Here is a 56812-nt window from a genome sequence, read left to right as displayed (position 1 = left end):
GTGGCGTCGAGCACGTCCTTGGCGCCGGCAAGCCCGGGCATCATCGACAGGAGATGCAGCCAGAAAGGATGACCGGGCGGGCTCGCCATCGTCCCGTTGAACAGGAGATAGGGCAGGCCGCGGAATTCCAGCTGGACGGCCGAATGCGAAGCCGGCTCCTTGCACAGCACGATCCGGGTCTCGTTCATGACCGGATCGAAGGGCGCGACGCATTCGCAGTCGATGTCGGCGTAGACCCCGCCAAAATGATGCAGAAGCATGTAGCGGGCCGCATCCGACCGCTCCACGCCGTTCGGGTACGTGCAGAACACCGGCAGGAAATCCGGGTAGTGCTCGGCAACGAAGTCGAGCAGCATCCGGTCGCTCCAGAACATCACCGTCCAGTGTGGATTGTGCCGCTTCCAGCTGTCGGCATACGCCTGGAAGCGCGCGGGGACACGGTCGGTCTTCCACGTCTGGTGCAGGATTGCTGGAATCATGCGGCGGGGCCGTTTGGTCCAAGCCCATCACGAACGGCGTCGCGGATCGCTTGCAGGCCGAACCTTGCCCATGCCGCCTGATGCGCGCGAAGGCGTTGCCGCGCCCGGCGTTCGGGATCGAGACAGAGTCCGATGGCCATCTCGGCAAGCGTCTCGTCGGTGTCAGCCAGCAGCACCTCGTCATTCTCGACCAGGTCCAGGCCCTCGGCCGCGATCGGCGTGGCGATCACCGGCACGCCCGCGGCCATTGCTTCCAGGATCTTGATGCGTGTGCCGCCACCCGCCGTCAGCGGGACGACGGTGAGATGCGCGCTGGACAAGAGTGGCGCCACGTCGGCGGGATCTTCGATGAGCTCCACACCAGGCAATCCGGCCAGTGCCTGCACGGCCGGTCTCGGCGTGCGTCCAGCCAGGACAAGCCTGGCATCCGGCAGGGCGTTTCGAATACGGGGCAATATGACACTGGCCAATCGCTGTGCGGCATCGACGTTTGGCGGATAGGCGAGATGGCCGATGAACACGATCACCGGAAAGCCGTTGCCGGTCGACGGCTCGGCAGGCATGTCCGTGGGAACATCGCCGGCTTGCGGAATTCCGTTCGGAACCACGTGGATCGGAATCTTGTGCCGGGAAAGCCTCATCAGCTTCTGGCGATCCAGGTTCGAGCAGACCCATACCCTGTCGACAAGGGACAGCGCTTTTCTTTCAAGGAACCTGACGCCGAATGCCGCCGCGGTTCGCTTGGCACTGAGACGCCGGATCTGTGCGGCAAGGTCGGACTCGACATTGTGCATGTCGAGAATGAGCTGCGCCGCCAGCGGCCGCAGCGGCCGCAGCAGCTTGAACAGGCCGACGCCCTCGACAATGATGGTGTCAGGGCGGAATTCACGGGCGAGCGTCTCAAGCCGCGTCAGGGCGGAACGCGGTATGCGATTCTCCGCCCTGGTGCGCCACCACCCGACCGAGGCCGTGCGGGGCTCTCCCTGGATCGAAAGGCCCTCGACGCGGATCAATGGATCAGGCGCATTCCCTGCTATCTTCGGCTTTACCGAAACCAGGCACACCGGTCCGAACCTGGCGGCTGCGTCGGCATTGCGGAAGTTTCTCAGATCCGAACCTGAAGTTGGCGGAGAAGCCGGGTCGTACGACACGATCAGCGTGCGTCTTTCCCGATCCCTCCTGGCATCCAACTGATGACCAGGCCGCTCCACAATGGCCCCGGCATGAATTCGGGTATGATATTGCAATGTCTTCCAACTCCCGCCCAGGGTCTTGTGGGCGCGAACGGCACGCATCATGCGCTTCGCAGCCCTGTATTGCTTGTGCTTGAGGAGCTGCCTGGAAATCCGCTGCGCGATCCAGGCTTTCCTCCATTGCAGAATGTCCTTAGCAAGGCCTAAACCGGCAAGCTTGTCCAGTTCCAGTGCGATCGCGAGAAATGTGGCTCGGGGGGTCTGGACGAATCGCCGCGCCATTCTCGCTTCGTCGTGGTGATAGAGAAGCACCGGCGCGGGGGTCGTCGCCACGTCGGAGCGTGCCAGCAGGGCCGCCCAATAGCAAGTATCCTCATCGAGACCGGTGGTTTCGGGAAAGCTGATGGCGGCCGTCGCCGCGGCTGCGACCAATGCGCTTCCCACGGCGATCGGCCACGCTTCATTGAAAAGGTAGCGTCGGGCGTTCAGGGCCCGATCGCTTGTATATCCATGTGGAGCCTTGAGCTTATCCGGCCGGCCCGCGGTGCGTCGAATGCTGGATCCGATCGACAGGCCGGCTCCGGGATTGCTCACAAGCGCCTCACGCAACAGCCCCAAGCCTCCCGCGATCACCTCGTCGTCGGCATCGAGGAAGAACAGGAACTTGCCCTTGGCACGCGCCATACCGGCGTTGCGGGCGGCACCGGCGCTGCCAAGCCGTATGCTGAGGACCTGCAGCGGCAATTCATATTCGCGGGCGCTTTGGATCGAGATAGCCGCGGTCTGATCGTTGGATCCATCGTCGACCAGAAGGATCTCACCGATGAGGTCTCTGTCGGCCACAAGGCTGCGCAGGGTCGCGTCGATCGTCGCGGCCGCATTCCTTGCGGGGATGACGATGCTGATGTCCGGTCGCGCGCCGTCCGGGAGACTCATGCGGGCTCGATACTCATGGGGGCTCGAAGAAGCCACGGTTCAGCATGCGGTCATAGTGGTATTTGAACGGCGAGACTGCGCGAAGCGAGAGACTAGCGAGGCCCTCGATGGGCGACGGATCGACATCGAATGGTGAATGGTCCTTCAGCCAGCTGTAGGACGAGCCATCCTTGAGCATAGAGGGGCTGCCAACGACATAGCCCCCAAGCGCCTTCACGTGGCCGATCCGGCGCATGCCGGCATAGAGGCTGGACGAAGCCGTCGGGTCGCGCGTCCTGAGATAGACATGAAACCCGTTCGGCGATCTTGCAATCGGCGTGCGATTTAAAAGGGCCTCGTGCTTGCTCGACCAGCTCAGATAGGTCGCGGCATCATCGAAATCCAAGATAAGAAGGTTGGAGAACCCTCCAAGGATTCCGACATTTCCGGCAAACTTACGGAACCAGCGCCGGATGTCGTCGCCGGTTGGCGGCTTCTGCGACAGATGAAAGGCAACCGATTGGAACGCCAACTCTTTCAGGTCCCTTCGACGGGACTGCAAATGTAGGGGACGATACTCCATTGCCTGGAGATCGAGATGCTTGCCCCCGGCACACAACGGCACGCAGATGTAGCCCTTGGCCAAGAGCCGGATTGCATATTCCGTTTCAGTTACAGGCTGCATCCCCGAGTGTTCCGCGGTCGCACCGTGCATCCAATCTTCCTTAGTCGTACTGGGTGCCGTCAAGCGCCGGGCGGGATACTTGGTCGTGTATTTGCGGACATTTCAGAGAAAAAGCTGCTCCATACGCTGTCATCGCCTCGACCAGGCCAGCCAGCGCGCCGCCAGACGCCTGCGCAAGGTTGTGAACCGCGTTCGCCGGTAGGCGTCGCCCGCCATCTTGATGCCTTGGGCCTGCGTCGGGAAGGGGTGGATCACGTCGGCCAGGGCATGCAATCCCATGCCTGACCGGATGGCGAGCGTCACCGCATTGATCATCTCGCCGGCGTGGGCGGCGACCACCGTCGCGCCGAGGATGCGGTCGGATCCCTCCCTGACATGGATCTTGACGAACCCCTCTTCCTCGCCGTCCATCACGGCACGGGGGACATCGTGCATCAGCACCGTATAGGTCTTGACCGGAATGCCGTTCTGGCGTGCCTCCACCGGATAGAGACCGACATGGGCGATCTCCGGATCGGTATAGGTGCACCAGGGAACGACAAGGTCGCTGAGCTTCCCGCGCCCGCGAAACAGCGCGTTGCGCACGACAATGCGGGCGGTCGCTTCCGCCGTATGGGTGAACTTGTATTCCAGGCACACATCGCCCGCCGCGTAGATATGCGGATTTGTGGTCTTGAGATAATCATCCACCTTGATGCCGTTGGCGTTATACGCGACCCCGGCGTCTTCCAGGCCAAGGCCATCGACGTTGGGCGAACGGCCGACACCGGTGATGATCTCGTCGACGGAAATCGTCGTCACGTCGCCGTCCCGCATCAGGTCGGCAAGCTTTTGGCCGCCCTTTGTCCGCACCGCCACCACTTCGGTGTTCAGGCAGACCTCGACCCCCTCGCGCGCCAGCGCATCCGAAAGGATCTGCGCGGCATCGCGTTCCTCGCCCGGCAGGAACATCGGATCGCTCTGCGCCAGGATGACCTTGGCACCGAGCAGGCAGAAGGCCTGCGCCGTCTCGCAGCCGAGCGGCCCGCCGCCGATGACCAGGAGCCGTGGCGGGCACTTCGTGAGATCGAACATGGTTTCGTTGTTGAGATAGCCGGCCTCGGCAAGCCCCGGAATCGCCGGCCCGCTTGGATGCGCACCTGTCGCGATCAAAGCCTTTCTGAACCGCAGCGTCTTGCCGGCGACCACCACCGTGTCCGTGCCGGCGAAGCGTGCCTCACCGAAATAGAGGTCGATGCCTTGCGAAGCGATGGCGGCGGCCGAATCGGCGCGGCTGATCCGCTCCCGGATCTGCCGCATCCGCATCATGGCGCGTTCGAAGTCGACGTGCAGACGCTCCGGCGTGTCGCCGCCGAAATTCTCGGCGTCGCGCATGTCGGCATAGAGCCTGGCCGTGCGGATGATCGACTTCGACGGCACCCCGCCGACATTGACGCACGCACCGCCGATCAGCCTGCGCTCGATCAGCGCGACCTTGGCGCCAAGGCTTGCGGCGTCGCGCGCGGCGGTCAGTCCGGCAGGCCCGGCGCCGATGACGACGAGATTGTAGGAACCGTCCGGCTCCGGGTTCTTCCAGCGCGGCGGATGCGCGCCCTGGATCAGCTCGACATCGTTGCGGTCGACCGGGAAGGCGGCGGCTTTTGTCCGTTCACGCGACATCGCGGCCCCCAGGCTCGGGGCTTGCGAGCTGCGACAGCCATCCGCCGGTGAAGCCGGCCTTGTCCAGGCCGCGGCGGATGTGAGGATTGGACCGCATCAACTCCCAGATCAGGCGCGAGCGGTGGTTCTCGATCATCATCGCCACGATGCCCTGGTCCAGCCCATAATGGCCTTCCGAGATCCAACCGTTGCGGCCGAATTTTCGCCGGCTGGCCAATGTCGGATTGAAGCCGCTCGGCAGCCGGAAATTGTCGATCACCTGCGGATAGCGGTCGCCGAGATGGCGCAAGGCCGCCAGGCAAATGTCAGGCGCGAAGGGCAGCGACGCCGGATAGGACCATGGCGCGATCGTCCCGTCATCCGGCCCGAAAGGCGCCCCGCGCGCGGCGTATCCGGAAAACCGGTGGCGCCGTCGCTCCACGCTGGCGCGGAAGCCGCCCGGTCCGTCCCCGGCCGACAGTCCCCAGAGGTTCTCGCCATAGCCGTCAAAGCCATAGGGATTGTGCCGGGCATAGTCGCGGTGAAGGTAGGTCGAACGGCGGCTGTTCTCGAAATAGTCCGAATTCTTCTCGCGCATGAAGGCGTCGCGGATGCCTGCGAAATCGATCCAGGCATGCGAGAACTGATGCATGAACAGCGGTCCGCCATAGAGCACGTCATGGCCATAGATGTTTTCCCACTGGTAGGTCGCCGTCCAGCCTTCGTAGCAGTCGTCCGACGTCGGGCTGTCCGGCGAGGCCATCGACAGCACATAGAGGATCGTCGCCTCGTTGTAGCCTTCCCAGCCATAGTGCAGAAAGCCGCTCCTGGGCTTCCAGCCTTGCCGCAAGGTCGGACTGCTGCCTTGCGCCCAGCGCCAGTCGACGCGCCGGTAGAGCGCCTCGGCCAGCTCGCGGATTTCGGTTTCCTTCTCATCCCTGCCGGCGAAATAGGCGCTCGCCACCAGGAAGCCGGCGATCAGCAGGGCGGTGTCGACCATCGACAGCTCGCAACGCCAGACCCGCAGCCCGGTCCGCATATCGAGGAAGTGGTAGTAAAAGCCCTTGTGGCCGGTGACCTCGTCGCCGCTGCCTTGCGGGCTGGCCGAGAAGAAACGCAGCGCGGCAAGGGTAAGCTCCACCGCCGTCTCGCGCGTCATCCAGCCGCGCTCGACGCCGATCGGATAGCAGGACAGCGCGAAACCGACGACCGCGATGCTGGCCGGCGAATTCGGCCGTGACGTGTCGGCAACCAGCCCGTTGTCGGGGTTCACATTCTCCAGGAAATAGCCGAAGGCGGCGCGCTGATAGCGATCCAGAAGCTCGTCGTCGGACAGCGTGGCGGGATATGCTTCAGGCAAACGATGCAAACTCCGGCCAGATGGTCGTGACTCCCGCCGATCGCGCTTCATCGGCACGGCGGCCGTGGGTCATCGCCCCTGCCGGGCTGTCTCGTCGCATCATGGCTTCCCGCAACCCTGTTATGTCATCACCGTCCATCCGGACCTCAGCCACTATACGCCTGTCAGCTCCGTTCGTTGCTCCGTCACGCGGAATTGTAGTTGGACCTGGCAGAGGCAGGAGCCCCCGGCTGGTTAATAGGTAGCGCGGCCGCCGGAGACGTCGAACACCGCGGCCGTCGTGAACGAGCACTCCTCCGAGGCGATCCAGCAGATCAGTGCCGCCACTTCCTCGACCTCGCCGAAGCGCGCCATCGGTATCTTGGACAGCATGAAATCGATGTGCTCCTGGCTCATCTGCTTGAAGATCGCGGTGCGCACGGCCGCCGGCGTCACGCAATTGACCGTTATCTTGGTCTTGGCCAATTCCTTGCCGAGCGACTTGGTCAGGCCGATCACCGCTGCTTTCGACGTGCTGTAGGCGGAGGCGTTGGGATTGCCTTCCTTGCCGGCGATCGAGGCGATGTTGACGATGCGGCCATAGTCGCGTTCGAGCATGTGCGCGACGAGCGCCTTGTTGCAGTAGAAGACGCCGTTGATGTTGATGTCGATGACCTTCTGCCAATCCTCCGTCGAATAGGACCAGGTCGTCATGTTCGGTCCGGTGATGGCCGCGCTGGTGACCAGGATGTCGACGCCGCCAAGGGCTTCGATCGTCCGCGCTGTGGCGGCCTCAACACCCTGCGCATCGGCAACGTCCAACGTCACGCCGTGCAGGCCGGCAACAACGGCTTTGGCCTGTTCGATCTGGGCCGGGTCGCGATCCCAGACGCTCACGCGCCCGCCTTCGCCGACGATCCTTTGCGCCACCGCCAGGCCGATGCCCGAGGCCCCGCCGGTGATGACCGCCGACCGGCCGGCGAAGCGTCCCGCAAAATGCATAGGCATCTGATTTTCCTCTGTCCGTGACCGATGCAACCGGCCGCCTCGTCCCAGGTGGACTGTGAAGTCGCCGGCAGGCAAGTTCAAGCCGGCATGTGGGGCGATCGTCTGGGCCAATCCCGAAGCAGCGCGGACCCCATCGATCTCTCGGCAATCGCCCGGCTGTAAGACAAGGTGACCGGATTTGCCCCGGATTTGCCATTGAGCAAGGGGTGCGATAGGCTATATTGCACTGCACAATGGAGACGCTGTTTATTGTACGCCCCTGTTTGCGGATATGGCGGCCGGCTTTCGGCCTGCCGGGCTTGGTGGTCTCTGGCCTGCCGGTCTTGGGTCGCGTCGACGGGACTCTGAGATGAAGATTCCCAAGTCCCTGCTGGTCGATCCCGAAAAGAACTCCGCCTATGGCGCCTTTGCCGTTGCCGTCTCGATCTGGGCGTTCTCCTATTCCGTCATATTCGGCCAGGTGCTGATCCTGGCCTACTACGCCGTCTGGCTTCCGCTCATCCTGGTCGACTACCGGCGCTTCCTGCGGCAGCTGTCCAGCGCCTGGCTGCCGCTGCTGTTCGCGGCCTATGTCTGCTTCTCCGTCTTCTGGTCGCAGGCGCCCGGCACTACCGCAAGGACGGCGATCCAGTACCTTTCCCATATTGCCTGTGCCTATGTCGCGGCGCGCACCGTCAGCGCGCGCACCCTGACGCTGGGCGCCCTGATCGGGATATTCTTCGTCCTGCTCTATTCACTCAAGGTCGGGGGCTATTCCGAGGATGTCCTCGACGGCACCTACAATTTCGTCGGCGCCTTCGCGTCCAAGAACCAGATCGGTTTTGTCGGCTCGCTCGGCATCTATTTCTCGGTTGTGTTCCTCGCCTTCCTGCGGCGTGGCCGGCTCAGCTTCATCCTGACGGTGCCGGTCGTGCTGTTGTCGGCCTATGTGCTGGTCGTCTCGCATTCCGCCACCTCGATGGCCTCGATACCGGCGGTCCTGGCGCTGATTGCACTGCTTGCCATGAGCAAGCTCTTGTCGCGGCGCTATCGCCGCGTGATCTTCCTGGTCGGTGCCGGCATGATCGTCGTGGTGGCTGTTGTGGCGCTCAATCTTGGGCTCATGGACTTCGTGCTTGGCATCTTCGGCAAGGATTCGACGCTCACCGGGCGGACCTATCTCTGGGAACAGGGCTGGGATGCCGCTCAGCGGTCGCCGATCCTCGGCGTCGGTTATGCCGCCTATTGGGTGCAGGGATTCGCCGAGGCCGAGCGGCTGTGGAACGAATTCTACATCACCACCCGCACCGGCTTTCATTTCCACAACACCTATATCGAGGCGCTTGTCGAACTCGGCTTCACCGGCGCGACGATGGTGTCGCTGATCATGCTGCGCACGCTTTACGGCCACGTCTCGATGGTGATCTTCAAGGCGTGGCAAGCCGAATCGGTGGTTCTCTTCGGCGTGATGGTGCTGCTGCTGATCCGCTCCTTCGTCGAGGTCGAGATCCTCAACCCCTACATCATGGGCTCCTTCCTGATGTATTTCAGCTATTTCAAGCTGGCACGGCTGCCCGTTACCGGCACGCGGCGGTCGCCGGCCTTCGAGCCGGCGGATGCGAACAGGGGCGAGGCCGAATGGCCGCGGCACGCCGGCCGTCCGGCGACTGCCGACCCTTCGTGAGCCAACGCACCTTGTCCAAAAGGGCGTAGCGATTTTGGGCAACGACATGCATCAAAGACAAAAGCGCGTCGCGTGATTTCCTTCGAAGGCGGCGCGCTTTGATCGGTTCGCCGTCTGAAGATCTCACGGCCCCGAAAATCTCAAGGTCTTGAAAATCTCAAGGTCTTGAACATCGCACTATCAGAGAAAATCGCACCAACAAAAAACCTCCGCCAGGCAGGCCTGACGGAGGTTGGATGTCTTTGCGATTGGGGATCGAAGGCGCCGGATCGCGCCAAAGGCGGTGTGTCTATTGGCTGGCCAGCGGCGCCAGCTTGACCTTGATCACATCGCCGGGCAGCACTTGCGTTTCTTCCTTCGCCGCGATCTCGCTGGTCTTGCCGTCCACATTGCGCACCAGTGAATAAAGCAGGGTGGGCTGCTGGTCGTTGGTGATGGCGGCCGTCGTCGCGGGATCGGTGGCCTGGGCTATCAGGCCTTTCTGCATATTCACCTTCAGCGCGGCCTCGTTCAGATCGGCTTCGGTCTGCTGCCGGTCGGCGGCGAGGCTGGAACTCAACGTGTTCTGGGCATCGATGGCGTCCTGCGTCGCCTTGCTGATCGCCTGCTTGGCGGTGAGGATGGCTGTCTCGTAGTCGAGGATCTTGCCCTGCAGGTCGGTGACGGACTGCTGCGAATCCAGAAGTCTCGCATTGGCGACCAGGCCCTTCTGGGCCAATGGACCGATGCTGGCGAGCTGCTGCTGCGCAAGGTCGACCTGCTTCTGCTGGTTGACGATCTTCTTTTGCAGCGATTCGATTTCGGCCTGCAGGACACTCTTGAGATCGTCGAGCGCCTCGAGCTTCAGCTTCAGCGCCTTCTGGTCGGCCGTCAGGATCGTCATCTCGTCGGCGACGATGGTCGGCAGCCGTGGATCGCCCTCGACCTCCTTCGGTGCCTCGAAGCTCGTCTTGCCCGCAAGGTCGGCATCGATGCGGGCGCGCCTGACGAGCAGCCGGACACGCTGGTCGTCGGAGATGTCGAAGTTGCCCTTGGCGGTGACCAGGTCCTTGCCGAGCTGCGGGCCGTAGTCCGCGGTGCGCCGGATGCCGCCGGCGACGCTGATCGCTTTCAGCACCGTCAGATCGGGCACGAAGGGAAACTGGCCGGGGTTCTGCACTTCGCCCGAAATGTAGAACGGCCGGAACTGCGCCATTTCGACCGAGGCTTCGGGCTTGTCCGACAGAGCGAGCTTACGCTGCAGCGCCTCGCCGATAGCCGCCGCGACTTCCGCCGTGGTCTTGCCGGCCGCCGGCAACTCGCCGACGAAAGGCACCGACAGCGTGCCGCTAGGGCCGACCGTGTATTGGCCATTGACCGCCGTCCAGTCCCTGAACGTGCCTTCGACGGTCTGCCACTCCGCGATGCGGATGGTGAGCTTGTCCTGCGAGCCGAGATGGTATTCGTCGGCGGTTGCGAGTTGGGGAAAAGCGAGGGACAACGCGAGGCATGTGGCCATGAGCCGCGAGCGGCCGGAGAGTGGGCCGCTGCCAAAGGCTTCGAACATGTCTGTCTTCAAGTGAACGTTCCGATCCGTTTTAGCCCCATCGCCCGATGAGCTTGCCGCCGGATGCTTGGTATCGGCCGGCCGGTCAGTAAGAACCGCGTGACATCCACACGGCCGGCACGGTCCTGACGATGATGCGAACGTCTTCGAACAGCGACCAGTTTTCGACATAGTGGCGATCGAACGCGACGCGGCTGTCATAGGAGACGTCGTTGCGGCCGCTGACCTGCCACAGGCCGGTCAGGCCGGGCCGCGACTTCAGATAATAAACCGCGGCGCTGCCGTAGATTTCCAGCTCGTCGCGCACAACGGGGCGAGGCCCGACAAGGCTCATGTCGCCCTGCAGGATGTTGATGATCTGTGGCAATTCATCGAGGCTGAGTTTCCTCAACACCGCTCCGACGCGGGTGACGCGCGGATCGTTCTTCAGCTTGCGGGTCGCAATCCACTCCGCGTTGGCTTCCGGATTGGTGGCCAGATAGGCGGCCAGCACCTTGTCGCCATCCGGAACCATGGTGCGGAACTTCAGGCACGGGAAAACCCGGCCGCCGCGGCCGATTCGCCGGTGGCCGTAGAAAACCGATCCGCCGTCGGAGAATTTGACGAGCAGCGCTATCATCACGAACAGCGGGCTGAGAGCGATTAGTCCCGCCAGCGAACCGACAATATCGAAACTTCGCTTCATGAGTCCGCCGATCGGCGGCGGAAAATCGGTGTCAGCCTGCGAAAAGTCCGCCGTGGCCGACTTGGCAATATCCCTCATGCCGTAACTCCATGCGTTGAACGAATGGTTCACCACACGATACCAAAAAAATGTTGCAGCGCAACACACAATTTCCCAGCCCATTGAAATAGTCACGTCATGAATTGACTAAATAATAAGCTCGCAATGCACATTTTTCAGGATACATAGCACATTTGTGACAATAAATGGGCAAATGGAAAAAATGCGGACCTTTTTGAGGCGAATTTTGGGCGGAACGTTCTCTGTGGCCCAGAGGGGTGCATATTAGTGCTTTAGAAAGGTGCGAAGTTCACGACTATTAACATAAAATACTACTCAATATTACAGATTGTACTGAAAAATTCCAGCCGCTTCAGGTTGAGTGAAGTGCGGTCGTGTGCATTGCAGCATGGCAGAGTCGAACGCGAAAGCTCAATCAAAAATATGTGCGGTTGCCCTTGCCGCCTTCTGCTCGCCTTAATAGAATTGCAAATTATACCTGTCAGAGTGGCGACAGGTTGAAAGGCCGGAAGCAACCGGTCGACGGCGGGTGGTTTAACAAGCCCGCATAACAAGGGACGGCGCTCGGGTGGGGCAATCGTTGGATATAACCCGAGCCGGTTTATGGGCTGTTGGGTATGTCGCTTCCAAAATTCATCGTTGGGATGATTTTCGCTCTTGCGATCGTCGTCGGCTGGTCCTGGATTGACGGCGTTTCGCTGGGCACGACCCTGCTACGCGTCGTCATTTGCGCCGTGGTCATCCAGGCCGGGTATTTCGCCATCATTTATGTCATGGTTGCCAGGAGCGCGCCGACGCCGGCCGACAGGCTACGCGAAGCCGAAAGAAAGCTGAACTCGCCCGAAGTAGAAGGCGAGAAGCTGGGCAGTGCCCGGCGAGGCCTGCACTAATTCCAACGCGCGGCATCGCCCGGCCTCAGGCCACATGGGCCGGTTCGGTCTCCGACTGCTCTCCCGACAGCATCCTGGACAAACGGCTCGCCGGCTTCGCCTTCAGGCGCTGATACTGCCCGACTTCCACGACACGGCCGTCTTCCATCGCCACCACCCAGTCGGCGAAGGCGATCATCGACGGACGGTGGGCGATGGTCAGGATCGTCATCGCGCCGCGCAAGCCTTCGATCGACCTGGCGATCAGCGACTGGTTCTGCCAGTCGAGCGCGCTGGTCGCCTCGTCGAGGATGAGCAATGACGGCTTGCGCAGCAGCGCCCGTGCCAGTGCGATGCGCTGGCGTTCGCCACCCGAAAGCCGCACGCCCCGGTCGCCGACCACCGTATCGAGCCGGTGGTCGAGCCGTTCGACGAACTCGCCGGCATGCGCGGCGCGCAGCGCGGTCCACAGATCGTCGTCGCTGGCCTCCGGCGCGGCAAGACGCAGGTTCGCCGCGATCGTATCATGCAGCAGGAACACGTCCTGCGGCACATAGGCCACCTGATCGCGCCATCGGCGTCGATTGGCGGCGTCGATCTCGACGCCGTCGACCAGGATCTTGCCGGCGGTCGGTTCGAGCAGGCCAAGCAGCATGTCGGCGATCGTGCTCTTGCCCGATCCGGAGGGCCCGATCAGGGCGGTGACCTTGCCGGCCGGAAGGCCGAAGGTGATGTCGCTTACCACCGCCTTGCCGGCGCCGTCGTCATAGGCGAAGGAGACGCCACGGATGTTCAGCCCCGTATCGAGTGCCAGCTTGCTTGCATCTTCGACCTCCGAATGGCCCGGTTCGCGCTCGGCGTCGAAACGTGCTTGCAGGCTGCGCATTGCCGTGTAGGCGGGCAGGTTGATCAGCACCTGCTGGGCCTGCGTCTGCATGTCCATGAAGCGTGGCGCGATGCGCATGAAAACCAGGAGCAGCACGACGATCTCGGCGAGCGAGAGGTTGAAGCGGACCAGCGCCACGTAGATGAACAGGCTCAAGCCGACGACGCTCGCGACCTGGAACACGGCGGTGCCGATCGAGCTGTTGCGGACATAGTCGATGTTGTCGGCCTTCATCTTCTCGAGCGTTGCCTGCAGCTGCGCGAAATAGCTGGCTTCGACGTTCAAGCTCTTGGCCACCTTGATGCCGCCGAGGAATTCCGAGACCGTCCGGTACTGATCCTGGCGATTGCTTGTCAGCACGCGCCCAAAGGCGGTGGCGCGTGAGCGAAAGGGCTGCAACGCCACGAACATCACGATGCCGATAATGATTGCAAACGCCGTCATGACCGGCGAGATGAACATGGAGATCACGAGGTAGCCCACCAGCAGCACGGCGATCTGCACCAGCATCAGCAGCGAGAAAGCGGCCCCCTGGACACGGTCGATGTCGCCGGTCAGGGCGTGGTCGAGGTCCGAGCCGCGCATGCGCGAAAACACGCCCCAGCGCGCCTTGCCGATGCTCTCGAACAGGTTCATGCGCAAGCGGTTGATGAAATCGAACAGAAGCCTGGCCATGTAGACCGATTTGAAGCGGTTGAACGCCGCCTGCGCGGCAACAAGCCCGACCAGCGCAACCAGCACCGTCGTCAGCTGCAACGTCCCGCCTGGCACCAGCCAGCGCACGAAATCGATGTTCGGCAACCGCACCGCGAAATCCTGGTCGGCCCGCCCGACCAGATGCAGCAGCGGCACAAGCAGCAGGATGGAGATGCCTTCGGTCAGGCTGCCGAGCACCAGGAACAGCAGCGCCGTCCAGGTCCGACGTCCGCCGATCTGGGCGATCACGGCGCCGAAGGCGGCGACGTCGCGAAACAGCGACAGACTCAAGACCGATGACCTAGACATCTTCAGCCAGTTCTCTCTCAAGCAGCGCCACAGCCTCGCCGATCCTGTCGAGACCGGCCGGAACTTCCAGCCGGCACACGCCGACATGGTTAGCGATTGCTGAACATTGGCGAAGATGCATCGCCGCGAAATCGCCGGAGAGGGCCGCGCGGCCGAACCGGGTGACGTAGGAGAATTTGATGATGGCCGGCAAGGCTGCGATGGCGGGCAAGGGCGTCATCGCGGCCCTTTGGCCGCGCTCGAGGACATAGATCCGGGCCACCGGCACCACGCTGCCGGAAAAGGCGCCGTGCAGGCGATGTTGCATCTTGTCGATCGCCGGATGGACTTGCGGTCGCACCTCGGCTTGCCCAAGCGGGATGGCGGCCGCGGCGTCGGCCGCCAGCTTGATCTGCGGAAAGCCCGGCACGATCATCGGCCGGTCCGGATTGCTGAGATCGAGCGCCACGACGTCATCGGTAAGCAGTTCATGACCGGCCCGGATCAGCGCGCTTGCCGTCGTCGATTTTCCGGCGCCCTTGTCGCCCATGAAGATGGCGCCCTTGCCGGCCACCGCGATGGCGCTGGCATGCAGGACGAGCAGGCCGCGCCGATGCAATAGCAGCGCCATCACCGGCCCGAGCAGCGGGAAGGCAAGCAGCGCGTCGTCGACGCCGGGCGCCGGTTCGACATCGATGCGGCGGCCGCCACTGATCAGGAACGCGCCGACGGCATGCCATGCCAGATATTGCCGGTCCGGCTCGAAGCGGAAGGTGGTCGCGGCCTGCGGCGAAGGCTTCGGCATATCGATTGCGCCGACGGCGATCGTTATGTCCGCCGCGGCCGGCTCCACCGGCTCCAGTTCTGGCAACGCCACGTCGGACGCGACCGTCAGCCCATAGGCCCGGTAGAAGTGGGATTGCCTCTCCGGCACTCCCGCCACAGCGGGATAGTGTGGGGCGAGGGGGAGTGGCCCATTGCGAGGCATCATGCGGCACTCCCGCCCTGTTGCACCTGCCGCAGCCACAGCGACAGCGACGCCGAGCGCCAGACATACTGGACGTCGAGCGGTGCCGCCCGATCCGGCTGGCGCAGCAGCCGCGCATAGGCGGCACTCACCTGCGGCAGGTTGACGTAGGGTGCGATGCGATCCGTGTCCGAGACCAGCAACTGCTCCAGGAGATCACGGTGGTTGCGCACCATGCCATTGACGAGATTGGCGGTGAAATCGATCTTGTCTCGCCGCCACTGGACCGGCGGCGGCAGGATCCCTTCCATGGCGCGGCGCAGCACGGAGCGGCCAAAGCCGTGGCTGAGCTTCTCCTCGCCCGGCAGCCCCAGGCAGAACTCGACCAGTGGCTTGTCCCAGAACGGGTAGCGCGGCTCGACGCCGAAATTGGCGGCGGCTTTGTCGAGAACCTCGAAGGAATGCGGGACATAGCCGTTTGACAGGATCCAGCGGTGGCTCAAGGCGTCGCTGGCCTGGACGCCGCGCGGCATGTACCCGGCCCGGTGAAAACGGTCGATGAGTTCGGTCCGCCTGGCCAGGTCCGGATTGACCAGGTCGCGCCAGCTTCGGCCACGCGTTGGCGTGGGCCGGCGTATCTTGTTCAGGGTCCGGTTTGCCAGCTGCCTCAGTTTGGCGATCCGCCAGGCCGGCCCATAGAGGGTCAGGAACTGGAAATACAGGGCGAGCGTGCTGTCGCCATAGGTGTTGGAAGCGCTGCGGATCTCGCGCCAGAGGTCCAGCCATCTGCCGCCATTGGCCAGCTCGTGCAGGTGGCCATGACCTTGCGAGACGACCTCGTCGCCGCCATGGCCGTCGAGCAGCACCTTGATGCCCTTGGCGCCAGCCGTCCTGTAGATCCCGCGGGTCAGCGTCAGGCCCGGCGCCAGGAAGGTGCCTTCCTGCTCCTCCAGCACCCGTTCGAATTCAGCGAAGGGCGCATAATCGCCGACCGCGATCAGCGTCGGGTCGACCTTCTGCTGGTCGAGCACGGCGTCGATGAAGGGGCGTTCGTCCATCGACGACCCTTTCTCGAAGATCAGCGAAAAGGTCGGCAGCCTTGGCTTGCGTTCGGCGGCGTTCCGCAAGCCGGCCACGCAGGCGATCGAGGAGGAATCGAGGCCGCCGCTCAGCATCGCGCCGATCGACGATGTCCCCCGCATATGGTTGCGTACCGATTGCGAGAACAGATGGGCGAATTCCTCCGCCGCATCCGACGGCGGCGGCCGCGAAGACGGCTCGATCTGCCAGTACCGCCGCAGCAGCACCTGTTGAGCGCTGACGGTGAGGCTGTGACGGGCCGGCAGGCTGAAAATATCGCTGTAGGGCGTCGATTGCGGGTCGTCGGGAAGCCCGGCCAGGAACCCCGAGATCCGGTGCTCGCTGATGCGCGCGCCGACCCCGTCCAGGCCAAGCATCGGCCCGATCTCGGAGGCGAAGGCAAAGCGCCGGTCCGCCGCGTGGTAGTAGAATGGCTTGACCCCGAAATGGTCACGCGCGCAAAACAACAGCTGCCGCTCGGCATCCCAGATGGCAAAGGCGAAGTCGCCTTGCAGATGCTCGGGGCAGGCTTCGCCCCAGCGCAGATAGGCCCGCATCAGCAACACCGCGTCGGCGACCGAGCTGTCCCGTATGCCGAGCCTGGCGAGCAGTTCGTCGCGGTTGTCCAGCCGGCAATCGGCGGTGATGGCCAGCTTGCCGCCGGCCATGGTCAGCGGGCCGGGGCCGGCCTCATCCAATGTGTTGAGCCAGGCGTGGCCAAGGGCGATGCCGGCGTCCAGCCACCATGAGCTGCCGTCGGGGCCGCGATGGCGCATGCGTGCCAGCATCTGCTGGATATCGGTTGCCGCGTCTGCCGGCGCGGGCCCCTGTCGCAGCACAATTCCGGCCACGCCGCTCATCGGCTGCCGTGGTCGACCAGATGGGCGAAACCATCGACGGATCCGCCGAGCACGATATGGTTGTCGCTGATCAGCCAGGCATGCGCTTTCAACTGCTCGCCCGTGCCGCGTTCGACGCCGATGCGGATATTCGAGGCATTGCCTTGGCGCGCGAGCATATATTGGCCCGAAAGTGCCTGGGTGAGGCACGTGGCGCGCGGCACGAACCGTGCCGCCGCGGCAACCCCCCAGGCGACAAGCCGCAACTCGCCCATGCTGGCGCACTGGTGCGCGTTGAGCCGGGTCACCATGGCGCGAACACGGTTGTACGAGAACAATGTCAGCCCCAGCCGGACAACCGCGACCACCACCAGGCATTGGCAAAGGAAAAGCGCTTCCGAGCCGCTCAGCGAGAGGATTCCGGTTAGGCTCCGCCTGCCTGACCGACTTTTCGCCTGCCTGGGGCTCTTTTCCGTCGCAGGTCTTTGCCGCGAAACCATGGCCTTTTGCGAAACCTGCCTAGACAAGTGCCTCATGCTGCAGCCTCGCAAGCCCGTTTTCGGCCAGCCCCTTCAGCAATGCGTCGACGTCGGCCTTGCAGCGCTCGGCGTCGACATTATAGGACGCAAGCACGGCGCTACGGATATCGGCGATCGACTTCGGCTCCTGGATCAACTCCCAGATGAACGCGCCGACGCCGTTGAGGCTGTAGTAAATATTGGATTTCAGATTGAGAAGCGCGAGGCCGTCGCCGAATTCGCAAGCCACGGCATCTTTGTTGGCACTTATGCAATCGTGGTCCGATGGGTTCCAGTTCATCCTAAAACCTCGTTTGCAACACACGGTCTACACATCGTCGCTTCAAAAAGCGGAAAAGCTTCAAAAGCGGAAAGTCGGGGATTTTCGTCCCCGGCTCCATTTATGGTCTTGAATCCCAGAGGCCCAACGTAATTCCTCCGGGATCAGGCTAGTCTCACGAGAACGTCAGGTCGCCGATCGGGGTGTGCGCGGGAAACGACGCGTCGATCGCCGTGTTGCCCCCGCCGCCCTGAGTGATGGTTTCAATCGAACCATGCACCGTCAAGCTTGGCGTTTCGTACTCATGCTTTTCAACATTCTGTTCCATTTTACTCTCCAATGAGGACTGGAAACGGCCTGTCGAGTGCCGTCAGCACTTGCATGCTGCGATGCAATAGCTGCATAGCAACATTTATGAGTCAAGCCTGATTTACCTCTGGTTAATCAATTACGGGTTGCGGACGTCACCATGTGTGTGTGGGATGCTCAAAATCTCGCCGCATTCGGGGTAAAATCTAGTACGGTCTGGTCTTGTCGCTGACGGTTCTTTAAGCAATTGATTTTGCTTGCATAAAACATCTACGCCACCGCTGCTTTTTTAGGCAATGCTAAAAGATGAATTTAGTTTAACCGATCCAGGTTGATGTCCGGCTGGAACGCTTCGGCATGATCGGAATTTGGACCGAGTATTTCCACCGCTTTCGCGGCGCGCCGGCAAACGTTCTGGTTGCAAAATTCCGCACTGCGAAAGGAAAGGCTTTACGGCGCCGAGGTTTTTGAGGATGCTTTGCTTCGCACCTGCAGCATACCTATCGCGCGAACCGCTTTTTGGAGACTGTGCGCTCAATGGCCTTGCCGGAAAGCTCCTATGAACGACTGCGCGCCGCCGATTGCGCCGACGAGGTCGCCTATGTGCAGGCCTGCCTGCGGTTGTATTTCGCGGGGCCGACCGCCGGCAAAGTCTCGACGCCCGGTCTTTCCAACGACGCCGTCGCCGACATCGCCAGGCTGAACAAGGTTGCCATCTTCGTCCTGAAGGCGCTGTCGCGTGCCCCGGTCGGCGAAAGGCCGGCTGATCTCTTCCAGTGGCTCGACACCTATCGCAGGCGCACGGTCTCGATGAACGCCGCCTGCCTGATGGACTCGATGACGATCCATGAGGCGCTGCGCGACAGGCAGATCGATTTCGTCTTTCTGAAGGGGCCGTTCCAGCAGCATCTGCTCTACGACGACCACTTCATGAAGCCTTCGGGCGATGTCGACATCCTGGTTTCTCCCGCCGGCTTTTCCAGGGCGCGCGACGCACTGCGCTCGATCGGTTACGAGGTGTCGGGCAAGTCCCGCTCGGTCTGGTGGGTTCGTTTCCTCGGCGAACAGCACATGATCCGCGGCAACGGGCCGAAATCGTCCACGGTCGATCTTCACTATCGCCTCCAGCAGCCCGGTTCACCCAGTCCGCGCGACGCCGACGGGTTCCTGCGGCGCAAACGGCTGGTCGAGATTGCCGGCACTGAGGTGCCGTTCACATCGGTCGCCGACACGCTGATGCTGTCCTGCATCAGCGTCGCCAAGGCCCTGTTCAACCGCGAACCCTGTGCCGGCTACGTCTGCGATATCAGGGCCAGCGCCAATCGTCTCGACGAGGCCGATCAGCAGCGTCTGCTCGATGCGGCGATGAGCCAGGGGCTGGACGATACGCTGCTGCTCGGCCTGCGCGCCGCCGACGTTCTGCTGGGTGGTACCGGCACGCTTTTGTCGGAGCGGGCCAAGCCGATCCTGTCGCGCATCGGCAATGAGGATCTGCTCAGCATGGTCATCGCGCCTTGGCTGTCGTCGCTGCGATGGCCGCAACGGCGAACGGTGTTGTGGGAATTATGCGGCCGTGCTCCCGTCCGCTACCTGGCCGAGGCAGGCTGGGCGGCGTCGGCGGATATCAGCCGCCGCATCTTCGAACGGCCGGCCAGTCCGTGATGGTGGTGCTGTCGGAGATTGAATGCGTACAGGGCGAGGGCAGATCGGAACCTGTGCAAGAGGCTAAACCCATGTCGATGACGAAATCCGAGGTTTGCGTGATCATCGCGGCCAAAAACGCGGCACGCACGATCGCGGTCGCCATCGCGTCCGCGTTGCGCGAACCGGAAGTGGCGGAGGTCGTCGTCGTCGACGACGGCTCCACCGACAACACGGCCGAAGTCGCCGTTTCCGCCGACGACGGCAGCGGCCGGCTCATGGTGATGCGGCTCGACGTCAATCGGGGGCCCTCCTTTGCCCGCAACGCTGCGATCGCCGGCTCGAAAGCGCCGTTCATCAGCATTCTGGACGCCGACGACTTCTTCCTGGAGGGTCGGTTCCGCAACCTGTTTGCCGGCGCCGACTGGGATTTCGCGGCCGACAACATCATGCTGATCAGGGATGACGCGACGAAGGATGCGACGACAATTGTCGCGCCGGATTTCGCGGCGGAGCCGGAATTCCTCGATTTCGAGCGCTTCGTCGAGGGCAACATCTCCAGGCGCCGCGTCCAAAGAGGTGAACTGGGCTTCCTAAAGCCGGTGATCAGCCGTGCCTTCCTCGACCGGCACGGGTTGCGCTATGACGAGAACCTGCGCCTGGGCGAGGACTATGAGCTCTACGCGCGCGCGGTCGCTCACGGCGCACGGTTCAAGGTCATACGCTCCTGCGGCTACGGCGCCATCGTGCGCGCCGATTCGCTCAGCGGCCGCCACAAGACCCAGGATCTGAAGCGGCTGGCCGACGCCGATCTGGCGTTGCTGGCTATCGACAGCCTGCCGGAAGGCTCCAAAGCGGTGCTGCGGCGGCATGAGCGGCACGTGCGCGACAAATACCGGCTGCGCAATTTCCTCGACGTGAAGGCCGAGCGTGGGCTGGCTTCGGCTGCGGCCTATGCCTTCGCAAGTCAATCCAACCTCGTTCCCATCGTCCAGGGCGTGGCGTCCGACAAGCTCGAGGCGCTGTTTCGCCGCGTCGGCCTCATGTCCGGCCAAAGGCATATGCCGCCGCTGCGTTTCCTGATGGCCGGAACCAGCACCGGCAAGGCGCGGTAAGGCCCGGGAAATGTCCGGATTATCTATGAACAGCGGTCTCGTCACGCGAACCATTTCCTTCGGATTTATGAGTTTACGAATTGGGTGGTTGCCTCGCGGCTCCGGGGATGGCAGTCTATGTTGCGCTGCAGCAAATTGGACGACCAGCCGAACTGGCCCCCGATCGGATTGGTCTGAAGTCTCTCCCCTCAGAGGAGCAGGACGATACGATACGAGTTTTTTTCAGCCCCGGCGCGGGGATCGGCCAGGAGCCCGACCCGAAAGCCGGCGATGACAGGAATTTAGTTCATGGCCTCGATATTCGGCTTCAGATCAAGGGATCCGGCCCGAGACCGGCAGACCGACATCGCGCGCTTCGACCGTCTGGCGAAACTGTTCGAGCAGATCGCCGCTGAGATCGAGGCCGAGAGGACCGGCCTGGAGAGCCGCTATCGCAAGACGTCGACCAATGCGGCCTTCCTTGTCGAAGCCATGGAAAACGATCCCGCTTCCGATCGTCGCTCCTCCGAAGTCAGCGCGCTGACGACGTCGATCCTGAATTGCGAGCGCCGCATCGCGGCGCTGTCGCGCCAGGACGGCAAGATGAAGGATCTCCGTCATGCGCTGGATATGGTCTTCGACGAAAATGGCGCGCCCGATCCGGCCGCCACGGTCGAATTCAACAAGCCGGCGGGCGCCGGCCGTGGGTGAAAGTGAAGGTGCGGGACTGTTGCGGAAGATGTGATTCGAGACGGCAAAAGGAGTTGGAGAGGGTCAGGAAGGCCGAGGTTGGCCCGTTTGGAAGTGGTTCGAACGTCGACTTTGGGTTGGGGACGCACAGCACAAAGGTGAGTTTGGTATGAATTCGGATCCGAAGACTACGTCCAAGGCGGCAGTCGGCGCGCATCAAGCCGGGCAAGCCGGCTGGCGGCGATTGGCTTGGCTCGGTGCTTCTTTGCTGCTGGTCGCTCTTGGCAGCCTGTCGACAATCCCTTCCCACGCGCAGGACATCCAGTCCTCGCCGTCATTCGTCGACGATTTCAAGAGTTTAGATCGGTCGCGCTGGTACGTGTCCGACGGCTGGACGAACGGCAGCCACCAGAATTGTACCTGGTCGAAGGGGCAGGTCAGCCTGTCGGAGGGAACGCTGTCGCTGGGCTTCGAGAAGCAGAAGACCAAGGATCGCGAATTCGCCTGCGGCGAGATCCAGACCAAGCAGCGCTTCGGCTATGGCACTTATGAGGCGCGCATGAAGACCGATGCCGGTCCCGGCCTAAACGCTGCTTTCTTTTCCTATATCGGCCCGTCCGACAAGCAGCCCTGGGACGAGATCGATTTCGAGATCCTGACCAAGGACACCTCCAAGGTGCAGGTCAACGCCTATATCGCAGGCAAGGGCAAGAACGAGAAGCTGGTCGAGGTGCCCGGCGGCACCGACAAGGCGTTCAACGATTACGCCTTCGTCTGGGAGAAGGACAGTTTGCGCTGGTACGTCAACGGCCAGCTGGTGAACACCATCACCGATCCGGCGAAACTGCCCTCCCACGCGCAGAAGATCTTCTTCAGCCTTTGGGGCAGCGACACCATGAAGGGATGGATGGGCGCGTTCGCGGATCCTGGCCGCAAACTTTCGCTGCAGATCGAGCGGGTTGCCTTCACCGCGCTCGGCGAACCCTGCCAGTTTCCGGAATCGCTCGTATGCAGCGTAAAAGAGTTGGGAAAGACGAATTGAACCGGCCGGATCGAAAACAGCCCGCCGCCATGGACAGGAATGAAACCGAATGAATTTGACGGTGTTTGGAATTGGCTATGTCGGCCTGGTGCAGGCGGCGGTGCTTGCTGAGGTCGGGCACCAGGTGGTTTGCGTCGACGTCGACGCAAACAAGGTCGAGCGGCTCAATCAGGGCCTGGTCCCGATCTTCGAGCCGGGCCTCGAAAGCATCGTCAAGGAAAACCACGCCGCCGGCCGCATCAAATTCACCACCGATGCCGCCGCCGCCGTCAGGCATGGTGAAATCCAGATGATCGCGGTCGGCACGCCGCCCGGCGAGGATGGCTCGGCCGACCTCAAATATGTGCTGGCAGTCGCCGAGACCATCGGTCGTGAAATGGAGACGCCCAAGATCGTCGTCGGCAAATCGACGGTGCCGGTCGGCACCTGCGAAAAGGTCAAGGCCAGGATCGCCGAGACGCTGAAGAAAAGGGGCCGCGAGGACCTGGCGTTCGACGTCGCTTCCAACCCGGAATTCCTCAAGGAAGGTTCCGCCGTCGCCGACTGCATGAAGCCCGACCGCATCATCGTCGGCACCAATAGCGAGGCCACCGAGGCGGTGATGCGCGAGCTCTATGCACCGTTCAACCGCAACCACGAGAAGATGATCGTGATGGACGTGCGCAGCGCCGAATTCACGAAATACGCCGCCAACTGCATGCTGGCGACCAAGATCAGCTTCATGAACGAGATGGCCAATCTGGCCGAGCAGCTGGGCGCAGACATCGAGGAGGTGCGCAAGGGCATCGGCAGCGATCCGCGCATCGGCTACCACTTCATCTATCCGGGCCTCGGCTATGGCGGCTCGTGTTTCCCCAAGGACGTCCGCGCCCTGATCAAGACCGCCGAAGGCGTCAAGTTCGATGCCAAGCTGCTGCGCGCCGTCGAGGAGCGCAACAACGAGCAGAAGTCCGTCCTGTTCGACAAGGTGAACCGCTACTTCAAGGGCAATCTCAAGGGCAAGACCTTCGCGTTGTGGGGCCTGGCCTTCAAGCCCAACACCGACGACATGCGCGAGGCACCGGCCCGCACGCTGATGGAAGCGCTGTGGCAGGCTGGCGCCAGAGTGCAGGCCTACGACCCGGAAGCGATGCAGGAATGCCAGGCCATCTACGGGCTGCGCGATGATTTGCTTTTGTGCGGTACCAAGGAGGCGGCATTGCGCGGCGCCGATGCGCTGTTGATCGCGACCGAATGGAAGAGCTTTCGCGCGCCGTCCTTCGACGCTGTCAAGGACGCACTGACCACGCCGGTCATCTTCGACGGCCGCAACCTCTATGACCCCAAGGTCATCGCGCGCCACGGCATCGAATATCACTCGATCGGCAGAATGGCGGCGTGAGAGCGGGCACCGGCAAGCCCGAAACGAATGGGATGGCCATGACGAACGCGCCGGGCGCGGAAAGGATGAACAGCTGATGGTGCTGGACGTAAAGCCGGAGCAAATCACCAGGGACCATTTCGATCTTGTCGCGATCGGTTCCGGCTTCGGTTCGGCCTTCTTCCTGCATGAGTTCGCCAAGCGCCGCAAGGCACGCATCCTGGTGCTGGAATGGGGCCGCCACAACACCCATGAGTGGCAGCTCAACCAGAATGCCAACACCGACATCGAAGACGAGACGACCTATAAGACCAACTCGGACAAGCCGTGGAACTACACCATCGGGTTGGGTGGCGGCACCAACTGCTGGTTCGCGCAGACGCCAAGGTTCCATCCCAACGACTTCAGGCTGAAAAGCACCTACGGCATCGGCAACGACTGGCCGATCAGCTATGACGACGTCGAGCCGTTCTATTGCGACGCCGAAGACATCATGTCGATCTCGGGCGATCCCGACATGGCGACGATGCTGCCGCGTTCGAAGCCGTTTCCGCAGCCGCCGCATCGCATGTCGACGCCGGACAAGATGATGAAGGCGGCCCAGCCCGGCCAGCACTTCGTCATGCCGACCGCCCGCGCCCGGGTGCCGACGTCGCAACGCACCTCGTGCTGCGCCAATCTGCGCTGCTGGCTGTGCCCGGTCGACGCCAAGTTCACCGCCAACAATGGCCTGATGCATGTCTTCGAACATCCCGACATTTCGGTCTGCCTCGGCTCCGAAGTGCGGCGGCTAGACCATGTCGGCGGCACGGTCCGTTCGGTCACCTTCGTTCACGACGGCAAGGAATACCAGGTCAGCGGCGACCTTTTCATTCTCGGCGCCAATGCCATCCAGAGCGCGGCGATCATGCTGCGATCGGGCCTCGGAGACGAATTCGTCGGGCGCGGCCTGCACGAATCCTACGGCTGGAATTTCGAGGTCTATCTCGACGGCGTCGACAATTTCGACGGCAGCACCATCACCACCGGCCTGAATTTCGGCCTCTACGATGGGCCGCACCGATCCGAGCACGCGGCGGCGCTGGTCTATTTCGAGAACCGCTGGCAGCACGGGATGCGCGCCGAAAAGGGGCGGCTGCGGCAGGCGCTGCCGCTTGTCGTGGTCACCGAAAACCTGCTCGATCACGAGAATTTCGTCACCCTCGACGAAGACGACAATGCCTTCGTAAGCTTCAAGGCACCGTCGGATTATGCGGTCAAGGGCATGGCGCGGGCGCTGGAGAAATTGCCGGGGCTGCTTGCCCCGCTGCCCGTCGAAGGGCTCTTCGACCGCGGCATCCGGCCGACCGAATCGCATGTCCAGGGCACGTTGAGGATGGGCACCGGCCCGGCCGATTCGGTTGTCGACAGCGGCATGATCCATCACCGGCTGCGGAACCTGGTCGTCGTCGGCACCAGCACCTATCCGAGCTGCTCCTGCGCCAACCCGAGCCTGACCGCGGCGGCGCTGTCCTTGCGGGCGGCGGGCCGGATCGCGTGAGAGGAGCGACCAGATGATTGAAGTATCACGACGTTCGGCGCTGGCAATCGTGGCCGGGGGGGTGGTGTCGACAGGCGTCGCCTATGCCGCCGTCTCCTCGTTCTCCGACGAGGATCTGGTTCGTGTGACGCTCGAGAAATACCTCGGCCGGCTGAACATGCGCATCGAGCATCTGCAGCAGTTCGCGCTGGAGTTCCGCAACCGCAACCCATGGATATTCCCGAGTGCGAAGCTCAGCGACGCGGTCACGCTGGTCGAGGAGCTCAAATTGGGTGCCGTCCGCCGCCTGCTGCCCCAGGAGAAGCGGGAAGATTTGACACATTTCGACCGCTGGGTCATCGCCGAATTTCATATGCTGACAGACTACGCATGGCGCAGTTCGCCTGACGATCCGATCCGGTTTACCGGCTGGCAATCCTGCACCAATCCGTTCGCGAATCTGGAGCCGCCGAAGCTTGCCTGACGTCGAATGCGAGGCGCCGTCGGTTGCCTCGGAACGAAACACGAAATGCGACAAGGAGCCGATCCCATGAAAGTCCTTTTTGCAGGCGGCAATGGCTACACCCCCGAATTCAGCGGTGGCGTCCAGTCGAGCACGCATCATCTGGCTGAACAGCTGATCGAAAACGGGCACGAGGCTTCGGTGCTTGCCGCCCTGTTCGGCGACGGCGTCTTCGGCTTCAAGGCGCGCGCCAAGATGAAGCTCTTGCGCCAGCCCGCCGTCGTCGACAGTTTTCCCGGCTACCCGGTGGTCCGGGCCTGGTTCCCCTGGGAGGCGGCAAGCTTTGCCGTCGATCGGGTGAAGCCGGATGTGGCGGTGGTCCAGTGTCACAAGTCGGTGCCGATCGGCAAGGCGCTGCAGGCCAAGGGCGTGCCGCTGGTCGTCTATCTCCGCAATGTCGAGTTCCACGAGCTGGGAGGCGACCTGCGCGAATTGCGCTCCGCACTCTACATCGCCAATTCCGAGTTCACCGCGCGCACCTACCGCAGGGAGTTCGGCATCGAGACGACGGTGATTCCACCGACCATCAATCCGACACAGTACAGCACGCCGACGACGGGCCAGTTCGTCACCCTGATCAATCCCTATGAGGAAAAGGGCTTCGAGCTTGCGGTGCGTCTTGCCGGCGCCTGCCCCGAAATCCCGTTCCTGTTCGTCGAAAGCTGGAAGCTGGACGATGACCATCGGGCGAGCATCGAAGAGACGATCGCGCCGCTCGGCAACGTCACGCTGGAGAGCCGCACCAGCGACATGAAGACGGTCTATGGCCGCACCCGGATCCTGCTGGCGCCCAGCAAATGGGAAGAGGCCTGGGGTCGCGTCGCCTCGGAGGCTCATTGCAGCGGCATCCCGGTCGTCGGCTCGCGGCGCGGCGGCCTGCCTGAGGCGATCGGACCTGGTGGCGTGGTGCTCGACTACGACTCTCCGCTCGTCGACTGGGTCGCGGCCGTCAGACGGTTGTGGAACGATAACCAGGAATATGACCGGGTCTCCAGTCTCGCGCGCAGTTTCGCGGCGCGTCCGGAACTCGATCCCGATCGCCAGTTCGTCACCTTCTTTTCGATATTAGACAAGGCGATCCAGCAGCGCGCGCTCCAGGCCGCCTGAAAAGGCCTCCGTCGCGCACCAGATGGCGATGCTGGTCAGGCCGGACGCTTGACCCGGCTCTTCAGCGTCTCGTAGCCGCGGGCGCCAAGCAGGGCGCGGGCGAGGGTCTTGGCGACGCCCTTGCGGCCTTCCTGCGAGTTGACCTGCCGCAGCCTGGCCGGCAGGTTGCGCGCCGCCTGGCCGAGCGCCGGCAGCGACAGCGCATCGGGAAAGCTCACGATGTGCGTTTCGACGCACAATACCGGCTTGCCTGACAGCTCGGTGATCTTCAGCGCCTGCGCATGCTCGCTTTCGATGAACAGCATGGCATCGGATTTGCGATAGAAATCGGCCTTGAAACTGCCATGCGCGCCAAGCCGCTGCCGCTCCGCCTTGCTCGGCAGGTCGAGCATGACCAACTGGTCATACTGGATGCCGTTCTTGGCCAGCCATGCCTCGGTCAGCGCGCGGTATTTCTCCAGCCGGCTTGTGACCAGCCAGCCGATCCTGTGGGTCGGGGCATGAAGCGGCCGCGCCTCGCTGAGGAATTTCTCGTAGGCCGGCCCGTCGTCGTTTTCCGCCTCGGTCGGATCGAGGCACAGCACCCCGTCTATGTCGACGCAGCATTGCGCCAGGAATTTGTGGTGCATGAAGTTCCACTGGAACATGCGCGGGTGCGGCACCACCTCGAAGACGATATCCGTCTCCTGATGTTGTGGTTGCAAGCCGAACACGGCGGCAAAGGTGTAGTCGGCCTCGATGCCGGCGGCCTGAATGCGGGCGCGGGCGTCGCGCATGGCATTGCCGCCGGAAACGCTGTCGTCGATCACCAGCACCTTGCGCATGTCCGAGACCTTGCGGTCGAGCGCGGCGCGGCGCTTGGTGATGCCTGACGTGTAGACGCGGCCGTCCAGGAAGGAATCCAGATCGGTCATCGGAATGTTCGCCGCAAGGCTGACCAGCGTCGCCGCCAGCACGCCGCTTCTTGGAACGCCGACCACCAGGTCGATGTCGCGCGGCAGCCGGTGAAGGTTGCTGACGATGGCGTCGTTCATGTCGGAGATCGAGCGGTAGTGCATGGATCGGACCTGATGCTTGGGTGGATACGGAGATAGCGGTCGAAAGCGCCGAAATTATTGCGCCTGGCGCGGCGCCGCCGTTGGCGGCCTTGCCGGCAACATTTTCACGGCTTCGCGCAGGGCCTCGCGGCCGGCTGCGAACGCCAGCGCGACGACGATGGTGATGGCGTAGGCGAGGATGGCGCCGCCAGCCAGGGCAACGACATGCTGCTGCGGCAGCAGCGGCTTGGCCAGCCAGACCGCCGCCAGCGCCAGATGCGCGCCAAGCACGAACGGCGTTGCCGCGCGCAGCACATGGCTGGCCCGCAGCGGCCCGCTCCTGCCGACATAGAGCCACAGGAACGGCGTGCGCAGATACTCGCTGACCGCATAGGCGACGGCCACGCCGAGCGCGCCGTAGGGCAGGCCGAGCGCGAAGGCGAGCACCGACGTCACCGCCGTGATGATGCCCCAGCGCATGAAGTCGCCGGAGCGGCCTTGGCTGACGAAGAGCCATCCCGCCGGATTGTTGAGCGGCTGCAGCAGGCCGGCAAAGCCGAGCGCCAGGAAGATCGAGGCGCTCGCCCGCCACTGCTCGCCGAGCACGAAGGGGATCAGCTCGTCCGACATCGCGGTGGCGAAGGCGACGCCGGGCAGCGCCACCAAAAGGATCAGCGGCATGACGCGCAGATAGGCGCTGCGGTAGCGGTCGGGCTCGTCCTTCAGCCTGGAGAGCGCCGGCACCATGACCTTGGAAAGCGGATTGGTGATCTGGCTGAGCGGGAACAAAAGCAGCTTATACGCGCGGTCGTAAAGGCCGAGCTGGGCCTCGCCCCAATATTTGCCGATCAGCACGTTGTCGAGGTTGCGGGCGAAGAAATTGGCGAAGTTGAAGCCGGTGATGCCGGCGCCGAAATTGATCAGTTCGCCGATGCCCGCGACCTTGCGCGGCAGGCCGGGCCGCCAGCGTGAGCTTGCCCAATAGCACAGCGTCGGCAGCACGGCGCCGGTCAGCGTGCCGGCAAACAGCGCCCAGTAGGAGCGGTCGATGAAGGTCCAGGCGATCGATACCGCCAGACCCGCGACGGCGCTGGCGACATCGATGATCGCCAGGCGTCCGAACTGCATGCGCCGCGTCAGAAGCGCCAGATGCTGCGCGCCGAGCCCATAGGCCATGATCTGCAGGCCGAAGGCGGCCACCAGGCCGGCCACGCGCGGCTCGCTGTAGAAGGCTGCGACCAGCGGTGCGGCGCCCGCGAGCACGCAGGCCAGGATGGCGCTGACCGCGACGTTGATCCAGAAGAGGTAGTTCACCTCCTCATGCCGGATGCACGACTTCTGGATCGTCGCCTGGGTCAGGCCGAAATCCTGGAACAGCGCGATGAAGGCTAGCACCGGCGCGCACATCGCCACGACGCCGAAATCCTGCGGCGACAGGAGCCGCGACAGCACGATGACGGATATGATCTGTGTCGCGACCCGCACCGATTGCGACATGGCGGTCACCACCGCGCCACGGCCGACCGATTTGCGCAACGAGCCTTCTGGCGGGTCGAATGGATTGGCTTCCAAATTCAGGATTCCTGATCTTTGCGCGGATTTCGGAGCCCGAAATCCACAACCGCCGCCAACCCCAAACTACGGCAATAATTTTGCAGTGCAACAGAAAATGTCCATCTCCGCGCCAAAAATGTTGCGATGCAGCAAGAGCTGTACTAGCATTCCCCTGGGTGGGTCAAACAGCGGTCGAGTTTTCATGCTGCATGTCTTGTACCTGGTGCACGATGTTTCCGATCCGGCGGTCCGCCGACGGATCACGATGCTCCGGACAGGCGGCGCCCGGGTCACTTTGGCGGGTTTCCGCCGCACCACAACCCCGATTGCCGACATCGAAGGATTGCGGCCGATCGACCTTGGCGCGACGCGCGACGGTCGATTCGCCCAGCGCCTGGCAGCGGTGGCGAAAGCGGCGGTTTCTCTTCGGGCGAAGTTGAGCGGCACGCCGAGACCCGATCTGATCATCGCGCGCAACCTGGAAATGCTGGCGCTTGCCGGCCGTGCCAGATCGGCCTTCGGTGCCACGGTCCCGATCGTCTATGAATGCCTCGACATCCATCGCCTGGTGCTTCGCAACGATGTCCTCGGCAAGGCGTTGCGCGCCACGGAGCGCCATCTGGCGCGGGACGTGAAGCTGCTGGTGACCAGTTCGCCGGCCTTCATCGCCAATTACTTCAAGCCCTTCCGCCAGGTCGCCGCGCCCATCGAACTGGTCGAAAACAAGTATTTCGAGACGGCGGCGATTTTGCCCGGCGCACGTCAGGTGGCGGAAACGCCTGCCGCGCCGCCATGGCGAATCGGCTGGTTCGGAGCGCTGCGCTGCCGCCGCTCGCTCGAACTGCTGGCCGATTTCACGCGCCGTATGGACGGACGCTTCGAGGTCGTGCTGCGCGGCCGCCCGGCTCTGTCCGAATTCCCGGATTTCCATGCCTTCGTCGAAGCCGAACCGCATCTGTCGTTTCGCGGCCCCTACCGCAATCCGGAGGACATGGCGTCGATCTACCAGGACGTCCATTTCTCCTGGGCGATCGATTTCTTCGAAGAGGGGCAGAATTCGGAATGGCTGCTGCCCAACCGCCTCTATGAAGGCTGCCGCTTCGGCGCGGTGCCGATCTCGATGGGCCATACCGAAACGGGACGATTCCTCAGCCAGCAGGACATCGGTATCCTTTTGCCGCAAGCCACGCCCGATGCGCTCGAAAGCGCCCTCGGCCAGATGGAGGAGCACCGCTTCGACAGGCTGAAAGCCCGCGTGCTCGCCCAAAATCCGAGGATGTGGAGCTACGATCGCAGCGACTGCAGGGTACTGGTCGAAAAACTGCGCCGTCTGACCATCGTGCGCGAACCCCTCGCGGCCGAAGCCCTGGCATAGGATAGACCTCGCCCGATGACGCAAGCGCTTCCTTCCAGCCTGATCGTGATCCCCTGCCTGAACGAGGCGGCCCATATCGGTGCGCTGCTCGACCAGCTGCGGCCCTCGGCCGAAAGGCTGGGAGCCAGGATTGTCGTTGCCGATGGCGGCAGCACCGATGGCACCCTGGCCATCGTCGAGGATGTCGCCGCCAGGGATGCGCGCGTCATCCTGCTGCACAACCAGCGGCGCATACAGAGCGCGGCGATCAATCTCGCCGTCGGCACTTACGGCGAGGGTGCCCAGTATCTGATCCGGATCGACGCTCATGGCGGCTATCCAGATGATTACTGCGACCGGCTGGTCGAGGAGGCACTGGCCACGGGCGCTGATTCGGTGGTCGTTTCCATGCTGACCAGCGGCAGCGGCCCCGTGCAGAAGGCGGCGGCGGCGGCGCAAAATTCAAAACTCGGCACCGGCGGTTCCAAGCACCGCCACCTCTCCGCCGGGGAGTGGATCGACCATGGCCACCATGCGCTGATGCGGATTTCGGCCTTCGGCGCTGTCGGCGGCTATGACGAGACGTTCAGCCACAATGAGGACGCCGAACTCGACTACCGGCTGCGGCAAGCCGGCTACAGGATCTGGATGAGCGGCAAGACGCAGATGGTCTACTACCCGCGCACCTCGCTCAAGGGTCTCTATTTCCAGTATCTCGGCTATGGCCGCGGCCGCGCCAAGAACGTGCTGAAGCACCGCGTCATCCCGAAGGTCCGGCAGATGGTGCCGCTGGCGGTCTTCCCGGTGGTTCTTCTCGCGGCCTTCTCCTTCGTGCACTGGATCGCGGCGGTGCCGCTGCTGGTCTGGGCGTCGGTGTGCCTGGGCTATGGCCTGGTGGCGGCCATTCGCCAACGCAAGGCCGATGTTGCGCTGGCCGGGGTCTCGGCGATGGTCATGCATCTCGGCTGGTCCGTCGGTTTCTGGCTGCAGCTTCTCGGCCTCGGCTCGCGGCGCGGGGTGGCTTGATGGCTGTTCAGGCCAAGAACCGCAGCATCGACATTGGCGTGTGCACGTTCCGGCGGCCGGAACTGGCCGACACGCTGCGCTCGCTTGCCGCCATGGATATGCCCAGGGGTTTCGATGTCGGCATCATCGTCGCCGACAATGACGACACGCCGAGCGCCAGGGAATTGGTGACGGCGCTGTCGCGGGAACTGTCGGTGCCGGTCCGCTATCGTCATTGCCCGGCGCGCAACATCTCGATCGCCCGCAACGCTTGCCTCGACGCCAGCGAGGCGGATTTTCTCGCCTTCATCGACGATGACGAGACGGCGACTGCCCGCTGGCTCGCGGAACTGGTCGCGACGGCTGAAACGAGCGGTGCCGCCGCCATACTCGGCCCGGTGCGGGCGCTTTACCGCCCGGATGCGCCGGACTGGATGCGGCGCGGCGATTTTCACTCCACCTTGCCCGTGTGGGTGCAGGGCGAGATCCGCACCGGCTACACCTGCAACGTGCTGCTGCGCGTGGGAGCGGATAGCCTGCGCGGCCGTCGCTTCAGCCTGGCGCGCGGCCAGACCGGCGGCGAGGACACCGAGTACTTCGACCAGATGCACAAGGCGGGCGGCCGGATCGCTTTTTCCCCAGACGCCTGGGTGAACGAGGTGGTGCCGCGTACCAGGGCCGCGTTCGACTGGCTCGGCCGCCGGCGCTTCCGGGTCGGCCAGACGCATGGCCATCTCCTGGGCCACAACGCCGGTGGCATCGGCCTGGTCAAACAGGTCGGTCTGGCTTCGGTAAAGGCGCTCTATTGCTTCGCCGCAGCGCTTCCCGTCGTCGCCAGCCCGGTGCGCCGGAACCGAAGCGTGCTGCGCGGCATTATGCATGTCGGGGTCGTCAGCGGTCTCGTCGGCATTCGAGAGATCCGCCTCTACGGCCAGCCCTCGCCACGGGAAGGAGGCAAGCGTGCAGCCTGACGTTTCCCCCATCCCGAATGTCTCTTTCGTCCCCGATGTCTCCTTCATCATTGCCGCTTACAATGCCGAGGCAACGCTTGACCGGGCGATCGCCAGCGCCCTCGCCCAGAGGGATGTCAGCGTCGAAATCATCGTCGTCGACGACAAGTCGCGCGACGCGACGCTCGATGTGGCAAGGGCCTATCCGCAGGACATCGTGCGCGTCGTTGCGCTCGCGCAAAACAGGGGCCCCGGCGGGGCCAGGAATGCCGGGCTCGACGTCGCCCGCGGCAGGTGGGTCGCGGTGCTGGATTCCGACGACGCGGTCTTTCCCGGCCGCATGGCGGCCATGATCGGCCGCGCCGAGAAGGCGAATGCCCAGATCGCCGTCGACAATCTCCAGGTCGTCCGCGAGGACGGTGTCGTCGAGGACGCGATGTTCCCGCGGCAGTATCTGGAGCGCCTGGGCGAGATTTCGCTGGCCACCTATATCGCCGGCAACGTCGTTTTCGAATCGAAGTTCAACCTCGGCTACCTCAAGCCGATCTTCCAGCGCCGGTTCCTGGATGAGAACCGGCTTCGCTATGACGAGAAACTGAGGATCGGCGAGGATTACATCCTGTTTGCCGACGCCCTGGCCAAGGGCGGCAGATGCGTGGTCGAGCCTGATATCGGCTATGCCTACCACATTCTCAGCGGCTCCATCTCGCGTGTGCTCGAGCTTCACCATGTCGAGGCGATGCGCGAGGCGGATGCCAAATTCGCTCAAACCCATCGGATGGATGAGGCGGCCCTGGCCGCCTTCGCCCGGCGCGGCCGCAGCTTGCGCAAGGCGGCCTCCTTCCTGGCGATGGTCCAGCACATCAAGGCGCGGTCTCCGTTCAAGGCGATCCGGATGGCGCTCAGCGACCCGGCGGCGGTCAGGCATATGGGCATGCCTATCGCCGTGCGGTTGCGAAGAGTAGCGGCACAGTTTGCCGTAGGGGTGGGGAGGTGAAGATGCAGGCACATGAAGGGATTTCTCGTGGCCTGTGAATGGACTGAAGTCGATCTCCTCAGAAGGAATTTGCGATGAAGAAAATCAGGAAGGCCGTGATACCGGTGGCGGGGCTTGGAACACGGTTCCTGCCGGCGACCAAGTCGATGCCGAAGGAAATGCTGCCGGTGGTCGACAGGCCGGTCGTGCAATATGCGGTGGACGAGGCCTTCGAGGCCGGCATCGAGCACATCGTGTTCGTGACCGGCCGCAACAAGGCGGTCATCGAGGACTATTTCGACCTGCATCCGGAATTGATCGGAACCCTGGAGCAGACCGGCAAGAAGACCCAGCTGGAGGCGCTCGAAAGCATGCTTCCCGTGGCCGGCGCCACCTCCTTCATCCGCCAGCAGTCGCCGCAAGGCCTCGGCCATGCCGTCTGGTGCGCACGCGAGGTCATCGGCAACGAGCCCTTCGCCCTGCTTTTGCCCGACATGGTTTCCTTCGGTCGCCGCGGATGTCTCGCCGAAACGGTCGACCTTTATGAACGCACCGGCGGCAACGTCATCGCCGTCGAGCGCTGCGATCCGAGCGAGACCAACAAATATGGCATCGTCGGCCGCGGTGCCGACATCGGCGGCGGTTTCGAGGTCTCGGCCATGGTTGAAAAGCCTGCACCGGCCAATGCACCGTCGAACTTCTACATCAACGGCCGCTACATCCTGCAGCCCGAGATCTTCGCGCTTCTGGGCAATCAGCAGCGCGGCGCCGGCAACGAGATCCAGCTGACGGACGCCATGGTCCGGCTGTCGAAGGATCAGCCGTTCTTCGCCCAGCCTTTCCTCGGCCGCATGTTCGATTGCGGTTCCAAGGAAGGCTTCATCCAGGCCAACATCGCCTTCGCGCTGGCGCGCGACGACATGAAGGGTCCGGTCTTCGAGATGCTTCAGGAGTTCGTCCAGTCGCATGAACGTCAGGAAGAAGCCGCATAATGCCCATCTTTCGGGAGTATTGCCGGATGTCCGGCGGCGAGGCCGACAGGCCCCGCCGTCTGGCATGAAGCTTGCGTTGCCTGTGGGCGATGCTTCCGATCTTCGAGGCGCCTGACAGCCAAGGCATGATCCCGGAAAGCGGTTCCGATTTTCGGAAAAGATCATGCTCAAACAGAGAGATAGAGCCCAGCCCAATGATCGGGATGGAACAGGCTCTGGAATTGGACCGACGATGAATTATGCCAACTTTCCTCTCGACAAGAGGATGCCATTGCCGAATTCGGATGCAGGAGACGGCGAAGACTTCATCGACATCGAGCGGCTGCTTGGCATGGCCGCACGGCAGGCCAAGGTGGTCGCCGTGTGTGCGGTCATCGGCCTTTTTCTGGGCTTGCTTTATATCCAGACCACGCCGCCCAAATATGTGTCGGTCGCCAGCGTGCTGATCGACGAGGGTCTGAACAAGATCGTCGATGACATTTCGGCGGCGTCCACAACCATGCAGACCGATAGCGCCATTCTGAGCCAGATCGAGATACTGACCTCGACACGGCTTGCCGCGGTGGTCGTCGACAAGCTCAAGCTGGACCAGAACGATGCGTTCATGAACCCGCCCCAGTCGGCGCTTGCCCAGGGCGTCGGCCTCATCCGCGGGCTGATCCAGTATGTCCGCCCCAGCCCGGTCATGCCGGGCGTCGGCGACGTCAGCCAGCTCTCCCCCGCCGCTCGCGATGCACTGATTGCCACGTCGCGTCGCGACTATGCGATCCTGAAGCTGCAGAATGAGATCCAGGCGGACCGTGTCGGGCGAAGCTACGTCATCGCGCTTGGCTACCAGGCGACGGATCCGGGGCTGGCGACCGCGATCACCAAGGCCTATGCCGACGCCTATCTTGCCGATCAGCTCGATGCCAGCTTCGATGCCACCGAGCGCGCCGCGGTCTGGTTGCAGGGCCGGCTGACGGAACTGCGCGAAAGTTCGCAACAGGCATCGCTCGCGGTCGAAAAATTCAGGGCCGAGCACGGCCTGTCGGCCAACAGCGATGGCCAGTTGATGAGCGACAAGCAGCTCGCCGACCTCAACGCCCAGCTCATCGTGGCCCAGGCCGACACGGCGCGCGCCAGCGCCCGCTACCAGCAGTACAAGTCGATCGTCGATAGCGGCTCCGAAAACGCCTTCAAGGATGCCGCCATATCGTCCGACCAGCCAAGCGGTGCGCTCATCTCTGCACTCAAGACCCGCTATCTCGCGGTCTCCAAGCGGCAGCAGGATGTCGAGGCGAATTTCGGCGCCCAGCACCCGCAAGCGGTGGCGCTCGCCAAGGAAAAGGCCGACATCTCGGCGCAGATTTTCGGCGAGCTGAAGCAGCTGACCCAAAACTATCGCAACGAGTATGAGGTGGCGCAGGCGCGTGAGACCGCGCTCAGGGCCAACGTCGCGGCAGCACAGGGCAAGAGTTCCATCGACAACCAGTCGCAGGTCAAACTACGCGACCTCGACCAGAAGGCGACGGCGCTCTCGACGCTCTATCAGACCTTTCTTGGCCGCTACGAGGAAGCCGCGCAGCAGCAATCCTTCCCGGTCGGCAAGATCCGCATCATCTCGGACGCGTCGACGCCGCTCTCCGCCTCGAGCCCGCGCACCATCATCGTGCTTGGACTTTCGCTCGTGCTCGGCATGCTGATGGGCGCCGGTTTCGGCGGTCTCAACGAATTCAACGAGCGGTTCTTCCGGACCGGCGAGGAAGTGCGCGACCGCGTGGGCCTCAAGTTCCTCGGCTACCTGCCGACCATCGGCAGCAAGGCCGTCACCAAGGAGGACAAAGCGGTCGACGGTCAATTGGATGCCAAGGTCGCCAGATCGCCGGCCGCCATCGAAAGGCGCGCGCGCATGCGGGTGAGCATCGACGCTCCGGCATCGATGTTCTCCGAAACGCTGCGCAGCGCCAAGATCGCCTTCGATGTCGTGATGGAAGGGCAAGGCAGCCGCGTCATCGGCGTCATCTCGGTGCTTCCCGGCGAAGGCAAGTCGACGGTCGCGGCCAATCTCGCCGGGCTGCTTGCCGCCAATGGCGCCAAGACATTGCTGATCGACGGCGACCTGCGCAATCCGGGCCTCAGCCGCAGCCTCGGCATGGAGGCCGAGCAAGGTTTGATGGAAGCGGTGGTGAATGGCCAGACCTGGCAGTCCGTCGGCAAGATCGACCGGCAGACCAAGCTGGCGATCATCCCGGCCGTATCACGCGGGCATTTCTCGCACACCAGCGAGCTGCTCTCCTCGGCCGGAATGCGGCGCTTCATCGAGAACGCCAAGGAGACCTTCGAATATATCGTCGTCGACCTGCCCCCGCTCGGGCCGGTGGTCGACGCCAAGGCCTTCGCGCCGCTTGTCGATGGCTTCGTGCTGGTCACCGAATGGGGCCGCACGCCGCGCGCCATGGTGCGGTCGATGCTGGAATCAGAACCCTATGTCGCCAACAAGATCGTCGGAGCGGTGCTCAACAAGGTCGACCTGAAGAGGCTGGCCAAATACGGATCGTTCGGGGCGTCGGAGAAATTCTTCGACAAGTACTCGAACTACTATCTCGACAAGTCCGAAGTGCGCACCAAGGCAACGGTCTGAGATAGGCCGTTGCTTGAAGCCAGCATGTTCGCCGGGCATCGAGTATGCCAGGAATGCTTCGGTGGACAAGCGAAGGCACTCGTCGGCGGCAAGTTGATGGAGAGTGCGAGAGGCGCGACGGTAGCTCGTCGCGTTCCATCAATCGAAGATCGTTTCCATCTCGACCTCAAAACCCTGATCGTATCGATCATGATAGGGCGAGATCGACGGGTACCTGTTGTCGTATCGTCCTTCGCGGGCGGATTGTTGGCCCTTTTCAAAGGCTTTCTGGAGAGCCGCGCGCTTATTCTCAGTCATTGATTGCATCTCCATTTTAGGTTGATGATTGACTTATAGCGTTCTGCAGTTGGCGGGCGCGTCGGTCTGGAGATTTTTTCCATGACCGGCTATGGAAGCGGGTTGGGTGCTGGCGAGCGTGAGCGCAAAGCTGCGTTTGGATTCGAAGCCTTTGCCAGTGACGCTACCCGACGCCATCATTGATTTCTTGAGCAGTGACGGCAGGGCCAAGCATTATGCTTAGCCGTCGTACCGGTCCTCGCCTACGCGGCCTTCAACCGGTAGCGGAAAACGGTGTAGTCGAGCAGCTGCCGGACACGCGGTTCCGCCTCGGTCGCCACCAGCCAGCTTGCCGCGATCATGGTCGCGGCGACCGTCACCATCGACAGGAGATAGGGCAATCCGGCGCGCACCATGGAGCCAAGCATCGCCGCGCCGATGACGTCGTGGATCAGATAGAGCGGGTAGGTCATCAGGCCGATGCGGCGCCAGCCAGTCCAGGAGAGCTGAAGCCGCAGCGACAACGCCATCAGGGCGATGGCGACGAGGAAGATCAGGATCGGTGGCGCATAGGGCATCACGGCCCCGACCTTGATGCTGTGAACGTCGACCGAACTGGCGATCTGCAGCACGCCGCCGCCAAGGAACAGCAGGCAGAAGCCAAGGCGCGACGGCGTCAGTGCCTTGAACCGCATCAGCCAGAGCAGCACGCCCACCGCGAAGAAGCAGCCATGATGCACCAGGACGAGCTGCAGCCAGCGCGTTTCGGCGAAGTCGGACCAGCCGAGCGGGTAGTAGAGGCACCAGAACAGCGTGCTGACCAGGCCGATGGCGATGGCGACCGCCTCCATAAGGTGGAAGCGGCCGAGCCGCAGCAGCACCCAGACGATGGCGTAGAAGGCGATCTCGATGCCGAGCGTCCAGTAGACGCTGTCCACCCACGGGCCATAAGGCGCGAACAGGCCGGTGCGGACCAGCCTGACCACCGCATCGGTTGGCCAGCTCAGGCCGATGGCGAGCAGCAGCACGGCGGCGACCGGCGCGCAGATCCAGACCGCCGGCGCCAGCCTTTTGACCCTCGCCTCGAAGAACCGCAGCGGCGTCGAATTCTCCGCGCTGAAGGCGATGACGAAGCCACTGATGACGAAGAATATCTCGACGCCGACCCAGCCGGACTCGACCCAGGCGCCTATCGCCGGCTGCTGGGGAACGCCGCCCGTGGCCTGCGCCGAGATGCCGTCGGGATAGGCCCACACCCAGAAGCCATAATGGTAGACCATGACCAGCACGGCGGCGAGAAACCGCAGGATGTCGACGCCGCCAAATGTAATTTTCTGCTGAGCCATACCGAACCGCCGGATGGCCCCCCGCCTGCCACTGTAGGGAGGGTTGCTGCATTGCACAATAAAAGTATTGCTTGCCGATTGGCATAGGCCTGTCGGCAGGCAATAGCTGTCGCTCCCGGGCGGGCCTCAGACCCCGATCCCCCGCTCCTTCATGGCGGCGGCGATCTCGTCGAGGATGACCGGGTCGTCGATGGTCGCCGGCATGGTCCACTCCTCCTTGTCGGCGATCTTCTGCATTGTGCCGCGCAGGATCTTGCCTGACCGCGTCTTGGGCAAGCGCTTGATCGTCACCACGGTCTTGAAGGCGGCGACCGGGCCGATGCGCTCGCGTACCAGCGCGACGACCTCCTTCTCGATGGTGCCGCCGTCACGCGCGACGCCGGCATTGAGCACCACGAAGCCGAGCGGAATTTGGCCCTTCATGGCGTCGGCGATGCCGACGACAGCGCATTCGGCGACATCGGGATGGGCGGCCAGCACCTCTTCCATGGCGCCGGTCGACAGCCGGTGGCCGGCGACATTGATGATGTCGTCGGTGCGGGCCATGACATAGAGATAACCGTCCTCGTCGATCATGCCGGCATCGGCAGTCTTGTAGAAGCCGGGGAACTCGTCGAGATAGGCTTGGCGGAACCGCTGGTCGGCGTGCCACAGCGTTGGCAGGCAGCCCGCCGGCAGCGGCAGCTTGACCACCACATTGCCCAGCGTGCCGCGCGCCACCTCGTGGCCGGCATCGTCGAGCACGCGTATGTCATAGCCGGGCATCGGCACGCCGGGCGAGCCGTATTTCACCGGCAGCAGGCCGAGGCCTGCCGGGTTGATCGTCATCGGCGAGCCGGTCTCGGTCTGCCACCAATGGTCGACCACCGGCACGTTGAGCTTCTGCTCCGCCCATTTGATGGTTTCGGGGTCGGCGCGCTCGCCGGCGAGGAACAGCGTGCGGAATTTGGAGAGGTCGTATTTGGCAACGAACTCGCCCTTGGGGTCCTGGCCCTTGATCGCCCGAAAAGCGGTCGGCGCGGTGAACAGCGCCACCACGCCGTGTTCCGCGATCACCCGCCAATAGGTGCCGGCATCGGGCGTGCCGATCGGCTTGCCTTCGAACAGGATGCTGGTGCAGCCATGCAGCAGCGGTCCGTAGACGATGTAGGAATGGCCGACCACCCAGCCGACATCGGATGCCGCCCAGAACACTTCGCCCGGCTTGACGCCGAACTCGTTTTCCATCGTCCATTTCAGCGCGACCATGTGGCCGCCATTGTCGCGCACGATGCCCTTGGGCTGGCCGGTCGTGCCTGACGTGTAGATGATGTAGAGCGGGTCGGTGGCGAGCACCGGCACGCAGTCGACATTGGCGCCGGCCGCCCGCTCGCGAGCAACGGCATCGGCATAGTCGATATCGAAATGGTCCCTCAGCTCGCAGCGCAGCTGGTCGCGCTTCAGGATCAGGCAGGCCTCCGGCTTGTGGCGGGACATCTCGATCGCCTTGTCGAGCAGCGGCTTGTAGGCAACGATGCGGCCCGGCTCGAGTCCGCAAGAGGCCGATATGATCAGCTTGGGCCTGGCGTCGTCGATGCGGGTGGCCAATTCATGCGAGGCAAAGCCGCCGAACACGACCGAATGCACGGCACCGATCCGGGCGCAGGCGAGCATGGCGATGGCCGCCTCCGCCACCATCGGCATATAGATGATGACGCGGTCGCCCTTGCCGACGCCACGGTTCTTCAGCACCGAGGTCAACGCCACCACTTCGCGCTTGAGTTCGGCATAGGTGAACTTTTTCACCGTTCCGGTGATGGCGCTGTCGTGGATCAGCGCGATCTGGTCGGCGCGCCCGCCGGCGACATGCCGGTCTATGGCGTTGTAGCAGGTGTTGCAGGTCGCGCCGGTGAACCAGCGGCCGTAGACGCCGGCGGTGGCATCGAACACCTTGTCCCAGGGCGAATACCAGTCGATGGCGCTGGCCGCGTCCGCCCAGAATTTTTCCGGGTCGCGTCTCCAGCCGTCATAGACCTCGTGATAGCGTGAAGCCATCCGTACCTCCCCAGGAACGATTTGCCGTCTTTGCAAACAGCCTATGCTGTTTTTTCCGGCGCTGTCTTCCCTGATTTTCGTCGGAGACGTTCCTTGGCTTGACCGGGGAGGCACGGTGTCGTGAACTGCCGTATCGGCGGGGAGGATGCGAACGAATGCGCCATAGGTGGTCGATCGCGGCGTGGCCGCTGATTACGCTGGCGATCGGTACGGCGATCATGGTCTCGGCCGGCGTCGCCCGCGCCGGGGATGCCGCGGCACGGCGCATCATCGGCTTCTCGGCCGATGGCGCCTATTTCGCCTTCGAGCAGTATGGAACGCTCGACGCCGGCGCGTCGGACTCAGGCTACTCGGAAATCGACATCATCGACACCCGCACCGATCAGTTCGTTGGTGGCAAGCCCATTCTCGTCGTCGACGAAACCGAAGAGTCGACACTGACCCTGGAACAGGCCAGGGCGCAAGCGGCTGCCAAGGCGGCACCTATCCTGGCGAAGTACGCTATTGCATCGCGCGGCACGCAAACAGCGTCCGACCAGTTCACCTTTCCCGGCGAGATCGTCGGCTACAACGACATTTCGCGTCTTGAGCAGGTGTCGCAGAAATGGCTTTCGCCGCTCTATGACGAGACCGAAGTTTCAACCATCCGGCTCGATGAGATCCTGGCCGACAGTGCGATCGATTGCTCAGCGAGTTTCAATGACACGCAGCACGGCGACCAAGCTCTTCAAGGTGACAAAACAGGCAAGGCGCTCGGTTTCCGGCTGGCCTTGCAAGGGCAAGACGGCAAGCCGTTCAAGACCCTGCACGAAGACAAGGCCGTGCCCGGGTCGAGGAATTGCCCGACCTCCTACAGCCTGTCGGAATCCTATGAATTCACCCCTGTCGGCAAACCGGCGGTGATCGTTGTGCTCGTGCAACGCTTCAGCCAGGGTTTTGAAGGGCGTGACCGCCGTTTCATCGCCGTGACCGGGCAGCCCCGCTGAAGGTCGGTGGGTGGCCGTCTGACAAACGGTGTTCGGACAAAATGCCGATCACTCTAGATCGGCAATGTCACAAGCATGAAGCCTACACCGCCGAAGATCAAAATGGCTGCCGCCAGGGCTCTTCGATGACGTTCGAAAGTCGTCGGAGCCCGCTCCCAATTGTAACGCATACGCTATCTCCCCAAAACCCCGGGAGTCCTTACCTTACTCAGGGGAAGAAAAGCAACGGCCCCGCCGGCCAACTCCCTTGTCTGCGGCGTCGCGCCGGCGACTATTTCTGGGATGATTTCGGCTGGGAACAGTGGTGGATGCATTTTGCAGCCGGCAGGGGATCTGTCGCGGACGCAAGGCGCATGAGCCCATCCCCCGCCGGCCGATAGACAGCGCCCCACCGCCGCGCTATCTCATTTCGGGGTTCTTGTGGCTTGGTGGGGGTTGGTGATGGAAATTGCCTCTGGAACGGTTCTGCGGCTGGCCGAGGACGCTTCGGTCCAGCATGTCGGCGACGGTGCTGTCGTGCTTCTGGCGCGCAGCGGCCAGCTCTATACATGCAACGGCACGACCGAAGCCTTTCTCGACAAGGTCGACGGCGCGCGCAGTCTCGATCAGATCGTCGGCCTGCTTTGCGAGGAGTTCGAGGTCGACAAGGGCACGTTGGACGAAGACATGGCGGCGCTGGCCACCGAACTGGTCTCGGAAGGCATCCTCGCGGCCCCAGCTGCGTGATGGAGGTAGGTGCGTGATGGAGCTAGGTGCGTGATGGCCGCCGGTCCGCTCCTGCGTGCCCTGTTTCGATGCCATCTCTGGGCAAGCGCGCGGCTGATGCCGATCCTCATTGCAAACCGCAGCTTCGAGCAGGTGCTGAAATGGGCGCCGTTGGCCTCGTCGACACCCTATCGCGGTCTGCCGGTCGCCTACATCGTCGCCAGGGTCAGCCGCACCGTCCGCCATCCCTGGCTGATGCGCGACCGCAGATGCCTGCGCGAGGGGCTGCTCGGCCATCGCTTCCTGCGTCTCGCCGGCTTCGATCCAGAACTGCGCTTCGGCGTCGATCCGAAGTCGCTGCAGGCGCCGCATCTGTCGGCGCATTGCTGGGTTTGTCTTGATGGCAGGCCGGTCGTCAGCGATCGCCTTCCTGGCATGGTGGAGATCTATCGTCACAATGCCGACCCCACAAAGGTGCGCGTCGCTTGACCATGCGCTCTGCCTGCTATGGCCTCAATGGCCAGATCCTCGGCATATCGGCCGAACGCCCCGACCTATGGGAGGATTTCGACAGGATGCTGGGCGTCCTGCGCATCACGGATCCCGTCGAGCCGGGCTTTCGTCTTGATATCACCGAGGCGGACGTTCTGGACGAGACCCCCGGCGGTTCGCTCGTCTTCGACGGCGAGATACCGGAGGATGGCCACTGCCGGATGATCGCCGATGGTGCCACGATCCACCTCGTCTTTCCCGGACGTCAGACCGTGGCCATCAATGACGAGGAGGCTTGGGCCAAACTCCGGATTCGGCCCGGCACGAAAGCCGCATGGACGCCATCGATGCTGGTTCTGGACGCCGCCCTCGACGCCGGCGGCCAGCATATGCTGCACACGGCCGGCCTGACATTGCCGGGCCGCGATGCCGTCGTGCTGATCCATGCGCCGAGCGGCACCGGCAAGACCACCACGTCGCTGGCGCTGGCAACGCAAGGCTTTGGCCTCTGCTCCGACGACGCCATGATCCTGGATCTGACTTCAGGCAAGCCGGTGGCCTGGGGTCTGCCGCGGCACGTCAAGATCCACCAGATAACCGCCGAAATGATCCCGCAGGTGGCGCCATGCCTTGGCCCCTCCTGGGACCGCAACGGCGAACAGGCCGTCTCGCTGGAGCGGTTGAGCGAGATCGTGCGGATCGAAAGCCCGGTGGCCCGACCCGTGGCCGCCCTCCTGCACCTGGCGCGCTCCGCCGACAGGCAGACGCGGCTCGTCGCCATGGCCCGCACCGACGCGATGGTGGCGCTGGCGATGGACAATGTCCGCACCGGCATGACCGGCCTGCTGCCGCTGCAGAAACGCCGGCTGGCGACGATCGGCAAGCTGGTCTCGTCGGTGCCGACCTTCACGCTGGAAGTGGGTGCTCGCCCGGCCGACGCCGCGGCGCTGATAAATGCCATATTGGCCAGGCAGGACTGAGCCGGAGCTTCAGGCTGGGTATGGCCTGGCCTTGGCCAGCCGCTGGATCCAGCGGAAGGCATCACGGCGCAGGCGTGAGCCGATCTTTTCCCTGGAATTGACCCTGAGCAGCGTGTTCGTGGTGATCAGCCGTTTGGCCAGCCTTATCGAAAGGTCGGGCTTGATGCGGCCGGCGAGTTCAAGCGCACGGCGCTCGCCGAACAGCTCGCCGGTCACATTGAGCACGATCGCCAGTTCGAGTTCGATGCCGGTCATGCGGGCGGCGTCGAGCAGGCGGGCTTCCGCATCGGGTGACTGCAGTGCCCGCACGCCCTGCAGCACATCGACACAGAGCTGCAACCGGTGGAATTTGTGGCCGCCGGCGGCATGCACGATGGCGATCGTCAACAGCGCGGCAGGGGTGTCTATCGCCTCTCCATCGATGACCTGCAATTCCCGGAAACCCAACGACAGGCGTCGCCGCATGCCGGTGTCGTGCACGAGGTCGCCATGCAGTTCGACCAGCAGGCTCGAATTCCCCTTTTCCAGCCATTTGAATTCCTGCAGCTGGTAGGATTCGGCCTCGTTGCTGCCGAGCTCGAAGCCGCATGAAGCGATCACCCGGTTTGCCCGCGCAAGGTTGGCGGGCTCGACGAGGATGTCGATGTCGGTGAACGGCCTGTCGGTGACGTGGCGATAGAGCTTTCCCGCAAAGACCGGTCCCTTGACGATCCGCGCCGGAATGCCCTCGGCGGCGAGCACCTTCATGATGCGGCCGCCATGGTAATTCAGCAGCATCGATTGGCCGGTGGCGATCGGCGCTTTCTGGCGCAACTCGTGAAGTTTGCTCTGCACGTTCGCATCCGATGTCAGATGCGCGTTGCCACGTTCATGGAGCTTGCGCAGCATGATCGGCAGAACGCCATGAAACTCCGCGTTGTCGAGCAGTGCCGACAAAGCCTTTGCCGACAAATCGTCCTCGACTGCCGCGGCCTCCGGATCGGCGAAGCGCAGCAGCAGTTTTTCTTCGGCGGAGTTGAGGAATGGCAGCATCAGCCCAGGGCGCCAAGTGGATGGCCCAGGATGGTTGCAGAAAAGCGCTGTGGAAGCCAGCCCTACATGCCCCAGCGCAATGCCGCCGTATGGACAGGCGCGTCCCACCAGCCGGTCATCTCGTCATCGAGCATGGTCAGCGTGACAGAGCAGCCGGCCATGTCGAGCGAGGTGACATAGGTGCCGACCAGCGAGCGGGTAATCGTCACGCCGTGCTTCTCGAAGATACGACGCGCGCTGTTGTACATCAGATAGAGTTCCATCAGCGGCGTGCCGCCGAAGCCGTTGACGAACAGCAACGCCGGGCCTTTTGCCTTGTCGCCGAGATCCCCGAGGATCGCGGCGCAGATTTCCTCGGCGATGGCGTCAGCGCTCTTCAACGTATCGCGCCGGCGGCCGGGTTCGCCATGGATGCCGACGCCAAACTCCATCTCGCCGTCGCCGATGTCGAAGGTCGGCTTGCCGGCCGCTGGCACCGTGCCGCTGGTCAGCGCCACGCCCATCGAGCGGGTCGCGGCGTTGACGCGCTCGCCAAGCACCTTCAACGCCGGCAACGCCATGTCATGCTCGGCCGCCGCGCCGACGATCTTTTCGACCACCAGCGTGCCGGCGACGCCGCGCCGGCCGGTGGTGTAGGATGAATTCTCGACGGCGACGTCGTCATTGGTCACCACCTGCAGGATGCCATCGGACATTTCCGCCGCCATGTCGAAGTTCATCACGTCGCCCTCATAGTTCTTGACGATGAACAGGCAACCGGCGCCGGTGTCGACGGCTTGCGCTGCCGCCAGCATCTGGTCAGGCGTCGGCGAGGTGAACACCTGGCCGGGGCAGGCGGCGTCCAGCATGCCATGGCCGACAAAGCCGCCATGCAGCGGCTCGTGGCCGGACCCGCCGCCGGAGATCAGCGCCACCTTGCCTGGCCGCAGGGTTCTGCGACGGATGAATTTGTGCTCCTCGCCAAGCGTCAGGATATCGGCATGGGCGGCGACGAAACCGTCGAGGCTCTCGGTCAGCACCGTGTCCACCGAATTCATAAATTTCTTCATGGCGTCCTCCCAAACAGTCCGGCAAGAATGGTCAGCCGCCACCCTTGCCGGTGATGCTGGTGATCTTCTGGATGAAGTCGTTGACCGCCCTGTCGAGCGCGGCATTCTGTTTGTCGTCGCCGAAATCCGGCACGACAAGCGAAACATGCCGCGTCTTGCGCATGCCAGCCGCGACCGACATTTTCCCCGGATGCGCCTGATGGTAGGCGGCGAGGAACTGATCGCGCTCGGCCGGGCTGAAATGGCAGACGGAGAAAATTGCCGGCAAATGTTTTGACGGAATCGGGATCGAATAGGTCGGGCTGGAGATTTGCGTGACGAAGCTGCGGTGCTTGCCGAGCGCGTCGGCGAGACGCTGGCGCATGCCGGACGGCCGCTGGTCGATGACATGCGACAGGATCGTCTTGTAGGCTCGGATCGCTTCTTCGGAACCGGGTTCGGGCGTCTTGTCGACCATGCCTGCCACGCCTACACCGAAATGTCCGCGATGGCCGCCTTGGCCATGGCGAGTTGCGCCGGTGCGACGGATAGATCGCGCAGGCCGGCCTCGAGCAGCGCCGGGATCAAGGTGGGATCGCCGCCGGCATCGCCGCATAGGCTGACGGGAATACCATTGTCCCGTCCGAAGGCGGTGACCGAGCCGATCAGCCGCAGCACCGCGGGATGGCGGACCGAATTGAGATGCGCGACCGCGGCATTGTCGCGCGCCGCCGCCATCACATATTGCGTCAAATCGTTGGAGCCGATCGAGAAGAAGGCCGCGTTGGCGAAGGCCTCCGGCGCGATGGCCACCGACGGCACTTCGACCATGATGCCGAGCGGCGGCATCCGCTGCGCTGTGCCGCGCGCGGTGAGGGCTGCCTGTTCCTCAGTGAACAAGGCGGCTGCGCGCTCATACTCTTCGGCCGTGGCGATCATCGGAAACATGACCCTGAGATTGCCGTGTGGCGCGGCGCGCAGCAATGCCCTGATCTGAACACGGAAGATATCGAGCCGCGCCAGCGACAGCCTGATCCCGCGCAGGCCGAGGAATGGGTTGCCTTCCTCGACGGTGAAGCCCGGCACCGGCTTGTCGCCGCCGGCATCGACGGTGCGGATCGTCACTGGCTTGTCGCCGGCCCATTCCAGCACCTTGCGATAGACGCGGTACTGCGTCTCCTCGTCCGGCAACGTCTTGCCGAACAGGAATTCCGTGCGCATCAGCCCGACGCCGTCACAGGTCGCGATGTCGATTGCGTCGACATCCGACGGATCGGCGATGTTGACCTGGACGCGTACCGCCGTGCCGGCTTTGGTCAGCGCCGGCCTTGCCAGAAAGGTTTGCGCCTTGCCCTGTCGCGCCGCGAAGGAAGACGACGACTGCCGGAATGAGCCGATCTCCGCCGGTGAGGGCGCCAGCACGATATTGCCGTGCTCGGCGTCGAGCAGCGCCATGCCGGCGAGACCGGCGGGTGGTTCGCGTAGGCTCACGACCATCGGCACGCCGCGTGAGCGTGCCAGCATGGCGACATGGCTGGCGGTGCTGCCCGCCCTCAGCGCGATGCCGCCGCCGCTGCTCCAATCGGTTTCGAGAAAACGCGTCGGCGCGATGTCCTCGCCATAGAGAATGGCGCCGGCCGGGGCTGCGCTGCCACCGTCGTCGGTCAGGGCATGCAGGACCTGGTCCCTGATGTCTCGCAGGTCTCCGGCGCGGGCGCGGAAATAATCCTGGTCGGAGGCTTCATAGCCGGCGATCTCGCCGTCGAGTGCCTGCCGCCAGGCCGCATCGGCGGTACGTCCGGAATCGATCGACGCGAAAGCTGGTCCGCTCAGCGCATCGTCTTCCAGCATGGCGATGTGGAATTCGAGTACGCCGGCGGCGTCGCTGTCGGCGGTTTCGACCATGGCCATGAGCCGGCTCACCGCCTTGCCGATCGCCTCCCTCAGTGACGTTTTCTCTTCCTCGGGAGTGGCTTTGCTGGCGTAGACAGCCGGCGGCCGGTCGAGCTCGAACAGCGGCCCCTCGGCATAGCCGGCCGAGGCCGGTACACCCTCAATCCGCATGGCCCGCATCCCCGCGGGTCGACGCATACGTGGGCCGGCCTCACGCCGACCGGACATGACCGGCACCCTCGTCGAAATCGCGCCGCACCAGCTCGACCAGCGCGTCGACGGCATCATTGGCGCCGTCACCGCGGGCCCTGATGTGCAGCACCGTGCCCTTCGGCGCCTTGGCCGCCATCACCTTGACGATGCTCTTGGCGTCGAACCACGGCCCGTTGGCGGCGAGCGCTATTTCCACGTCGGCAGCAAACGTCTTGGCGAGCTTGGTGAATTTCACCGAAGGACGCGCATGCAAGCCCACATCGTGGGTGATCAGGACGGTCGCTTCGGCGGCTGCGGACATGTCTTTCAAAATTCCCGTTCGCTCACGACGGCGACAATTCATGCGCCGTCGCCACCACCTCCCGAAGCGAGGCGCCGCCGGACGCCTCGGTCGCGGCCATCACCGCGCCTTCGACGATCGGCGCATTGCAGACGATGATCTTCTGCGCGCGGGGTTCGCCGATCATTTCCACCGCCATTTCCGAGTTGGTCTCGGCGCCGCCGAGATCGACCAATATGGCGACGCCGGCTTCCGACCAGGCTTTGTCGATGGCGCCCATGATAGCCTCGACATTGGTGCCGAGCCCGCCATGGCCGTTTCCGCCGCACCATGCAAGCGGCACTTCGTCGCCCACCATCTGGCGCACCATGTCGGCCGTGCCCTCCGCGACCAGCGGCGAATGCGACACGATCACGATCCCGACATTGCTCATGCGCTTTCCCCGATCGCCTGTCCCACAGTGCGCACCAGCAGCGCCGTCGAGCGCGCGCCGGGATCCATATGGCCGATCGAGCGGTCGCCGAGGAAAGAGGCGCGGCCACGCTGAGCCTTCATCGGCACGGTCGCCTCGGCCGCAGCGTCGGCGATGTCGGTTATCTCGGCCGCCGTCTTTCCCCCGGCCAATGCATCATGCACCGGCTGCAGCACATCGAGCATGGTTTTTTGGCCAACTTGCGACTTGCCCCGCGCCGCCACCGCTTCGATCGCTCTGCCGAAGGCAGCCGTCAGATTGGCGCGATCGGGCTCCGCCGAAATCTCCTTGCCCAGCGCCATGAACAATGTTCCGAACAGGGGGCCGGACGCGCCGCCCACCGTCATCACCAGCTTGGTGCCGATCGCCTTGAGCGCGTCGGGCAGCGGCTTGGCGGCGAACGCATCGGCCTCGGCCCGCACGGCCTCGAAGCCGCGCTTCATGTTCAGCCCGTGGTCGCCGTCGCCGATCGCCTGGTCGAGCGCCGTCAATTCCTCGGCGTGAGCGGCAATCGTATCGGCAGCAGCCGCGATCAGCCTGGCAAGGTTCAACGCCGCCATGTCGCCCAGACTCCCGGTTTCCACCTTGACGGCAGTAGCGAAAGAACGGTCATTCGGCAACGGGTGCATGTGTCAGGCCGCGACAAGCAGCGTCGCGGCGGCCGCGAACACCTCGGCCACGGCATGGGCGCCGGGATCGGCCACGCCCTGCAACTGGCTGCCGACATAGGCGGACCGTCCGGCCTTCGCCTTCGCCATGGCCGCCGTTGTCTCCGCGCCGCGCCGGGCCGCCGCCGCTGCTTCTTCCAGCCCATTGGCGTCGAGCGCTTTCAGGGCTGGCTCCAGGGCATCGACCATCGTGCGGTCGCCAAGCTGTGCGCCGCCATAAAAGGTCATCCGCTCGAGGCCGGCAAGCAGCGCCTTGGCCACATCGGCGCCGCCATCCAGAGCCTGCGCCGCCGCGGTGAAGAAGATCGACAGCAGCACCCCGCTGGAGCCGCCCATCGATGCGCTCAGCACGTCACCTATTGCCCCAAGAGTTGCCGCGGGATCCGCAAGCGGCAGACTATCGAGACGCTCGAGGATGCTGCGCGCGCCGGTCGCCACCGTCGAGCCGGTGTCGCCGTCGCCCGCCTTGGCGTCGAGCCCGTTCAATGTGGCTTCGAGCGAAATCAGCCTTTCGCAGACCGTGACGATCACGCGCCTGGTGCCGGCATCCTGGCTGGCCTTGTACGCAGCGCTTTGTCCGGCTGCTTTCGCCATAGGCACGACAGCAGGCGCTGCGGCCGGCTTGGCCGGCATCCAGGCATGCGGGCCGACCGGGGCCAACAGGGCTGTCTCACGTGCGGCGTCGAGCCGGATCAGCGACAGCGAGAAGCCGTTCATGTTGAGTGCCGTCATCAGCGGTCCGGGACCGACGGTCAGTTTGACGGCTTTGCCGAGTGGCGAGGCAAGCACCGCATTGGCGATGACAGACATTTCGAGTGGCGGCACGGAGCCGAGATTGTTGATCAGCAAGGCATAGCTTTCCTTCGGGTCGAGCCGCACCGCCAGGCGCTCCGCCATGATCGCCACCAGCCGGTCGGCGCTTTGCACCGCGATGCGCTCGACACCCGGCTCGCCGTGAATGCCGAGGCCAAGCTCGCCATCGTTTTCGCCGAACCTGTCCTCATGCGGCTGGCCGGGAATGGAGCAGGACGACAGCGACATGCCGAGCGAAACGATGTCCTTCGCAGCCGCCCGCGCCGCCTCTGCAACGGTTGCGAGATCCTGGCCCGACTCCGACAGGTGTCCAGCGATCTTGTGCACGAACAACGTGCCGGCGACGCCGCGCGGCTGGGCAATGTCGGGCAGCGCGATGTCGTCGGCAACGATCACCATCTCGACGCGAAAGCCTTCGGCGCGCGCCTTCTCGGCCGCCAGACCGAAATTGAGACGGTCGCCGGTGTAGTTCTTGACGATCAGCAGGCAGCCGGCCGGCCCGGTGACGGCGCGGATGGCCGCCAGCACCGCCTCGACGCTCGGCGAGGCGAAGATCTCGCCGGAGACCGCCGCCGTCAACATGCCCTTGCCGACAAAGCCCGCATGCGATGGCTCGTGCCCGGCGCCGCCGCCGGAAACGACGCTGACCTTCGACTTGTCCCAGTCGGCGCGCAGCACGACCTTGATCTCGGGATAGCCGTCGAGGCGCGCAAGATCGCCTGAGCCGATGGTCCGCAACAGGCCATCCAGCGCCTCGGTGACGATCGTTTCCCTGCGGTTGAAAAAGTGCTTCATCGAATTCGGTCCCGTATTCGCAATCGTCAATCACAAGCTGGCGTTTGAACCCTTGGCGGGAACGCCGAAACCGTTCACATCAATCTTTGTCCGTCGGCACCGAAATAGAGCGGCGAGCGGTAGCGGATCACCACCCTGTCGCCTTGCGCCAGATCCGTGTCTGGATCGGTCAGCGTCACCAGTTTCTTCGGCCCGACCGTCACATGAAGGTGGTTCTGGTCGCCGAGATGCTCGACCCAGTCGACGACGCCGTCGGCATGGCCATTCATGGCCTTTTCGATCGTCAGATGTTCGGTGCGCGCGCCGATCGTCCTGGTGCCGGCCGGCGCGCCGCCATCGGGCAGCAGTCCGGTCGGCAAAAGGTTGATGGCCGGCTGGCCGAGCCTTGCCGCGACATGCAGGTTTGCCGGCTCGGAATAGATCGTTCTCGGCGAGCCGATCTGTACCAGCACGCCGTCTGCGAGGATGCCGATGCGGTCGGCCATCGTCATCGCCTCGATCTGGTCGTGCGTGACGTAGAGCATGGTGGCGCCGAGTTCGGACTGGATGCGCTTCAGTTCGAGTCTGAGGTCCGCCCGCAGCTTGGCGTCGAGCGACGACAGCGGCTCGTCCATCAGGTAGATCGCGGGCTTGCGCACCAGCGCGCGGCCGATGGCGACGCGCTGCATTTCGCCGCCGGACAGCTTGGTCGAACGGTTGGTGAGCTTGTGATGGATGCGCACCATTTTTGCCACCTCTTCGACCCGCCGGCGAATCTGGTCTTCCGGCATCTTGCGTGCCGGCGAGCGCAGCGGAAAGGCGAGATTGTCGAACACCGACAGATGCGGATAGAGCGAATATTGCTGGAACACGAAGGCGGTGTCGCGCTCAGCCGGCGACAGCGTCGTCGCATCGTGGCCGCCGATCTCGATCGTGCCCGCATCAGGCCGTTCTAGTCCGGCAATCAGCCGCAATGTCGTCGTTTTGCCGGCCCCAGTCGGCCCGAGCAGCACGACGAACTCGCCGTCCGATATGTGCAGGTCGAGACCGTCGACGGCGACATGGTCGCCAAAGCTCTTGGTCACGTTCTTGATGTGCACGTCAGCCATGCTGCACTCTCCGCTCCGAGGCGGTATCGTGAACCGCAGTTCTCACAGCGCGGCCCGATCCCTTGTCGAACAGCGACAGCCGCGCGCTGTTCAATGTCAGGCCGACATGGTCGCCGGCACTGAGCCGGATCTCGGCCGGCACGCGCGCCTTGATGATGCCGTCCGCCGTTTCCACCGCGACGATCTGCGTCGTGCCGAGATATTCGGTGCCGTAGATGGCGCCGCGCAGCTTCGAGGCGTCGTCGAAGCGGATATGCTCAGGCCGGATGCCAAGCGCCATTTCGGCCGGCGCAATGTCCTCGCGCACCTCCGGCACCGCGATTTTCGCGCCCTGGACGACAATCTCCTTCGCGCCTTTGGTGAGCCCGCCACCGAAGCCGAGGAAATTCATCGGCGGCGAACCTATGAAGTCGGCGACGAACATGGTCGCCGGACGATCGTAGATTTCGCGGGGTGTTCCGAACTGTTCGATGACGCCGTGGTTCATCACAGCGATCTTGTCGGCCATCGACATCGCTTCCATCTGGTCGTGCGTGACATAGACCGTGGTGGCGTGGATGCGGTTGTGCAGCTCGCGCAGCTCATGGACCATCAAATCGCGGAATTCGGTATCGAGCGTGCCGAGCGGTTCATCCATCAGGAAGCATTTCGGCCGCCGCACGATGGCGCGGCCGAGCGCCACGCGCTGGCGGTCGCCGCCGGCAAGGCCCGAAACGGATTTGTTGAGCAGATGATCGATGCGCAGGAGTCTCGCTGTCTCCTCGACCCGGGTGCGGATTTCGGCGGCCGGCATGCCTTGCGCCAGGAGCGGAAAGCCGATGTTCTTGCGCACGTTCATGTGTGGGTAGAGCGCGAACAGCTGGAACACGAAGGCAATGTCGCGCTCGCGGGCCCGCAGCATGGTGACGTCGTCGCCGCCGAGCAGGATCTCGCCACCGGTCGGCAGTTCGAGCCCGGCGATCATGCGCAGCGTCGTCGTCTTGCCGCAGCCCGACGGCCCGAGCATGACGAAGAACTCGCCATCCTCGACAACGAAATTGGAATCCTGCACGGCGACGAAATCGCCGAAGGCTTTTCTCAAATGTTGGACGCGGATCTCGGCCATGATTATTCCGGGAACTTCGAGACGATGATGAACATCACGGTGCCGGCGAGCATGGTGATGAAGGAATAGGTGTAGAGCGACAGCGCGAAGGGCTGGAACAGCATCAGGAAGCCGACGGCGATCAGCGCCGTGGCGATGTTTTCCATCAGCCCGCGCCTGGCCCACCGGGGCCATGATGATTTCCTGGAGATGGCGAGGCGGGTCATGCGTAGCTCCCTTCCTTCTCGCCGTTCAAGGGGAGAGATGGTTGCGGGGTGGTTCCCCCACTCCGTCGCTGCTTCGCAGCGCCACCTCTCCCCCCTCCGGAGGGAGAGGAAAAGAGCCTGGCTGAATGAAGTTCGCGCCCTTCCTCTACCCCGTCGATCGGGGGAGAGGTGTCGAGCGAAGCTCGACGGAGTGGGGGTCGACCTCGCACATCACTCATTTGCGCACCGCCCCAAAAGTGATGCCGCGCAGCAATTGCTTGCGAAGCAGAATGGTGAAAACCAGGATCGGCACCAGGAAAATCGTCGTGCCGGCAGCAACCGCCGGCCAGTCCTGGCCGCCCTCGCCGATGATGGTCGGGATGAAAGGCGGCGCGGTCTGTGCCGTACCGGAGGTCAGGAGTGCGGCGAACGCATATTCGTTCCAGGCGAAGATCAGGCAGAAGATGGCGGTCGCGGCAATGCCGGTCGTCGCCTGCGGCAGCACGGTGCGCCAGAAGGCCTGCAGCCGCGTATAGCCGTCGATCATCGCCGCCTCCTCGTATTCGCGCGGGATCTCGTCGATGAAGCCTTTCAGGAGCCACACAGCCAGGGAGACATTGACCGCCGTGTAGAGCAGGATCATACCGAGTGCGGTGTCCGACAGGCCAAGCTCGCGGTACATCAGGTAGATCGGGATGGCGACGGCGATCGGCGGCATGAAGCGCGTCGACAGGATGAAGAACAGAAGGTCGTCGGCCAGCGGCACCTTGAAGCGCGAGAAGCCATAGGCCGACAACGTGCCGAGAAACACCGCGCAGAAAGTCGAGCCGAAGGCGATGATCAGCGAGTTGGCGAAGCGCGGCAGGAAGTTGGACGGGCCGGCGATCACCATGTTGCGCTTGCGCACCGTCTCGTCGCAGAAGCCGGTCGCCGGTCCCAGCGAGTTGATGTACTCCGGCGTTTGACGTGTGCGCGTCGTGAACAAATTGCAGTAGCCCTCGATGCTAGGCTGGAACAGGACCTTGGGGGGATAGGCGATCGAGTCCGGCGGCGTCTTGAAGCTGGTGGCGAAGATCCACAACAGCGGCACGATCGAGATCAGCGCGTAGGCGATGATGATCGCGCCGGCGATGCGCTTCGAGTTGGCCGAGGGGGCGACGACCGAATGGGCAGTGGTCAGGCTCATCTCTGCTTCACCTTGTTGAGCGCCTTGACGTATATGTTGGCGAGACCGAACACCGCGACGAACAGGATGATGGCGAAGGCCGAGGAATAGCCGGTGCGCCAGCTCTCGAAAGCCTGCCGCTTCAGCGTGATCGAGGCGACTTCGGTGGTCGATCCAGGCCCGCCGCCGGTCAACAGATTGACCATGTCGAACATCTTGAAGTTCTCGATGCCGCGAAACAGCACCGCCAGCATGATGAAGGGCAGCGCCATAGGCAGCGTGATCGACCAGAATTGCCGCCAGTTGGAGGCGCGGTCGACCTCGGCCGCCTCATAGATGTATTCGGGGATCGAGCGCAGCCCGGCGAGGCAGATCAGCATCACGTAGGGTGTCCACATCCAGGTGTCTACGATGATGATCGACCACGGCGCCAGCGACACGTTGGAGAGCATCTGGATGCTCGTCGGTGGAATGCCTGACACGAACGAGATGACATAGGAGAACAGACCGATCTGCGGTTCGTAGAGGAAACGCCAGAAATTGCCGACCACCGCCGGCGACAGCATCATCGGCACCAGGATCAGCGTCGTCCAGAAGGCGTGGCCGCGGAACTTCCTGTCGATCAGCCAGGCCAGCGTGAAGCCGATCAGCGTCTGCAAAAGGATCGTCCAGAACACGAAATGCGCCGTCGTCTGCATGGCGATCCAGATATCCTTGTCGCCGAGGATGCGCTGGTAGTTGGCAAAGCCGAGATTCTTCACCATTTCGTTGGGCCGGTTGGCCCGGTAATTGGTGAAGGAGAGATAGATCGCCCAGAACAGCGGGAAGATGTTGATGGCCAGCAGCAACAGGATCGTCGGCGAAATGAACAGCCAGGCGAGGCCCTTGTCGCTGATGCCCCGGACCTTGCGGGCCAACGGCTCCGGGGTCGCCCGGGCAACGTTCTCCGCGGTCCGATTGAGCATGGTGAGTCCTGCTTCGGTCACTTTAAAACGTCTCTGTCATGGAATTTATCTGAACCGCGTCCCGTGCCAAGGTGGCACGGGACGCTCGGCTTAGCTCGGGAGGAGCCGGTTACATCTTGCCATCGTCCTGGAACACCTGGGTCCAGTCCTTGACCAGGCCATCAAGCGCATCCTTGGCCGAACCCTGGCCGGCGACGACATAGTCGTGGAAGCGCTTCTGCGAGGCCTGCAGCAGCGGGGCGTAGCTCGGCTCGGCCCAGAAGTCCTTCACGATGGCCATCGAGTCGAGGAAGGTCTGCGCGTAGGGCTGGCTGGCCGGGAATTTCGGATCCTTCACCACGGCGTTCAGGCAGGAATAGCCGCCGAGCGACCACCACTTGGCCTGCACGTCCTTGTTGGCGAACCACTTGATGTATTTCAGCGCCGATTCCTGCTTGTCGGAATAGGACACCACCGAAATGCCCTGGCCGCCGAGCTGGGCGAACTGTTCGCCATCGGGGCCCTTGGGATTGACGAAATAGCCGATCTTGTCGCCGCCGACATTCTCGTCCTTCTGCAGGCCTGGCCAGGTGAAGGCGAAGTTCATGTGCATCGCCACCTGGCCGGATTTGAAGGCATCGACGCCTTCGCCCATGTAGCTGTTCGACGCGCCGGGCGGGGTGCAGCAATCATAGAGCGCCTTGTAGAACTCCAGCCCCTTCACCGACTTGTCGGAATTGACGAAGCCTTCCATCTCGTAGGGCTTCTTCGGGTTCTCGTACTGGAAGCCGTAGCTGTAGAGCACGTCCATGGCGCCCATGGTGATGCCTTCGGAGCCGCGCTCGGTATAGATCGAGGCGCCATAGACGGTCTTGCCGTCGATCTGCCGCTTCTGGAAGAAT

The 56812-nt window shown here is 63.5% G+C and carries 53 protein-coding genes (2 of these 53 running past the window's edge); 21 read left to right on the top strand and 32 right to left on the bottom strand.

All coding sequences use genetic code 11. The features are described 5' to 3' along the window. From MESOP_RS01275 to MESOP_RS01250, 6 genes are all read right to left on the bottom strand, one after another. On the bottom strand, positions 1 to 479 hold the beginning of the coding sequence (locus MESOP_RS01275) for a glycosyltransferase (protein ID WP_013891503.1). It extends 1096 nt beyond the left edge of the window; 479 of the gene's 1575 nt are visible here — the first part of the coding sequence; it begins with the start codon at positions 477 to 479; its stop codon lies beyond the left edge, outside the window. Further along, positions 476 to 2644 carry a glycosyltransferase gene (locus tag MESOP_RS33205; protein WP_245265042.1) on the bottom strand — a complete coding sequence of 723 codons (2169 nt, stop codon included), beginning with the start codon at positions 2642 to 2644 and terminating at the stop codon, positions 476 to 478. The genes MESOP_RS01275 and MESOP_RS33205 overlap by 4 nt, the downstream gene beginning before the upstream one ends. Continuing rightward, positions 2622 to 3302: a bifunctional DNA primase/polymerase gene (locus MESOP_RS01265; RefSeq protein WP_013891501.1), complete on the bottom strand. Its 681-nt coding sequence runs from the start codon at positions 3300 to 3302 to the stop codon at positions 2622 to 2624. Before MESOP_RS01265 ends, MESOP_RS33205 begins: the two co-directional genes overlap by 23 nt. 99 nt (positions 3303 to 3401) lie before the next feature. After that, positions 3402 to 4931, bottom strand: coding sequence for a mercuric reductase (locus tag MESOP_RS01260; protein ID WP_013891500.1), 1530 nt, complete (start codon positions 4929 to 4931; stop codon positions 3402 to 3404). Then, positions 4921 to 6270: a glucoamylase family protein gene (locus MESOP_RS01255; protein WP_013891499.1), complete on the bottom strand. Its 1350-nt coding sequence runs from the start codon at positions 6268 to 6270 to the stop codon at positions 4921 to 4923. The genes MESOP_RS01260 and MESOP_RS01255 overlap by 11 nt, the downstream gene beginning before the upstream one ends. 234 nt (positions 6271 to 6504) lie before the next feature. After that, positions 6505 to 7257, bottom strand: a complete 753-nt coding sequence (locus MESOP_RS01250) for an SDR family NAD(P)-dependent oxidoreductase (RefSeq protein ID WP_013891498.1) — start codon at positions 7255 to 7257, stop codon at positions 6505 to 6507. 349 nt (positions 7258 to 7606) lie between these two features. On the opposite strand from MESOP_RS01250, the gene MESOP_RS01245 reads away from it, so the two are divergent. Then, positions 7607 to 8920, top strand: coding sequence for an O-antigen ligase family protein (locus MESOP_RS01245; RefSeq protein ID WP_013891497.1), 1314 nt, complete (start codon positions 7607 to 7609; stop codon positions 8918 to 8920). A gap of 289 nt (positions 8921 to 9209) precedes the next feature. Here MESOP_RS01245 and MESOP_RS01240 read toward each other — a convergent pair whose 3' ends face one another. Both MESOP_RS01240 and MESOP_RS01235 read right to left on the bottom strand, forming a co-directional pair. Continuing rightward, on the bottom strand, positions 9210 to 10466 hold the full coding sequence (locus tag MESOP_RS01240; protein ID WP_013891496.1) for a polysaccharide biosynthesis/export family protein: 1257 nt from the start codon (positions 10464 to 10466) through the stop codon (positions 9210 to 9212). Between the two features lie 85 nt (positions 10467 to 10551). Next, entirely contained in the window at positions 10552 to 11229 is a 678-nt protein-coding gene (locus MESOP_RS01235; protein ID WP_013891495.1) for a sugar transferase, read from the bottom strand. A gap of 599 nt (positions 11230 to 11828) precedes the next feature. Between MESOP_RS01235 and MESOP_RS01230 the strand changes: the two genes are divergently transcribed. Further along, a complete protein-coding gene (locus MESOP_RS01230) occupies positions 11829 to 12101 on the top strand; it encodes a hypothetical protein (RefSeq protein WP_041163956.1) in 273 nt (90 codons plus the stop codon). Between the two features lie 25 nt (positions 12102 to 12126). On the opposite strand, the gene MESOP_RS01225 is transcribed toward MESOP_RS01230, so the two are convergent. The 6 genes from MESOP_RS01225 to MESOP_RS33200 all read right to left on the bottom strand — a co-directional run bounded on the left by MESOP_RS01225 (position 12127) and on the right by MESOP_RS33200 (position 17962). Continuing rightward, the gene (locus tag MESOP_RS01225) at positions 12127 to 13971 is read right to left on the bottom strand and encodes an ABC transporter ATP-binding protein (protein WP_049802333.1); all 1845 of its coding nucleotides are present in this window, start codon (positions 13969 to 13971) and stop codon (positions 12127 to 12129) included. Further along, positions 13964 to 14941: a phosphoenolpyruvate carboxykinase (ATP) gene (locus MESOP_RS01220; protein WP_013891492.1), complete on the bottom strand. Its 978-nt coding sequence runs from the start codon at positions 14939 to 14941 to the stop codon at positions 13964 to 13966. Before MESOP_RS01220 ends, MESOP_RS01225 begins: the two co-directional genes overlap by 8 nt. Then, positions 14938 to 16857 carry a lasso peptide isopeptide bond-forming cyclase gene (locus MESOP_RS01215; protein ID WP_013891491.1) on the bottom strand — a complete coding sequence of 640 codons (1920 nt, stop codon included), beginning with the start codon at positions 16855 to 16857 and terminating at the stop codon, positions 14938 to 14940. The genes MESOP_RS01220 and MESOP_RS01215 overlap by 4 nt, the downstream gene beginning before the upstream one ends. Further along, positions 16854 to 17207 (bottom strand): lasso peptide biosynthesis B2 protein, encoded by a 354-nt coding sequence (locus tag MESOP_RS01210; RefSeq protein WP_245265041.1) that lies wholly within the window; start codon positions 17205 to 17207, stop codon positions 16854 to 16856. Before MESOP_RS01210 ends, MESOP_RS01215 begins: the two co-directional genes overlap by 4 nt. A gap of 148 nt (positions 17208 to 17355) precedes the next feature. Then, positions 17356 to 17655 carry a PqqD family protein gene (locus MESOP_RS01205; RefSeq protein WP_013891489.1) on the bottom strand — a complete coding sequence of 100 codons (300 nt, stop codon included), beginning with the start codon at positions 17653 to 17655 and terminating at the stop codon, positions 17356 to 17358. Positions 17656 to 17809: 154 nt separating this feature from the next. After that, complete coding sequence (locus MESOP_RS33200; protein ID WP_013891488.1) at positions 17810 to 17962, bottom strand: lasso peptide; 153 nt, start codon at positions 17960 to 17962, stop codon at positions 17810 to 17812. Between the two features lie 518 nt (positions 17963 to 18480). On the opposite strand from MESOP_RS33200, the gene MESOP_RS01200 reads away from it, so the two are divergent. The 8 genes from MESOP_RS01200 to MESOP_RS01165 all read left to right on the top strand — a co-directional run bounded on the left by MESOP_RS01200 (position 18481) and on the right by MESOP_RS01165 (position 26919). Next, the gene (locus tag MESOP_RS01200; protein ID WP_013891487.1) at positions 18481 to 19605 is read left to right on the top strand and encodes a nucleotidyltransferase family protein; all 1125 of its coding nucleotides are present in this window, start codon (positions 18481 to 18483) and stop codon (positions 19603 to 19605) included. A gap of 71 nt (positions 19606 to 19676) precedes the next feature. Beyond that, entirely contained in the window at positions 19677 to 20699 is a 1023-nt protein-coding gene (locus MESOP_RS01195) for a glycosyltransferase family 2 protein (protein WP_083833191.1), read from the top strand. Positions 20700 to 20987: 288 nt separating this feature from the next. Then, positions 20988 to 21389 (top strand): hypothetical protein, encoded by a 402-nt coding sequence (locus MESOP_RS01190; RefSeq protein WP_013891485.1) that lies wholly within the window; start codon positions 20988 to 20990, stop codon positions 21387 to 21389. Between the two features lie 148 nt (positions 21390 to 21537). Then, a complete protein-coding gene (gene exoK, locus MESOP_RS01185; protein ID WP_013891484.1) occupies positions 21538 to 22410 on the top strand; it encodes an endo-1,3-1,4-beta-glycanase ExoK in 873 nt (290 codons plus the stop codon). A 49-nt stretch (positions 22411 to 22459) separates the two neighbouring features. Continuing rightward, on the top strand, positions 22460 to 23791 hold the full coding sequence (locus MESOP_RS01180; RefSeq protein WP_013891483.1) for a UDP-glucose dehydrogenase family protein: 1332 nt from the start codon (positions 22460 to 22462) through the stop codon (positions 23789 to 23791). 76 nt (positions 23792 to 23867) lie between these two features. After that, positions 23868 to 25310 (top strand): GMC oxidoreductase, encoded by a 1443-nt coding sequence (locus tag MESOP_RS01175; RefSeq protein ID WP_013891482.1) that lies wholly within the window; start codon positions 23868 to 23870, stop codon positions 25308 to 25310. Positions 25311 to 25323: 13 nt separating this feature from the next. Beyond that, a complete protein-coding gene (locus MESOP_RS01170) occupies positions 25324 to 25773 on the top strand; it encodes a hypothetical protein (RefSeq protein ID WP_013891481.1) in 450 nt (149 codons plus the stop codon). A gap of 66 nt (positions 25774 to 25839) precedes the next feature. Beyond that, positions 25840 to 26919: a glycosyltransferase gene (locus MESOP_RS01165; protein ID WP_013891480.1), complete on the top strand. Its 1080-nt coding sequence runs from the start codon at positions 25840 to 25842 to the stop codon at positions 26917 to 26919. A 35-nt stretch (positions 26920 to 26954) separates the two neighbouring features. Here the strand turns inward: MESOP_RS01165 and MESOP_RS01160 are convergent, their stop codons facing one another. Both MESOP_RS01160 and MESOP_RS01155 read right to left on the bottom strand, forming a co-directional pair. Next, a complete protein-coding gene (locus MESOP_RS01160; protein ID WP_013891479.1) occupies positions 26955 to 27977 on the bottom strand; it encodes a phosphoribosyltransferase family protein in 1023 nt (340 codons plus the stop codon). A 54-nt stretch (positions 27978 to 28031) separates the two neighbouring features. Continuing rightward, positions 28032 to 29528 (bottom strand): lipopolysaccharide biosynthesis protein, encoded by a 1497-nt coding sequence (locus MESOP_RS01155; RefSeq protein WP_013891478.1) that lies wholly within the window; start codon positions 29526 to 29528, stop codon positions 28032 to 28034. Positions 29529 to 29712: 184 nt separating this feature from the next. On the opposite strand from MESOP_RS01155, the gene MESOP_RS01150 reads away from it, so the two are divergent. The 7 genes from MESOP_RS01150 (at position 29713) to MESOP_RS35510 (ending at position 37710) form a co-directional block, all read left to right on the top strand. Further along, positions 29713 to 30885 (top strand): glycosyltransferase family protein, encoded by a 1173-nt coding sequence (locus tag MESOP_RS01150; RefSeq protein ID WP_013891477.1) that lies wholly within the window; start codon positions 29713 to 29715, stop codon positions 30883 to 30885. Positions 30886 to 30900: 15 nt separating this feature from the next. Further along, the gene (locus MESOP_RS01145; protein WP_013891476.1) at positions 30901 to 31890 is read left to right on the top strand and encodes a glycosyltransferase family 2 protein; all 990 of its coding nucleotides are present in this window, start codon (positions 30901 to 30903) and stop codon (positions 31888 to 31890) included. Then, entirely contained in the window at positions 31890 to 32840 is a 951-nt protein-coding gene (locus MESOP_RS01140) for a glycosyltransferase family 2 protein (protein WP_013891475.1), read from the top strand. The genes MESOP_RS01145 and MESOP_RS01140 overlap by 1 nt, the downstream gene beginning before the upstream one ends. Further along, positions 32830 to 33816: a glycosyltransferase family 2 protein gene (locus tag MESOP_RS01135; RefSeq protein WP_013891474.1), complete on the top strand. Its 987-nt coding sequence runs from the start codon at positions 32830 to 32832 to the stop codon at positions 33814 to 33816. The genes MESOP_RS01140 and MESOP_RS01135 overlap by 11 nt, the downstream gene beginning before the upstream one ends. A 74-nt stretch (positions 33817 to 33890) precedes the next feature. Next, on the top strand, positions 33891 to 34787 hold the full coding sequence (locus MESOP_RS01130; RefSeq protein WP_013891473.1) for a UTP--glucose-1-phosphate uridylyltransferase: 897 nt from the start codon (positions 33891 to 33893) through the stop codon (positions 34785 to 34787). Between the two features lie 232 nt (positions 34788 to 35019). Further along, the gene (locus tag MESOP_RS01125; protein WP_013891472.1) at positions 35020 to 37410 is read left to right on the top strand and encodes a polysaccharide biosynthesis tyrosine autokinase; all 2391 of its coding nucleotides are present in this window, start codon (positions 35020 to 35022) and stop codon (positions 37408 to 37410) included. 9 nt (positions 37411 to 37419) lie between these two features. Beyond that, entirely contained in the window at positions 37420 to 37710 is a 291-nt protein-coding gene (locus MESOP_RS35510; protein ID WP_167313535.1) for a hypothetical protein, read from the top strand. Positions 37711 to 37949: 239 nt separating this feature from the next. Here MESOP_RS35510 and MESOP_RS01120 read toward each other — a convergent pair whose 3' ends face one another. Both MESOP_RS01120 and MESOP_RS01115 read right to left on the bottom strand, forming a co-directional pair. Then, complete coding sequence (locus MESOP_RS01120; protein WP_013891470.1) at positions 37950 to 39032, bottom strand: acyltransferase family protein; 1083 nt, start codon at positions 39030 to 39032, stop codon at positions 37950 to 37952. Positions 39033 to 39158: 126 nt separating this feature from the next. Continuing rightward, on the bottom strand, positions 39159 to 41066 hold the full coding sequence (locus tag MESOP_RS01115; protein ID WP_013891469.1) for a propionyl-CoA synthetase: 1908 nt from the start codon (positions 41064 to 41066) through the stop codon (positions 39159 to 39161). A 155-nt stretch (positions 41067 to 41221) separates the two neighbouring features. On the opposite strand from MESOP_RS01115, the gene MESOP_RS01110 reads away from it, so the two are divergent. The 4 genes from MESOP_RS01110 to MESOP_RS01095 all read left to right on the top strand — a co-directional run bounded on the left by MESOP_RS01110 (position 41222) and on the right by MESOP_RS01095 (position 44229). Continuing rightward, positions 41222 to 42052 (top strand): DUF2259 domain-containing protein, encoded by an 831-nt coding sequence (locus MESOP_RS01110; protein WP_013891468.1) that lies wholly within the window; start codon positions 41222 to 41224, stop codon positions 42050 to 42052. Positions 42053 to 42493: 441 nt separating this feature from the next. Further along, positions 42494 to 42778, top strand: coding sequence for a PqqD family protein (locus MESOP_RS01105; protein WP_013891467.1), 285 nt, complete (start codon positions 42494 to 42496; stop codon positions 42776 to 42778). Positions 42779 to 42811: 33 nt separating this feature from the next. After that, positions 42812 to 43246, top strand: a complete 435-nt coding sequence (locus tag MESOP_RS01100; protein ID WP_013891466.1) for a lasso peptide biosynthesis B2 protein — start codon at positions 42812 to 42814, stop codon at positions 43244 to 43246. 2 nt (positions 43247 to 43248) lie between these two features. After that, positions 43249 to 44229 (top strand): phosphoenolpyruvate carboxykinase (ATP), encoded by a 981-nt coding sequence (locus tag MESOP_RS01095; protein WP_013891465.1) that lies wholly within the window; start codon positions 43249 to 43251, stop codon positions 44227 to 44229. Between the two features lie 9 nt (positions 44230 to 44238). On the opposite strand, the gene MESOP_RS01090 is transcribed toward MESOP_RS01095, so the two are convergent. The 14 genes from MESOP_RS01090 to MESOP_RS01025 all read right to left on the bottom strand — a co-directional run. Continuing rightward, the gene (locus MESOP_RS01090; protein ID WP_013891464.1) at positions 44239 to 45261 is read right to left on the bottom strand and encodes a nucleotidyltransferase family protein; all 1023 of its coding nucleotides are present in this window, start codon (positions 45259 to 45261) and stop codon (positions 44239 to 44241) included. A gap of 62 nt (positions 45262 to 45323) precedes the next feature. After that, a complete protein-coding gene (gene dhaK / locus MESOP_RS01085) occupies positions 45324 to 46310 on the bottom strand; it encodes a dihydroxyacetone kinase subunit DhaK (protein ID WP_013891463.1) in 987 nt (328 codons plus the stop codon). A gap of 31 nt (positions 46311 to 46341) precedes the next feature. Then, positions 46342 to 46767: a hypothetical protein gene (locus MESOP_RS01080; RefSeq protein WP_013891462.1), complete on the bottom strand. Its 426-nt coding sequence runs from the start codon at positions 46765 to 46767 to the stop codon at positions 46342 to 46344. Positions 46768 to 46778: 11 nt separating this feature from the next. Continuing rightward, the gene (gene ptsP / locus MESOP_RS01075; RefSeq protein ID WP_013891461.1) at positions 46779 to 48353 is read right to left on the bottom strand and encodes a phosphoenolpyruvate--protein phosphotransferase; all 1575 of its coding nucleotides are present in this window, start codon (positions 48351 to 48353) and stop codon (positions 46779 to 46781) included. A gap of 40 nt (positions 48354 to 48393) precedes the next feature. After that, the gene (locus tag MESOP_RS01070) at positions 48394 to 48696 is read right to left on the bottom strand and encodes an HPr family phosphocarrier protein (RefSeq protein ID WP_013891460.1); all 303 of its coding nucleotides are present in this window, start codon (positions 48694 to 48696) and stop codon (positions 48394 to 48396) included. A 22-nt stretch (positions 48697 to 48718) separates the two neighbouring features. After that, on the bottom strand, positions 48719 to 49108 hold the full coding sequence (dhaM, locus tag MESOP_RS01065) for a dihydroxyacetone kinase phosphoryl donor subunit DhaM (protein ID WP_006325214.1): 390 nt from the start codon (positions 49106 to 49108) through the stop codon (positions 48719 to 48721). Then, a complete protein-coding gene (dhaL, locus tag MESOP_RS01060; RefSeq protein WP_013891459.1) occupies positions 49105 to 49707 on the bottom strand; it encodes a dihydroxyacetone kinase subunit DhaL in 603 nt (200 codons plus the stop codon). Before dhaL ends, dhaM begins: the two co-directional genes overlap by 4 nt. A gap of 72 nt (positions 49708 to 49779) precedes the next feature. Continuing rightward, entirely contained in the window at positions 49780 to 51423 is a 1644-nt protein-coding gene (locus MESOP_RS01055) for a dihydroxyacetone kinase subunit DhaK (RefSeq protein ID WP_013891458.1), read from the bottom strand. 74 nt (positions 51424 to 51497) lie between these two features. After that, positions 51498 to 52511 (bottom strand): ABC transporter ATP-binding protein, encoded by a 1014-nt coding sequence (locus MESOP_RS01050; RefSeq protein WP_013891457.1) that lies wholly within the window; start codon positions 52509 to 52511, stop codon positions 51498 to 51500. Then, entirely contained in the window at positions 52504 to 53616 is a 1113-nt protein-coding gene (locus MESOP_RS01045; RefSeq protein WP_013891456.1) for an ABC transporter ATP-binding protein, read from the bottom strand. The genes MESOP_RS01050 and MESOP_RS01045 overlap by 8 nt, the downstream gene beginning before the upstream one ends. A gap of 2 nt (positions 53617 to 53618) precedes the next feature. After that, positions 53619 to 53822 carry a hypothetical protein gene (locus tag MESOP_RS01040; RefSeq protein WP_013891455.1) on the bottom strand — a complete coding sequence of 68 codons (204 nt, stop codon included), beginning with the start codon at positions 53820 to 53822 and terminating at the stop codon, positions 53619 to 53621. A 214-nt stretch (positions 53823 to 54036) separates the two neighbouring features. After that, the gene (locus MESOP_RS01035; protein WP_013891454.1) at positions 54037 to 54987 is read right to left on the bottom strand and encodes a carbohydrate ABC transporter permease; all 951 of its coding nucleotides are present in this window, start codon (positions 54985 to 54987) and stop codon (positions 54037 to 54039) included. Then, entirely contained in the window at positions 54984 to 55931 is a 948-nt protein-coding gene (locus tag MESOP_RS01030) for a carbohydrate ABC transporter permease (RefSeq protein WP_013891453.1), read from the bottom strand. Before MESOP_RS01030 ends, MESOP_RS01035 begins: the two co-directional genes overlap by 4 nt. 109 nt (positions 55932 to 56040) lie before the next feature. Continuing rightward, positions 56041 to 56812, bottom strand: partial view of an ABC transporter substrate-binding protein gene (locus MESOP_RS01025; RefSeq protein WP_013891452.1) — the 3' portion only. Its footprint extends 560 nt past the window's final position; 772 of the gene's 1332 nt are visible here — the last part of the coding sequence; the start codon falls outside the window, past its right edge — the gene reads right to left on this strand; it ends in the stop codon at positions 56041 to 56043.

The sequence above is a fragment of the Mesorhizobium opportunistum WSM2075 genome, from assembly GCF_000176035.2.
Lineage (GTDB): Bacteria > Pseudomonadota > Alphaproteobacteria > Rhizobiales > Rhizobiaceae > Mesorhizobium > Mesorhizobium opportunistum.
Note: the sequence above shows the minus strand (reverse complement) of the source record. Positions and strands in the feature narration are given on the sequence as shown.

What these genes read in the sequence shown, in the direction of transcription:
- MESOP_RS01240 (WP_013891496.1), bottom strand. Translation starts at nt 10,466, where the DNA reads ATGTTCGAAGCCTTTGGCAGCGGCCCACTCTCCGGCCGCTCGCGGCTC.
- MESOP_RS01130 (WP_013891473.1), top strand. Translation starts at nt 33,891, where the DNA reads ATGAAGAAAATCAGGAAGGCCGTGATACCGGTGGCGGGGCTTGGAACA.
- ptsP (WP_013891461.1), bottom strand. Translation starts at nt 48,353, where the DNA reads ATGCGGATTGAGGGTGTACCGGCCTCGGCCGGCTATGCCGAGGGGCCG.
- MESOP_RS01095 (WP_013891465.1), top strand. Translation starts at nt 43,249, where the DNA reads ATGCGCTCTGCCTGCTATGGCCTCAATGGCCAGATCCTCGGCATATCG.
- MESOP_RS01235 (WP_013891495.1), bottom strand. Translation starts at nt 11,229, where the DNA reads ATGAGGGATATTGCCAAGTCGGCCACGGCGGACTTTTCGCAGGCTGAC.
- MESOP_RS01250 (WP_013891498.1), bottom strand. Translation starts at nt 7,257, where the DNA reads ATGCCTATGCATTTTGCGGGACGCTTCGCCGGCCGGTCGGCGGTCATC.
- MESOP_RS01035 (WP_013891454.1), bottom strand. Translation starts at nt 54,987, where the DNA reads ATGAGCCTGACCACTGCCCATTCGGTCGTCGCCCCCTCGGCCAACTCG.
- dhaK (WP_013891463.1), bottom strand. Translation starts at nt 46,310, where the DNA reads ATGAAGAAATTTATGAATTCGGTGGACACGGTGCTGACCGAGAGCCTC.
- MESOP_RS33200 (WP_013891488.1), bottom strand. Translation starts at nt 17,962, where the DNA reads ATGGAACAGAATGTTGAAAAGCATGAGTACGAAACGCCAAGCTTGACG.
- MESOP_RS01165 (WP_013891480.1), top strand. Translation starts at nt 25,840, where the DNA reads ATGAAAGTCCTTTTTGCAGGCGGCAATGGCTACACCCCCGAATTCAGC.
- MESOP_RS01245 (WP_013891497.1), top strand. Translation starts at nt 7,607, where the DNA reads ATGAAGATTCCCAAGTCCCTGCTGGTCGATCCCGAAAAGAACTCCGCC.
- MESOP_RS01260 (WP_013891500.1), bottom strand. Translation starts at nt 4,931, where the DNA reads ATGTCGCGTGAACGGACAAAAGCCGCCGCCTTCCCGGTCGACCGCAAC.
- MESOP_RS01045 (WP_013891456.1), bottom strand. Translation starts at nt 53,616, where the DNA reads ATGGCCGAGATCCGCGTCCAACATTTGAGAAAAGCCTTCGGCGATTTC.
- MESOP_RS01160 (WP_013891479.1), bottom strand. Translation starts at nt 27,977, where the DNA reads ATGCACTACCGCTCGATCTCCGACATGAACGACGCCATCGTCAGCAAC.
- MESOP_RS01220 (WP_013891492.1), bottom strand. Translation starts at nt 14,941, where the DNA reads ATGATGCCTCGCAATGGGCCACTCCCCCTCGCCCCACACTATCCCGCT.
- MESOP_RS01080 (WP_013891462.1), bottom strand. Translation starts at nt 46,767, where the DNA reads ATGGTCGACAAGACGCCCGAACCCGGTTCCGAAGAAGCGATCCGAGCC.
- MESOP_RS01175 (WP_013891482.1), top strand. Translation starts at nt 23,868, where the DNA reads ATGGTGCTGGACGTAAAGCCGGAGCAAATCACCAGGGACCATTTCGAT.
- MESOP_RS01030 (WP_013891453.1), bottom strand. Translation starts at nt 55,931, where the DNA reads ATGCTCAATCGGACCGCGGAGAACGTTGCCCGGGCGACCCCGGAGCCG.
- MESOP_RS01145 (WP_013891476.1), top strand. Translation starts at nt 30,901, where the DNA reads ATGACGCAAGCGCTTCCTTCCAGCCTGATCGTGATCCCCTGCCTGAAC.
- MESOP_RS01115 (WP_013891469.1), bottom strand. Translation starts at nt 41,066, where the DNA reads ATGGCTTCACGCTATCACGAGGTCTATGACGGCTGGAGACGCGACCCG.
- MESOP_RS01150 (WP_013891477.1), top strand. Translation starts at nt 29,713, where the DNA reads ATGCTGCATGTCTTGTACCTGGTGCACGATGTTTCCGATCCGGCGGTC.
- MESOP_RS01100 (WP_013891466.1), top strand. Translation starts at nt 42,812, where the DNA reads ATGGCCGCCGGTCCGCTCCTGCGTGCCCTGTTTCGATGCCATCTCTGG.
- MESOP_RS01110 (WP_013891468.1), top strand. Translation starts at nt 41,222, where the DNA reads ATGCGCCATAGGTGGTCGATCGCGGCGTGGCCGCTGATTACGCTGGCG.
- MESOP_RS01170 (WP_013891481.1), top strand. Translation starts at nt 25,324, where the DNA reads ATGATTGAAGTATCACGACGTTCGGCGCTGGCAATCGTGGCCGGGGGG.
- dhaL (WP_013891459.1), bottom strand. Translation starts at nt 49,707, where the DNA reads ATGGCGGCGTTGAACCTTGCCAGGCTGATCGCGGCTGCTGCCGATACG.
- MESOP_RS01070 (WP_013891460.1), bottom strand. Translation starts at nt 48,696, where the DNA reads ATGTCCGCAGCCGCCGAAGCGACCGTCCTGATCACCCACGATGTGGGC.
- MESOP_RS01215 (WP_013891491.1), bottom strand. Translation starts at nt 16,857, where the DNA reads ATGAGCGGCGTGGCCGGAATTGTGCTGCGACAGGGGCCCGCGCCGGCA.
- MESOP_RS01180 (WP_013891483.1), top strand. Translation starts at nt 22,460, where the DNA reads ATGAATTTGACGGTGTTTGGAATTGGCTATGTCGGCCTGGTGCAGGCG.
- MESOP_RS01120 (WP_013891470.1), bottom strand. Translation starts at nt 39,032, where the DNA reads ATGGCTCAGCAGAAAATTACATTTGGCGGCGTCGACATCCTGCGGTTT.
- MESOP_RS01230 (WP_041163956.1), top strand. Translation starts at nt 11,829, where the DNA reads ATGTCGCTTCCAAAATTCATCGTTGGGATGATTTTCGCTCTTGCGATC.
- MESOP_RS01265 (WP_013891501.1), bottom strand. Translation starts at nt 3,302, where the DNA reads ATGCACGGTGCGACCGCGGAACACTCGGGGATGCAGCCTGTAACTGAA.
- MESOP_RS01200 (WP_013891487.1), top strand. Translation starts at nt 18,481, where the DNA reads ATGGCCTTGCCGGAAAGCTCCTATGAACGACTGCGCGCCGCCGATTGC.
- exoK (WP_013891484.1), top strand. Translation starts at nt 21,538, where the DNA reads ATGAATTCGGATCCGAAGACTACGTCCAAGGCGGCAGTCGGCGCGCAT.
- MESOP_RS01040 (WP_013891455.1), bottom strand. Translation starts at nt 53,822, where the DNA reads ATGACCCGCCTCGCCATCTCCAGGAAATCATCATGGCCCCGGTGGGCC.
- MESOP_RS01140 (WP_013891475.1), top strand. Translation starts at nt 31,890, where the DNA reads ATGGCTGTTCAGGCCAAGAACCGCAGCATCGACATTGGCGTGTGCACG.
- MESOP_RS01125 (WP_013891472.1), top strand. Translation starts at nt 35,020, where the DNA reads ATGAATTATGCCAACTTTCCTCTCGACAAGAGGATGCCATTGCCGAAT.
- MESOP_RS01205 (WP_013891489.1), bottom strand. Translation starts at nt 17,655, where the DNA reads ATGAACTGGAACCCATCGGACCACGATTGCATAAGTGCCAACAAAGAT.
- dhaM (WP_006325214.1), bottom strand. Translation starts at nt 49,108, where the DNA reads ATGAGCAATGTCGGGATCGTGATCGTGTCGCATTCGCCGCTGGTCGCG.
- MESOP_RS01105 (WP_013891467.1), top strand. Translation starts at nt 42,494, where the DNA reads ATGGAAATTGCCTCTGGAACGGTTCTGCGGCTGGCCGAGGACGCTTCG.
- MESOP_RS01050 (WP_013891457.1), bottom strand. Translation starts at nt 52,511, where the DNA reads ATGGCTGACGTGCACATCAAGAACGTGACCAAGAGCTTTGGCGACCAT.
- MESOP_RS01190 (WP_013891485.1), top strand. Translation starts at nt 20,988, where the DNA reads ATGGCCTCGATATTCGGCTTCAGATCAAGGGATCCGGCCCGAGACCGG.
- MESOP_RS01195 (WP_083833191.1), top strand. Translation starts at nt 19,677, where the DNA reads ATGTCGATGACGAAATCCGAGGTTTGCGTGATCATCGCGGCCAAAAAC.
- MESOP_RS01090 (WP_013891464.1), bottom strand. Translation starts at nt 45,261, where the DNA reads ATGCTGCCATTCCTCAACTCCGCCGAAGAAAAACTGCTGCTGCGCTTC.
- MESOP_RS01055 (WP_013891458.1), bottom strand. Translation starts at nt 51,423, where the DNA reads ATGAAGCACTTTTTCAACCGCAGGGAAACGATCGTCACCGAGGCGCTG.
- MESOP_RS01225 (WP_049802333.1), bottom strand. Translation starts at nt 13,971, where the DNA reads ATGTCTAGGTCATCGGTCTTGAGTCTGTCGCTGTTTCGCGACGTCGCC.